Genomic DNA, 57,671 nt, shown 5'->3' on the forward strand with positions numbered 1-57,671 from the left:
CGCGTCCCTGCCGACCGTGAACGGACCGTGGTTGCGCATCAGCACCGCGGGCGACCGGCTGCCGCGCAGGGTGTCCACGATCCCTCGGCCGATCGAGTCGTCACCGATCATGGCGAACGGCCCGACCGGGACCTCCCCGCCGAACTCGTCCGCGATCATGGTGAGCACGCACGGAATCGGTTCTCCGCGCGCGGCCCACGCCGTCGCGAAGGTCGAGTGCGTGTGGACGACCCCGCCGACCTCGGGCATGTGTCGGTAGACGTACGCGTGGGCGGCGGTGTCCGAGGACGGCGCGAACCGGCCGTGCACCAGTTCTCCGTGCAGGTCGGTGACGACCATGGTGTCCTCGGTGAGTTGGTCGTAGGACACCCCGGACGGCTTGATCACCATCAGGTCCTCGCCAGGGACACGGGCGGAGACGTTGCCAGCGGTCCAGATCACCAGCTCGTTGCGGGTCAGCTCCCCGTGCAGCGCGGCGACTGTCCGGCACAGGTCTGCGACCGTGTCCAGCACGGCCGTGGACATGGGCATCTACTTCTGTCCCTTCTGGACTTTGCGGCGGGCCCGGAGCCGGTGCATGACATCGTTGCCGCCCCGGCCGAAGTAGTCGTGCAACATCCGGTACTCCTCGAACAGCTCCTGGTACGCCTCGACATTGACCTCGATCGGCAGGTAGACGTCCTTGGCCATCGAGCCCATGGCGTTCGCCGCGGCGTGGATGTCCTGGTACGCCCCGGCTGCGACGGCGGCGTGCATCGCCGACCCAAGGGCGGGTCCCTGCGCCGAGCCGATGGTGGACAGCGGCAGGTTCGTGACGTCCGCGTAGATCTGCATGAGCAGGTCGTTGCGCACCAACCCGCCCGCGATCACCAGCTCCCGCACCGGCACACCCGCGTCGATGAACGTGTCGACGATCATGCGCGTGCCGAACGCCGTTGCCTCAAGCAACGCGCGGTAGACGTCCTCCGGCTTGGTCGCCAGCGTCTGCCCGACGACGACGCCGGACAGTTCGTGGTCGACCAGCACCGAACGGTTTCCGAGGTGCCAGTCAAGGGCGATCAGGCCGTGCTCGCCGATGCGCTGGTCGCGGGCCAGGTTGGTGAGGTGTTCGTGCGGATCCGCCACCTGGTACGGAACGCAGTTGTCGACGAACCAGGCGAAGATGTCGCCGACCCCGCTCTGCCCTGCCTCATACCCCCAGAGCCCCGGCACGATCCCGCCGTCGACGACCCCACACATGCCCGGCACCTCGCGGAGTTCGGCGCCGTTCATCACGTGACACGTGGAGGTCCCCATGATGGCGACCATCTGCCCTGGCTCGACGGCCCGCGCCGCGGGCGCGGTGACATGGGCGTCGACGTTGCCCACCGCGACGGCGATACCCTCGGGCAGTCCCGTCCACGCGGCCGCCTCGGCGGTGAGCATTCCGGCCGGCGCGCCGAGCTGTCCCAGCGGATGGGCGAGCTTGTCCACGACGAAGTCGCCGAAGTCGGGGTTCAGCTCGGCGAGGAAGTCCCTGCTCGGGTACTGCCCGTCCTGGTAGATGCCCTTGTACCCGGCCGTGCACGCGTTTCGTACGTAGTTCCCGGTGAGCTGCCAGACGATCCAGTCCGCGAGCTCCACGAGGTGGCGCGTCGCGGCGTACACCTGTGGCGCGTCCTCGAGGATCTCCAGGGCCTTGGCGAACTCCCACTCGGCGGAGATCAGCCCGCCGTACCGTGGCAACCACTTCTCGGTCCTGGCCCGAGCGAGATCGTTGATCCGGTCGGCCTGCGGCTGGGCCGCGTGATGCTTCCAGAGCTTGACGTAGGCGTGCGGCTCGTCGGCGAACTCCGGCAGCTCGCACAACGGTGTGCCGGCGGAGGTGACCGGGACCACCGTGCACGCTGTGAAGTCCGTGCCGATACCGATCACGTCCCGAGGGTCGGCGCCGGCGTCGCGCAGGGCCTCGGGCACCGCGGTGCGCAGCACCTCGATGTAGTCCATGGGGACCTGGAGTGCCCAGTCCGGCGGGAGCGCACGGCCGCTGGGCAGGGCCCGGTCGAGGACGCCGTGCGGGTACTCGTGGACAGCACTGCCGAGCTCGGCGCCGTCACGTACCCGGACCACGACGGCCCGCCCGGAGAGGGTGCCGAAGTCGACACCGACGACCAGGGGTTCCGCGTGTGCTGACACAGGCCCTCCTTTGCAGTGTTAGCGCTAACATTTCGCTCGCGCGTCAGTCAGGCAGAACTGGTTACCGTGTGCGGCGGGTGACCAGCCGCTGTAGGACGATGAACAGGAACAGCAGTGCGCCGATCACGATCCGGGTCCACCAGGAGCTGAGCGTGCCGTCGAAGGTGATCAGCGTCTGGATGACGCCGAGCACGGTGACGCCGAGCACGGTGCCGAGGAGGTAGCCGGATCCTCCGGTCAGCACTGTTCCGCCGATGACAACCGCCGCGATGGCGTCCAGCTCCATCCCGATGGCGTGCAACGGGTTGCCGGACAACGTGTAGAACGCCAGCAACAGGCCGCCGAGCGCGGAACAGAAACCGCTGACCGCGTAGATCTGGATCTTCGTGCGGCCCACCGGCAGGCCCATCAACATCGCGGACTGCTCGCTGCCGCCGACCGCGTACACCGTGCGGCCGAATCGCGTGTAGTGCAGCACGTACACGCCCACCGCGACCACGACCAGCGCGATCACCACGCCGATGGACACGTGCGTGCCACCGGGCAGCGAGATCGGCGTCTGGGCGACGTAGGTGAAGAACGGGTTCGTGATCGAGATCGACTCGACGCTGATGGTGTAGCAGAGCCCGCGCGCCAGGAACATCCCAGCGAGGGTCACCACGAACGGTTGCAGCTCGAAGAAGTGGATGACCGCACCCATGCCCAGTCCGAGACTGGCGCCGATCACCAGGACCACCAGGATGACGACGGGAGCAGGCCACCCGTGCCCGAGCAGCTTCGCGGACACCAGGGTGGACAGCGCGACAACCGAGCCGACCGACAGGTCGATGCCCCCGCTGAGGATCACGAACGTCATCCCCGCGGCGACCACCAACAGGAACGCGTTGTCGATCAGGAGGTTCAGCACCACCTGCGAGTCGGCGAAGCCGTCGTACCTGGCAGAGCCGAATCCGAAGGCGCCGACGAGCATCACCAGCGTGGCCAGGATCGGGAGATAGCGCTTGCGGGACACGGTCAGCGTGGTCATAGCGTCACCTCCACTTTTTCGTCCTTGACGACCGGGACCGACCGACGGGACCGGCGGGCGAACTTCCGCCGGAACTGCGGCGACTGCACTAGGCACACCGCCAGCACCACGACCGCCTTGAACAGCAGCGTGGTCTCCGGCGGGATCCCCAGGGTGTAGACAGTCGTGGACAGGGTCTGGATGAGCAACGCGCCGATGACCGTGCCGCCGAAGGAGAACCGGCCGCCGGTCAGGCGCGTGCCGCCGATGACCACCGCGAGGATGGCGTCCAGCTCGATCCACAGGCCGGCGTTGTTGCCGTCGGCGCTGGAGACGTTCGAGCTGATCATCAGCCCGGCCACGCCGGCGCACAGGCCGCAGAAGACGTACGTGAGCCAGATCAGCCGCCGGGACGCCACCCCGGCGAGCCTGCTCGCCTCCGGGTTCCCGCCGACCGCCTCGATCAGCATGCCCAGCGCGGACTTGCGGACCGCCAGGGACGAGATCCCGAATGCGGCCAGCGCGATCAGGATCGACAACGGCACCGTGGCCACGAAGCCGCCGCCGATGTCCCGGTAGTGGGTGCCGGTGATGGTGATGATCTGGCCGTCGGTGATCAGCTGGGCCAGGCCGCGGCCGGCCACCATGAGGATCAACGTCCCCACGATCGGCTGCACCCCGAGCACGCTCACCAGGAACCCGTTGCACGCCCCGAGAAGCAGGCTCAGTGCGATGGCGATCCCCACTGCTCCCAGGGTCCCGCCGAGACTGTTCTGGTCTCCGAGCCTGCTCACCCAGAGGCACGCGACGGCCCCGCTGATGGCGACCACGGACCCAACGGACAGGTCGATGCCGCCGGTCGCGATGACGAGGGTCATGCCGAGGGCGACGAGAATGAGCGGGGCGCCGAACCGAAGAATGTCGATCAGGCTGCCGTAGAGGTGGCCCTCGCGGAACTGGACGGCGAAGAACCTCGGCGACGCGACGAAGTTGCCGAGAAGCAGCAGAACGAGGGCGGCAGCTGGCCAGAACAGGCGGTGTTTGACCAAGCGGGCGTAGGTGTTCACCGCTCCCCTCCGTCCGCGATGGTTGCCATGATGTCGTCCGGAGTGAGCGAGTCGTTCGCCAGTTGGGCCACGACGTGGCGGTCCCGCAGCACGGCCACCTTGTCACTCACCCTCAGCACTTCCTCCAACTCCGCGGAGATGAACACCACCGCCATGCCGTCCGCCGTCAGCTCCGCGACCAGCCGCTGGATCTCGGCCTTCGCGCCGACGTCGATGCCCCTGGTCGGTTCGTCCAGGATCAGCAGCTTCGGTTCGGTGATCAGCCACCGCGCGAGCAGGACCTTCTGCTGGTTGCCACCGGACAGGTCGCCGGCCCTGGCCTCCGGGTCGGCCGGACGGATGTCCAGCAATTCGATGCTCCTGGCGACGATCTCGTCCTGCCGGCGCCGGGACAGCGGTCTGGTCCAGCCGCGGGCCGCCTGCATCGCGAGGATGATGTTCTCGCGGACGGTCAGATCCTGGATCAGGCCCTCGGTCTTGCGGTTCTCCGAGCAGAAGGCGATTCCCTTGCTCACGGCCACCCGAGGTGACCGCAACGCGACCGGGGTGTCGTCGATCCGCACCTCACCGGAGTCCGCGTGGTCGGCGCCGAACAGCAGCCGGGCGAGCTCGGTCCGTCCAGATCCGAGCAGCCCGGCCAGCCCGAGCACCGAACCGCGCGAGATCTCCAGCGAGAAGGGCGCGACGCTCCCCTTGCGGCCGAGGTCCGACGCCTGCATGAGCGTCCCCTCGCCGTGCCGCACCTCGCCACGGAGCCCCTCCAGCACGGGGAGGTCCTTGCCGATCATCTTCGCGACCAGCTCCCGTGCCGTGATGTCGGTGTACTCGCCGACGAGTTTCCCGTTGCGCAGCACGGTCATCCGGTCCGCGATGGCCAGGACCTGGTCGATGAAGTGCGACACGAACAGGATCGCCATGCCCTGGGCGCGCAGCGACCGCATCACGCCGAGCAGCCGCTCGACCTCGCCAGGGTCCAGGCTGGACGTCGGCTCGTCCAGGACGAGGACGCGCGCGTCCACGTCCAGCGCACGCGCGATGGCGACGAGCTGTTGGACGGCGATCGACTGCTGGCCAAGCGGCGCCGACACGTCCAGCGACACCTCCAGCCTGGCCAGCAGCTCGACCGCCCGGCGACGCAGCGCCGACCAGTGGATCCGACCGAACCGACGGGGCTCGCGGCCCAGCAGGATGTTCTCCGCGACCGACAGGTTCGGGCACAGGTTCACCTCCTGGTAGACCGTGCTCACGCCGCCGCGCTGGGCCGCGGCGGGGCCGGCGAAGGACACGGGCTCGCCCGCGAACAGGACAGTGCCCGCGTCCACGCCGTGCACCCCCGTCAGGACCTTGATCAACGTGGACTTCCCGGCGCCGTTCTCGCCCATCAGGGCGTGCACCTCACCGGGGAACAAACGGAAGTCCACGTCGTCAAGCGCGACGACACCCGCGAACTCCTTGCGGATGCCCGTCATCCGCAGAATCTCGGCCGGCATGGATCAGTACTGCCTCTGCGGCAGCGCGGTCTTGGCGGCGGCCTGGTCGAACTCGGTCTCCGTGGTCTCGATCCTCGCCGGCACGTCCTGGCCGGCCGAGACCTTCTTGACCAGATCCATCAGCTGCGGGCCGAGCAGTGGGTTGCACTCGACCACGTGGTTGATCTTACCGTCGACCAGCGCCTGCAACGCGTCGTGGACACCGTCCACGGAGACGATCTTGATGTCCTTGCCTGGCACCTTGCCCGCGCCCTCGATGGCCTCGATGGCGCCGAGCGCCATGTCGTCGTTGTGCGCGTACAGCACGTCGATCTTGCTCTGCGACTTCAGGAACGCCTCCATCACCTCCTTGCCCTTGGCGCGGGTGAAGTCACCGGTCTGCGAGGCGACGATCTTGAACTTCGGGTCGGCCGCGATCACGTCGCCGAAGCCCTTCTTGCGGTCGTTCGCGGGCGCCGAGCCCGTGGTGCCCTGCAGCTCCACGATGTTCACGTCCCCGGGCGCGGAGGCGTACTCCTTGGTCAGCCACTGGCCGGCCTTCTGCCCCTCCTTCACGAAGTCCGAACCGAGGAAGGTCTTGTAGAGCGTCTTGTCGGGCGAGTCGATTGCGCGGTCGGTCAGCACCACCGGGATGTTGGCGGTCTTCGCCTCCTTGAGCACGGTGTCCCAGCCCGACTCGACCACCGGCGAGAACGCGATGACCTTGACCTTCTGCTGGATGTACGACCGGATCGCCTTGATCTGGTTCTCCTGCTTCTGCTGCGCGTCGGAGAACTTCAGCTCGATCCCGGCCGACTTGGCCGAGTCCTGGATCGACTTGGTGTTCGCGGTCCGCCACCCGCTCTCCGCGCCGACCTGGGCGAAGCCAAGGCTGATCGCCCCACCGCCACTTCCGGACCCACTGCCGCTGCCACTGCTACTGCCACAGGCGGACAGGAGCAGCGCTCCGACACCGACGACCACACCAGCGGCCCATTTCCTGTTTAACATCGACACTCCATGTTAGCGCTAACATTCAGGTCATCACTTACGTTGCGGCCACCCCGTAGGGGGTTACCGCGGCCCGGTGCTCTCCCGGACGATCAGTTCGGCCTCGACCAGGTCGCGGACTTTTCCGTCGGCCAGTTCGCCCGCGATCCGTTGGGCCAGAATCTGGAACGTGCGTCGCCCGACCTCGATGAAGTCCTGACGCACGGTGGTCAGCGGCGGGCTGAAGTACGCCGCCTCGGGGATGTCGTCGAATCCGGCGACGTGCACGTCGCGGGGAACGCGGATGCCGGCTTCGGAGAACGCCCGCAACAGCCCGAGCGCCATCTGGTCGTTGGCGACGAACACCGCGGACACCCCCTTCACCTTGGCCAGCGCCCGGCCCGCCTCGTACCCGGACCGTGGGCTCCAGTCGCCCCGGACGACCTCGGGCACCGGTGCCTTGTACCGCTTGAGGGTCTCCCGCCAGGCACGTTCCCGCGCCCGCGCCTCCAGCCAGTCGGCCGGGCCGCCAACATGCCACACCGTCTTGTGCCCCAGCGCAAGCAGGTGTTCGGTCGCGCGTTTGGCGCCGTCGTACTGGTCGACGGCCACCACCGGAACGGCCGCCCGTTCGCCTCCGGCGACCGCCACCAACGGCATGTCCTTTGGCACCGCGTCCAACGCCTTGACCACGGCGACGTGCGGCGCGATCACCACGATGCCCTCGACCGCCTGCCGCCGGAGGTTGTCCACCGCATCGGCGATGGACGTCCGGTGCGGGACGCCGACGCTGGAGATCGCAACCGAGTACCCGGCCTCGCTGGCGGCCTTCTCGATGCCGTACAGCGTGCTCGCCGGGCCGTAGAGCATGGAGTCCAGCGCGACCACGCCGAGCACGCCGGTCCGGCCCGTGACCAACGCACGGGCAGCCGAGTTCGGCCGGTAGTCCAGCCGCGCCACCGCGGCCATCACCCTGGCCCGGGTCTCCGCCCGGACCGGGCCGGTGCCGTTGACCACCCGGGACACCGTCATGTGTGAGACGCCGGCCAGCTCGGCCACGTCGGTCAGGCTCGCCTGCCGCTCGGACGGGTTGCCACTGGACATACAGCCAACCTCCGTCCGCTACGCCGCGTCGTGACGATGGGTAGTGTTAGCGATAACACATACCGCGTCAAGCCCTGTAACAACAGCGTGACAAAGGTACCGGTTCAGATCGCGGCCGCTCCCCCACCTCGACCCCGAGGATCAGCCCACGATCCGCAGGGTCACCTCGGCTCCCGTCGCCCGGACGACCACGCCGTCCTGGTCCAGTTCCGCCCTCCCGCCGGCCACCGCGTCAACATCCCGAAGCCCCTCCAGTCGGACCTGCCAACTCGACGGCGGCCGGGTCGCCTCGATCCGCAGGTCGTCGCCTCGACGGTGCGTGGCGAACACCGTGTCGCCGACGGCCGTGACCTGGGTCCCCTCCCGGAGCGAGTACAGCCGCAACGTGACGTCCTCGGCGTAGGCGTAGTCCGGTCGGGAGTCGACCGCGCCGACCGGCAGGACCGTGTTGGGGCGCACCAGGATCGGCATCTCCAGGAATCCGCGCCGGTCACGGACCCACCTCGGCCCGGACACGGCCTGCCCGGTCAGCAGGTCCGTCCACTCCCCCTCGGGCACGTAGTACGAGACGTCGCCATCGTCGGAGAACACCGGCGCCACGAGCAGGCTGTCGCCGAGCATGTACTGGCGCTCCAGATGCGTGCACGCCGGGTCGTCGGGGAACTCCAGCACCATCGCCCGCATCATCGGCACGCCCTGGGCCACGGCCTGCCGGGCCACCTGGTCCAGATACGGCATCAACCGCGCCTTCAGTTTCGAGAACCGCCGCAGCACGTCGACCGACTCCTCGTCGAACAGCCACGGCACCCGGTAGGAGTCGCTGCCGTGCAGCCGGCTGTGCGAGGACAGCAGCCCGAACGCGATCCACCGCTTGAACAACGCCGGCGACGGTGTGCCCTCGAAACCGCCGATGTCGTGGCTCCAGAACCCGAACCCGGACATTCCCAGCGACAGCCCGCCGCGCAGGCTCTCCGCCATCGCCTCGTAGGTCGACTCGCAGTCTCCCCCCCAGTGCACCGGAAGCTGTTGCGACCCGGTCGTGGCCGACCGCGCGAACACCACGGCCTGGCCACGTCCGCGCAACACGTCGAAGACCGTCCGGTTGTACAGGTACGCGTAGTAGTTGTGCATCCGCTGCGGATCGGATCCGTCGTGGTAGACCACGTCGGTGGGGATTCGCTCGCCGAAGTCGGTCTTGAAGCAGTCCACTCCCTGATCCAGCAGGACTTCCAGCTTGGCCGCGTACCACGCGCGGGCGGCCGGGTTGGTGAAGTCCACCAGCGCCATCCCCGGCTGCCACCGGTCCCACTGCCACACGTCGCCGTTCGGCTTCCGCAGCAGATACCCGCCAGCCACACCCTCGGCGAACAGCGCGGACCGCTGGGCGACGTACGGGTTGATCCACACCGAGATCCGCAGGCCGCGGGCCTTGAGCCTGGCCAGCATCCCGACCGGGTCGGGGAAGGTCCGTGGATCCCACTCGAAGTCGCACCAGTGCAGGTCGCGCATCCAGAAGCAGTCGAAGTGGAAGACGCTCAACGGCAGGTCGCGATCGGCCATGCCGTCGATGAAGTCGGTGACCGTCTTCTCGTCGTAGGACGTGGTGAACGACGTCGACAGCCACAGCCCGAACGACCATGCCGGCGGCAGCACCGGCCGGCCGGTCAGCGCCGTGTACCTGCGAAGGATGTCCTTCGGGGTGGGGCCGTAGATGACGAAGTACTCCAGTGACTGTCCCTCGACGCTGAACTGGACCCGGGACGTCACCTCGGAGGCGACCTCGAACGACACCCGGCCGGGGTGGTTGACGAACACGCCGTATCCGGCGTTGGTCAGGTAGAACGGGACGTTCTTGTACGCCTGCTCGCTCGTGGTGCCCGCGTCCGCGTTCCAGATGTCCACCTCCTGGCCGTTGCGGACCATCGGCCCGAACCGCTCGCCAAGGCCGTAGACGGTGTCCCCGACACCAAGGTTCAGCTGTTCACGGACGTAGTGCCGGCCGTCCAACGTCATGAAGCCCATGCCCTTGACGCCGGTGGACGTGAGCACCGCGCCCGCAGCGGCGAAGTCCAGTCCCCATTCGTCCTGGCTCACCCGCACCGACAGGTCTCCGGAGGTCAGCACGACGCCACTGTCCTCATGCGACACCGTGCCGCCGGATTCGCCGCCGGCGATCTCGAAGTGCGGCCCGTTGTCCATCTCGCCGTGGAAATGCGCGATCGTCACGCGGATCACGTCGGCCATTGGCGCGTCGAGGCCCACGGTGACCAGTGGCCCCTTGAGCAGGTCACCCCGGTGGCGGATGTGCTGGACGGGTGCGTGCACCACGAGCGAGCCCGGCCCCTCGGTGATGTCGTGCACCTCCGCCGGGTACACCGCCTCCACCCCGGATTTGAGCAGCCAGTACCCGTCGCTGAACTTCATTTGACCGCCCCTGCTGTGATTCCACGGGTCAACGTGCGCTGGAAGACAAGGAAGAACGCGATCGCCGGGATCACGCCGAGCAGCGCCGACGCGCTCGTCATGGTCGCGTCCATCATCCGCTGGCCCTGGAGCACCCCGAGCGCGACAGTGACGGTCTGGTTCTCGTTGGAGATCAACAGCACCAGCGGCAGGAAGAACTCGTTCCACGTCCAGATGAAGAAGAACACCATCAGCATGCCCAGGGTCGGCCGGCTGACCGGGACCACGATCCGCAGCAGCGTCTGTAGCTTGCCGGCGCCGTCGATCCTGGCGGCCTCGAGCAGCTCGGGCGGGAAGGCGACGAACGTGGACGAGAGCAGGTACGTGCCGAACGCGCCCTGGATGATCGTGAAGACGAGGATCACGCCCAGCCGCGTGTCGTACAGCCCGGTCTGGTTGGCCAGGTAGTACAGCGGGTAGACCAGCGCCTCCTGGGGCACCGTGTTGGCGACCAGGAACACGACCAGGATCCAGGTCCGGCCCCTGACCCGGCCGATGCCAAGGGCGTACGCGTTCAACACCGACACCACGACGGCCAGCACCGCCACCGAGCCGCTGATCACGACGCTGTTGAGCAGCTTGCCGCCGAAGTCGACGCGCTGCCAGAAGTCGACGATCCCGTGCAGGTCGATACCGTGCGGCGGCTTGATCGGGCCGCCCGTCGCGTACTCGGCCGGCGACTTCACCGCGTTCATGGCCACGATCACGAACGGGACCAGCATCAGCACGGCCAGCAGGACCAGCGACCACAGGACCACATGCCGTCTCACGCCCGCTCACCCCGGTTCTGCACGCGCAGGAACACCGTGGTCAGGACCAGAATGAGGACCGTGAGCACGGTCGCGATCGCCGCTCCGTAGCCGACCTGGGTTCGTTCGAAGAAGTTCTGGAACGAGTAGTACGAGGGCACGTTCGTCGCGCCGCCCGGTCCGCCTCGGGTCAGCACGTAGATCGGCGGGAACACCTTCAACGCCGCGATCGTGCAGGTCAGCAGCACCACGAAGATCTCAGGCCGGATCTGCGGCACGGTCACGTGCCAGAACCGGCCCCACCAGGACGCCCCGTCCAGCTCGGCCGCCTCGTGCAGGGCCGGGTCCACCCGCTGCATCCCGGCCACGAAGATCACCACCGGGTAGCCGACCTGGATCCAGAGGAGCACGCCCATCACCGTGTACAGCGCCAGGTCCGGGTCGCCCAGCCAGTCCTGGGCCACCGCGCCGAGCCCCACCGCCCTGAGGACGTCGTTCAGCGCGCCGTCCGGTGCGAGGATCCACGTCCACACGATCCCGGCGACCGCGATCGGCAGCACCTGCGGCAGGTAGATGCACGCCCGCAGGACGCTCGCCGCCCTCGGACCGAACTTCCTGCCGACGAAGTCGAACAGGGCGGCCGCGATGACCAGGCCGGCCATCGTCGGCAACACGGCCATGGCCACCACGATGCCCACGTTGTGCCGGAACGAGGCCCAGAACACGCCGTCGGCGGCGAGCCGCCGGTAGTTGTCCAGGCCGATCCACTCCGGGGCACCGACGCCGGACCACTTCGTCAGGCTGATCCCGAGGTTCATCGCGAACGGCACCACGATCACGGCCACGAGCAGCACCGCGCCCGGGATCAGGAACGGCAGGTAGGAGGCGCGGTTTCGGTTCGTCATCTGCCGACGTTCGCCAGGTTCTCCTGGTACGGCTTGGCTATCTCGTCCAGCACCTGGCTTGGCGTGGCGGTCCCGGTGGTCAGCTTCTGTACCGCGGAGACGAGCTCGTCGTAGTAGCCGGGGGCCGGCCAGTCCGGGTAGAACGCCAGCCTGTCCTGGGTCGAGAGAACGCCGAAGTTGTCGGTGACCTCCTTGGCCTTGGGGTCACTCGCGCTGCCGTTGCGCACCAGCGGCACGCCGCCGGCGTCTCGCAGCGCGTCCTGGACGGGCGGGGACATGGTGATCGCGATGAAGTCGTACGCGAGGTCCTTGTTCTTCGAGCCCTTCGGGACCACCCACATGTTGCCGGCCGACCCGGCCGTCAGGCCCGGCCACAGCACCGAGCCCCACTGGAAGTCCTTGACGTCCTTGACCAGTCGGCCGAACCACCAACTGCCGGTGACCATGATCGGGGATCTGCCCTGGATGAACGACAGGCCCATGTCCTCGGCCTTGGCGCCGACCGAGTCCTTGCTGAGGTAGCCCTTGTGGACCCAGTCGGCGAACGTGGTCGCGCCGTAGGTCCACGCCGCGTCGTGGAAGTCGACCTTGCCGGTGTACCGCTGGTACCGGTCCACCCAGTCCCGACTGGCCTTGGTCAGGGCCAGCTCGTACATGAGCTGTTGCGCCGGGTACTCCTGTCCGGCGCTGGCCAGCGGTGTGATGCCCGCGGCCACGAACTTGTCCATCGCGGCCGTCAGCTGGTCCAGTGTCGTCGGCACAGCGATGCCGTACTTGGCGAACTGGTCCTTGTTGTAGTAGATGCTGACGTACTCGGCGTAGTTGGGCACGCCGTACCACCTGCCGGAGCCCATGACGCCCTTGTCGTCGTACCGCGCGGTGGTCTGGCTCTCCCCGGTGACCAGCTTGTCCCAGCCTCGCCTGGTCACCTCGTCGGTGAGGTCGGTGAGCAGCCCCTGCCTGGCCAGCAGGCCCGACGTGGCGTTGCCCTTGTCGTACTCCAGCACGTCCGGAGCGTCCTTGGAGTTCAGCACCATCGGCGCGGTCTTGCGGATCTGCTCGAACCCCTTCTCCTCAAGCACGACCTTGACGTCCGGATGGGCCGCCTCGAACTGCTTGACCGCCAACGCCCACGCGGCTCCCATGGCACTGTCCGGGCCTTCGTAGTGCCACAGCTTCAGGGTCCGCTGCCCGGCTCCCTGCCCCGAACTACAGCCTCCCACTGCGAGCAACAGGACGGCGACGATCGCGAGCACTCGGTAGAGCATCGTTCCTCCCGCACGTTCATCGAAGCGCTTCGACTAGCTAACCGCCTCGACCGGTTCGACACAACCAGGAAACGGAAGGGCGGCGACGACGCGTCCTTGACGGACCGACCGACCCGAGCGATAGTGATGGGCGTCACAACGCTTTGACGCCAAGGCTTCTGGAGGTCGAGACCTCGTTCTTCGGTGAAATGTTAGCGCTAACAGTTGATGCGACCACGAACAAAGGAGTTCACCTATGGTCTTTCGACCATGGCCGTCGCGTGCCAGAAGGACGCTGCTGGCGGCGGGCGCTGCGACCGCGCTCGCGATCGGCGTCGTCGTCGGAACGGCTTCCTCGTCCCAGGCGGTCACGCAGGGGCCCTGTGACATCTACGCCGCGGGCGGCACCCCCTGCGTCGCCGCCCACAGCACCACCCGGGTGCTGTTCGGCACGTACAACGGCCCGCTGTACCAGGTCAGGCGCTCCTCGGACAACACGACGAAGGACATCACCCCGGTCGCCGCGACCGGAGTCGCCGACGCGGCGGCGCAGGATTCCTTCTGTGCCGGCACGACCTGCCTGATCACGGTCATCTACGACCAGACCAGCCGCCACAACAACCTCACCCAGGCGCCGCCCGGCGGGTTCTCCGGGCCGGCCCCCGGCGGTTACGACAACCTCGCGAACGCGACCGCCGCTCCCACCACGGTCGGCGGACACAAGGCGTACGGCGTGTTCATCCCGGCCGGCACCGGCTACCGCAACAACAACACCAACGGTGTCGCGACCGGTGACCAGCCGGAGGGGATGTACGCGGTCTTCGACGGCACGCACTACAACGGCGGCTGCTGCTTCGACTACGGCAACGCCGAACGCAACAGCCGCGACAACGGCAACGGCACCATGGAGGCCATCTACTTCGGCAACATCAAGGTCTGGGGCTACGGCACCGGGCCCGGCCCCTGGGTCATGGCCGACCTGGAGAACGGCCTGTACTCCGGGACGAACGCCGGCTACAACGCCAACGACCCGACCGTCAACAACCGGTACCTGACCGCCATCATCAAGGGCGAGCCGAACCACTGGGCCATTCGGGCCGGCAACGCGCAGTCCGGCGGCCTGTCCACCTACTACAACGGACAGCGGCCCAACGTGTCCGGCTACAACCCGATGCGCAAGGAAGGCGCCATCATCCTCGGCACCGGCGGCGACAACAGCATCGGCTCCGCCGGCACCTTCTACGAGGGCGTGATGACGTCCGGCTACCCGTCGGACGCCACCGAGAACGCGGTGCAGGCCAACATCACCGCAGCCGGATACGGGACCGGTGGCGGCGGAACAAGCACCGGGCCGCTGCACGCCGTGGGCGCCGGCAAGTGCCTTGACGTGCCGAACTCGACCACCACACTGGGCACGCAGCTACAGATCCACTCCTGTAGCGGCCAGTCGAACCAGACCTGGACACACACCTCCTCGAACGAGTTGACCGTCACGGTCGGCGGCACCACGCTGTGCGCGGACGCGTACGGCCGGGGGACCAGTTCGGGGACGAAGGTCGCGACCTGGTCCTGCAACGGCCAGACCAACCAGCAGTGGAACGTCAACTCCGACGGCACGGTCACCGGCGTCCAATCAGGACTGTGCCTCGATGTCACCGGCGCGTCCACCGCCGATGGCGCTCTGGCCGAACTGTGGTCCTGCAACGGCGGCAGCAACCAACAATGGACCCTCGGATAGTCCGGTAGGAACCACGGCACCCCGTGCGGGGGTGGCGGGTGGCACATGCCCACCCGCCACCCCCGCATGTCCACAGGTCCACCCTCGTGCGCGCTTGTTAACGCATAACGAGCTCACTACAGTGCTTTCTGGGAGCGTTCCCAGACTGCGAGCGCGGTATGTCATGACACCTCGACGAGGAGGATCCGGATGACACAACGGATGTGGCGTGCGCGCCGTACCAGATGGCTGGCCGCCGCCGTCGCCCTGGCGACGACGGCCGTCGGTATCGTGCTGTCCCAGCCGTCGGCCGCGGCCCCCCTGACCGGCAACGCCACCCACTTCGACGGCCTCGGCGCTCCCTACGGCGGCTGCGGCCTGCCCCAGGACGTCCTGGACTCGCAGGACTTCGTGGCGCTCAACGTATACAACACGCCGGGCGACTATTCCTTCTACCCCCGGCCAATCCCACCCGCCCAGGCCAGCAAGATCGGCCTGTGGGACAACGGTCGCAACTGCGGGCGGTTCGTCCAGGTGACCATCGGGGACTTCTGCACAGGAACCAACGACGGCGCGGCAGGACAGCCGTTCTGCCGCAACGGTTCCTGGGTCGGCGACAAGTACAACGGCGCCACGCGGACCATGGTCGTCGCCGACAGCTGCGGGGACACCAACGCCTGGTGCCGGGACGACCCCAACCATCTGGACCTCTCCACCGCCTCTCTCAACAGGTTCGTCAAGGACGGCGTCCCGGTCGGCGACATGGACCCAGCGCACTGGAACAATCGGCACATCAGCTGGTCGTACGTGCCCAGCCCGAACTACACCGGCGACATCCACCTCGGCTTCCTCCAGGGCGCCCAGCGGTACTGGACGGCCATCGCGGTCTCCCACCTGCCCAACGGCGTCCACGGGGTGGAGTTCCTCGGCCCGGACGGTGCCTGGCAGCAGGCCAAGCCTGACAGCGACATGGGTGAGGCGTTCCTCATCGGCCCGACGGCCACCGCGGGGACCTCTTATCAGATCCGGGTTCGCGACGCGTCCGACGCGCCGCTCAACAACGGCCGGGTGTACAGCTTCTCGTTGCCCGGCCAGTGCGCCAACGGCTGCTCGGCGGCGTACACGGGCACCGACTACACCACTAGTGACGGCGGTGGCACCACCACCACGCCGCCCACCACCACGACCACCACCACCCCGCCACCGACGGGCGGCTGTTCGGCCACCTCCACGGTCACCAGTTCCTGGAACGGCGGCTACCAGCTGGCGATCACGGTCACCAACACCAGTTCCAGCGCGATCACCGGTTGGGGCACGTCGTTCTCCTTCCCCGGCGACCAGCGGGTCAACAGCTCGTGGAACGCCGTGGTGACCCAGTCCGCCAGGGAGGTCACCTCGGCCAACCAGCCCTACAACGGGGCGCTGGCCCCTGGCGCGAACACGAGCTGGGGCGCTGTCGTCAACGGCAGGTACCAACCGGTCGACGGGCTCACGTGCACGGCGCGCCCGTGACCCGCACATCGGCCGCCCCGCTTGGGGCGGCCGGTGTGCGGGAACGACTCACGGAAATCTACTGGAAGGTCCACTTCTGGTTGTCGCCGGTTCCACACGACCAGAGGATGATCCTGGTTCCGTTGGCGGTGTTGGCGTTCGACGCGTCCAGGCACAGTCCGGACTGGACGCCGGTGATCGTGCCGTTGGAGTTGACCGCCCACTGCTGGTTGGCCTGACCGTTGCAGTCCCAGATTACGACCTGGGCGCCGTTCACGGTGCCCTGGTTGTACGCGTCAAGACATTTGGTGCCGTTGTAGACGGTGAGCTGTCTGCCGGCCGAATAGGTCAATCGCTGGTTGTCCCTGCCGTTGCAGTCCCACAGCTGTGCCTGGGTGCCGTTGGTCGTCGCGGAGTTGTTGATGTCCAGGCACCGATGGGACTGAAGGCCGACGATCGCGCCGGCCTTCGGGCCGCCCGGCCCCTCGGTTCCGGTCACGGTCAGCAGGACGGCCTCATGTGCGGGCACGTTCACCGTGTAGCTCGTGGTTCTGCTGCCCACATCCGTCGCCGTCCAGACATTGCGGACCGACGCGGCGGCGGCAAGGCCCAGATCGGCGAACCGAACCACGATGTCGCTGGCGGAACCAGTCCGGTTGAGCGCGACCACCGCACGGCGGCCGGTTCCGGCGAGGACCTTGCTGTACACCTGGCTGCCAGCCTGGTCCTCGGCCACCTTCACACCCTGACGACCCAAGGCGTCCTGGTCGATGGCGACGACCTCCTTGTTGGCCAGGATGTCCCTGGTCTCGGTGGTCATGGTGGCGATGTTGTTGCCGGCCAGCAACGGCGCGCCGGAGATGGCCCAGAGGCTCAGGTGGCTCTGGTTCTGTGCTGCGGTGAACCCGGGCATACCGACCACCAACATGTCGGGGTCGTTGTAGTGTCCGACGTTCTGTGCGGCGGGATGCTGGGCGGAGTCGAAGTTGGCCAGCACCCGGTCCATGGACGGACGCTGGCCCCAGTAGATGATGTCGCCGCTGGTGCGCCACATCGTGGACATCCCCGGCGCCCAGTCCCACGGGTTCTGCGCACCCCAGTCGCACACTGACAGCACCATGGGATGACCGGTCTGCGCGGTGGCTCGGCCGATCGCATCGCTGATGGCCTGGTAGGTGCTCCTCGGGTCAAGGTGTTCGGCGTTCCCACCGCACCAGTCCACCTTGACGAAGTCGAACCCCCACGTGGCGAACTGACGGAAGTCCTGGTCGTAGTGGCCTTCGCTGCCGGAACCTGGTGCCGCGGGACGCCCTGTCGGGTAGTAGTAGCCGCAGCCGTCCCGGCCCGCGTCGGTATAGATCCCGGCCTTCAGGCCCTTGCTGTGGATGTAGTCGGCGACGGCCTGCATGCCGCCAGGCCATTCCCTGGTGTCCACGGTGATGTTGCCGGCCGAGTCGCGGGTACCCTGCCACCAGCCCTCGTCGATGTTGACGTACTGGTAACCGATGCCCTGGAGTCCACTTGAGACGATCGCGTCGGCCTGCGTTCTGATCACATCGTAGTTGATCTGGGCGGCGAAGCTGTTCCACGACGCCCAGCCCATGGGCGGCGCGGCGACCGCCTGGCTCGTGGCCGCACCGGCCGGCCGCACGTCGGCCCCGGACACGGGTGCCGGACCGATCGACAGGCCGGCCGCAGCCATCAGGAGCCCCGTCACCGCCGCAACAGGTATACGCATCACTATCGGTTCCTTCGCGAGGTCAGCCGAGAGTCCACTGCTGGTTGGTTCCTCCGTTGCAGGTCCACAGCTCGACAAGAGTGCCGTTCGCTGTGGCGGCTCCGGTGACATCCAGGCACAGCCCGGACTGGACCCCGGTCACGGTGCCGTCAGCGTTGACGAGCCACTGCTGGTTGGCCTGGCCGTTGCAGGACCAGATCACGACTTTCGTACCGGGACTTGTCTGGTTGCCGTAGGCGTCGAGACACATCGTCGAGCCACCGCTGTAGACGGTGAGCCGGTTGTCCTGGGTGTGCGTCCACGTCTGGTTCGCCTGGCCGCCGCAGTCCCGGATCGCCGCCTGCACTCCCGGTGTGGTCGAGGAGTTGGGCACCTCGAGGCACTTGCCGGCGCCCACCGCCCGCATCGGCCCCGTCGTCGAGCCCCCTCCCCCGGTGCCGCCGGCCACCCGGTACATCACGACCCCGTGGGCGGGGACCGAGGCGCTGATGGCGCTGGTCGTGCTGGCGGTGGCGCCGGACCACAGGTCGGTCAGGGTGTAGCTGGCGGCGCCGGTCTTGCCGATCGCGTTGACCGTGGTGGAGATGGTGGTGGCCGAGTTGCCCTCGTTGAACAGCGCCACGGACACGTCACCGTTGGACAGCGGCTTGGCCAGCACGTCCCGGCCACCCGACGAGGACACCATGGTGCCCTGCTTGCCGAGCGGGTCCTGGTCGACCGCGATGACCCTGGAGTTGGTCAGGATGCTCAGCGTGGTCGCGCTGGCCGCGGGAATGTTGGTGCCCGCGATCAGCGGCGCCGCCATCTCGGCCCAGAGGCTGAAGTGAGCGCGGTCCTCGGTGGCCGACATGCCGTTGCCGATCTCCAGCATGTCCGGATCGTTCCAGCCGCCGGGGCCGGCGTACTGCGCGAGGCCGACGTTGCTGTGGAAGATCGACAGCATGCTGTTGTAGTTCGGCTGGATGTCGCCGGTGCTGCGCCAGCTGTTGCCGACGTTCGGGCCCCAGGTCCAGACGCTGTCCTGACCCCAGCTGCACAGGCCGTACAGGATCGGTCGGTTGGTCGCGGCCAACGCGTCGCGCATCGCGGTGTACCGCTGCTGCGCGTTGACGCCCTGGTTGTTGCAGTTGTCGTATTTCAGGTAGTCCACGCCCCACGCGGCGAAGCTGTTCGCGTCCTGGCGTTCGTGACCGAGACTGCCCGGGTAGCCGGCGCAGGTGGCGGTGCCGGCGTCCTCGTAGATGCCGAGCTTGAGCCCGAGCGAGTGGACGTAGGCGGCGGTCCCGGAGATACCGTCCGGGAACTTCGCCGGGTCCGGCACCAGGTTGCCGTTGCCGTCCCGGTTATGGGTCAGCCAACAGTCGTCGATGTTGACGTACTGGTAGCCGGCGGCCTGCATCCCGTTGTTGTGCATGGCCGATGCGGTCGACTTGATCAGCGACTCGGAGACGTTGCAGCCGTAGGCGTTCCAGTCGTTGAAGCCCATCTGTGGCGTCCGCGCCAGGCCGTTGCCCAACGCCTGCGCGGGTGCCGACGTGACGACGGTGACCACAGCTGTCGCCGCCAACGCCATCGCGCCAGCCATCGCAAGGTGGCCGAGTCGCGCCACCCATGACCTGCTCAGGAGTCTCATCGTTGGTTCTCCAGGAAGAGTGTGCGGGCGTGTTTCCTGCTACGAAGGGCACATCCACGAAGGTGACCGCACGGTGTCACCCGAGGTTCCACTGCTGGTTGCTGCCGCCATTGCAGGTCCACAGTTCGACCAGCGCCCCGTTGGCCGTGGACGCCCCGGTCACGTCAAGGCACAGGCCGGACTGGGTGCCGGTGATCGTGCCGTTGGCGTTCACATTCCACTGCTGGTTCGCCTGACCGTTGCACGACCAGACCACCGCCTTGGTTCCCGGGCTGGTTCCCTGGCCGTAGACGTCCAGGCACAACTGGCCGCCGGAGAGGGTGAGCTGACCAGACGAGGTGCGGGTCCAGGTCTGGTTGGAACCGCCGCCGCAGTCCCAGATCCGCGCCTGTGTGCCAGCGGACGGACTCGACGCGTCCAGGCACTTGCCCGCGCCCACCGCACGCACCTCGCCGTTCGTGCCGGTGCCGCCGGCGTGGTAGCCGGCCGCGACGATGTTCGCCTGCACCGCGTTCTCGGTTGTGTCGGACGGGTAGCCCGAGACCACGGCTCCTTCGTAGAAGGTGCCCGCGCTGAGGTTGGCGCCCCCGCCGGGTTTGCAGCAGTCACCGCCGCTGCCAAGGACGATCGCTCCCTGCTTCTTCATCGGGTTGTAGCCGGGCGGAAGCGCGCCGTCCCACAGTGTCGTCGGGCTGCCCGACTGCGCGTTGCTCCCCTTGATCGCGAACCGCGACGTCCCGTTGTTCTTCAACATCGCCGTGACGTACTTGTCGGGGAAGGCTCGCTGGTTCGGGTTCCAGGACTGGCTGCCACCCGGGTAGAGGCCCCACTCGAGGTCCGCCTGGACCCAGGGACCGGTGCCGGCGCATCCGCCAAACCAACACTCGGTGCCGAAGTTGATCGCGTCCATGGCACCGGCCGCGTCGGCCTTCCTGGTCGTCTCACTGTTGCCGTAGTCGAAGCAACAGCCGCCGTTGACGTGCGTGCCGCTGGTCACCATGTACATGCCCTCCGGCGCGGTGCCGGTTGGCACGCCCGTCAGGTGGCCGTCGCGCCAGTAGCTGTTGCCGGCGTTCAGATAGAGCGAGTACGCCTTGCTGCCACCGACCGTCAGCGACTCGGACGTCGCCTTGGCTGGGCTGCTCTGGCTCGACCCTGGGACCGCGCTGGATCCCTGGTACCACAGGTCGTTCCCGTGGCCGGACTGGTCGTACACCACCGTGATGACGCAGGAGGTGCCAGCACAGAACGAGTCCTGCGCCGCCGCGTTGGCGGCGCCGCCCGCGGCCAGGACGCCGACGTCCCTGCTCGAGCCGTCCGACGCGCGCCTGACCTGGTACAGGTTGCCGCTGTAGGCGCCGTAGAGCGCGCGCACCGTGCTGTGCGCGGCCACGCAAGGCGTACCACCCGAAGCGTAGATGTCGCACGTTCCCGTACCGGCCGCCGCTGCCGGAGCCGGGAACGTCGACACCGCTGCCGACAGCGTGGCGAGCGCCGCCGCCGCAAGCACGCCGACCGATGTCCGCCAACGAGGCACGTGACCGGCAAGGAACACGGATGAAAGCTTCATTGCTCACTCCTTGGTACGGCTTGCTCTGGTCGGAGCACAGGTGGCCGCCATGCCGGAGTCCACAAGAGACAGTCGCATCCTCGTGTCAGCACGGCCGCCAACTGGTGTTAGCGCTAACAGCTCGACATGCTCGGGTCCTGTCGTTCGACGTCACCACAATGCCCAAGGTCCCAGCCAGGGTCAACCCTCTGCCCATGCAGCGCGATGTATCGAACCCATTTGCCGCTGTTCACGTTCACATTAAGAAATAATTCGGTCAGAAGGACATGAATCGCCCACGTCTTGGCAAAAGATCTTTGGAATAGGCCTGCTCATACTCTTGACTTCGCGCTGCCCGTCCGGCTGTCATGAATAGCCGGACGCCCCTCGCCGCCGCAGGGTGACGACCGCAGACCGCCGTGGACCCGCTCGACCAGCGGTGCTCCCGACATGTCAGACGTTTCCAGACAGGCTCGTCTTCCTTCTGTCCCAACGTTTCCTCGTCGCCGGGATGTTTTGCCGGCGACGGTTCAAGCTCGACTTCACTGAGTCCCTGCACCTCGACCGGCGCACCCGCCCGCCTTCCTACCGAACACCCGTCGAGGCGATGCCGCACCAGCCGACGCGACGACATCGGCACACCCGAACACAAGGAGAGGACAACGATGTCTTCCTGCATCAGATCGGTGATCGCGGCACTTGGCGCGGCGGTCACCGCGTTCGCCTGCACCGCGCTCCTCCCGGCCTCCGCAGGGGCCGCGACCCCTGTCACCATCGCCGTGTCCCCGAACGGGAACGACAACAACCCCGGCACACAAGACCAGCCGGTCGCCACCCCGGCCAAGGCCCAGCAACTGGCCCGAGCCCAGTCCGCCGGCAACGACGTGGTCGTGCAGCTCGCCGGTGGCACCTACCGACTGTCCGCCCCGTTGACGTTCGCCAGCGCGGACTCCGGGCAGGGCGGCCACACCGTCACCTGGCAGGCCGCGGCCGGGCAGACCCCGATCCTGTCCGGCGGGAGCCAGGTCACCGGCTGGACCGTGCAGGACTCCGCCCAGAACATCTGGGTCGCGCCCGTCCCCACCGGCGCGGACTCCCGGCAGGTGTTCGTGGATGGCGCACTCGCCCCACGTGCCTCGATTCCCCTCTCGCGCAACGACGTGCAGGTGACCACCACCGGCATGAACATCACCAACTCCGCGCTGAACTATCTCGCCACACTGCCGCAGCAGAACCGGATCGAGCTGGAGAGCCAGAACTCGTTCACCGACCGGTACTCGCCCGTCGACCACATCAGCGGCACTACGATCGCCATGCAGCAACCAGGTTGGAACAACAACAACTGGGGATACGACACGCTCGCCAAGCCGTTCGGCGGCGGTCAGCTGTTCCTGGAGAACTCGTACTCGTTCCTCACGAGCACCGGCCAGTGGTACCTGGACTCGCAGGCCGGTCGGCTCTACTACAAGGCGCCGTCGGGCTGGGTGCCCGGGAGCCACGACGTCGAGCTGCCGCGCCTGACCTCGCTGCTCCAGCTCGGCGGCACCTACGACAATCCGGTCCACAACATCGCGTTCAGGGGCCTGCACTTCGAGCACACCACCTGGCTCGCCCCGGGTACCTCGATCGGGTACGCCGACCAGCAGAGCGGAACGTTCCTGTCGGCCGCCCACCCCATGCCGGGAGACTTCCTGACCTCCTGCCAGTCCGGCTGCCAGCAGTTCGAGGGCGCGCGCAACGACTGGGCACAGGCACCCGCCGCCGTCCAGGTCTCCGCCGCCACCGCGATCGCCTTCAGCGACAACACCTTCACCCAACTCGGCCAGGTCGCACTTGGCATCGGCAACGACGCGAACGCCCACGCCTCCGGTGTCGGCCTCGGCGCGTCGTCGATCACCGTGGACCACAACACGTTCACCGAGGACTCCGGCGCGGGCATCATCGTCGGCGGCGTGCGGCCCGACGCGCACCACCCGTCGAACGCAGCGATGACCGACAAGGACATCACCATCTCCAACAACACAGTGACCAGGGTCGCCCTGGACTACCGGGAGATGGCCGGCATCCTGTCCACCTACGTCACCCATGCCGTCATCACCCACAACGACGTGTCCAACCTGACCTACGACGGCATCGACGTCGGCTGGGGCTGGGGCGCGAACGACCAGGGCGGCAGCCAGGACTACCGCAACCGCGGCCTGTACAACTACCAGCCCGTCTACACCACCGCGACGACACTGCGGGACACGGTCGTCAGCTACAACCGGGTGCACGGCACCAAGAAGCTCATGCACGACGGCGGGAGCATCTACAACCTCTCCGCCAACCCGGGAAGCTCCATCGACCACAACTACGTCTACGACAACAACCACACGGTCGGCCTGTACCTGGACGAAGGTTCTCGCTACGTGACCCTGTCGGCCAACGTGGTCCAGGACTCCGGGGTGTGGGCCTTCACGAACGCCGGCAGCACCAACAACACCAATGACAGCACCTTCTCCGGGAACTGGTACAACGGCGGCGCGACCAACGTGGCCACCGGCCCGCCGCACAACAACGTCCTGAGCGGAAACGTCCAGGTGGGCGGCACCAACTGGCCGTCGGCCGCACAGCAGGTCATCTCCGCCACCGGCCCGGGGAGCGGCACCGGGCCGGCTCCTGGCGCGATCCGCGCGATCGGCGCGGGCAAGTGCCTCGACGTCCCCGGCGCGACCACCACGGCCGGCACCCAGGTGCAGATCTGGGACTGCAACGGCCAGACCAACCAGTCCTGGACCCGTACCGCCGCAGGCGAACTGACCGTCTACAACGGCGACAGCACCAGGTGCCTCGACGCCTACGGCCGGGGCACCAGCCCCGGCACCAAGGTCATCGTCTGGAACTGCAACGGCCAGACCAACCAGCAGTGGCAGGTCAACGCCAACGGCACGATCACCGGAGTCCACTCGGGACTGTGCCTGGATGTCACCGGGTCTGGGACCGCGAACGGCACGCTGATCCAGCTCGCCACCTGCACCGGCGCGAACAACCAGAAGTGGGCCCTCGGATAGCCACACCGCAAGCACAACCACGCGAACCCACAGCCGCCGCACCGCTCCGCGCCCGGTCCACCCGGCCCCGCGCGGCGACGCTGACCCGGCGTGGAGTCATGTTCTGCGGAAGGGAGTTCCCATCATGTCAGGCGTCAGTCGGTTGTTCCTCGGCCTGCGAACTGTCGCGGTCGCAAGCGCGCTCCTGGTGGCGGGCGGAGTCTCCGCCGTGGTCGCCCCGGCAGCGCACGCCGATGCCTCGATCACCGTCAACGGCGGGTCGTCGGGCCGGGTGTTCGACGGCGTCGGCGCGATCAGCGGTGGCGGCGGCAACAGCCGCCTGCTGATCGACTACCCGGAGCCGCAACGCGGCCAGATCCTCGACTACCTCTTCAAGCCTGGCTACGGCGCGGCCATGCAGATCCTCAAGCTGGAGATCGGTGGCGACACCAACTCCACCAGCGGCGCCGAACCGAGCCACCAGCACACCAGGAGCGACCTCAACTGCGACCGCGGCTACGAGTGGTGGCTCGCCGAGCAGGCGAAGGCCCGCAACCCCGGCATCAAGCTGTACGGCCTCGTCTGGGGTGCGCCGGGGTGGATCGGCAACGGCAACTACTGGACCAACGACTCGATCAACTACCTGACCTCGTGGCTCGACTGCGCCAAGACGCACAAACTGACCATCGACTACCTGGGCGGCCGCAACGAGAAGGGCCGCGACCTCGGCTGGTACAAGAACCTGCGGCCGGCGCTCAACTCGCACGGCTACAGCGCCGTGAAGGTCGTCGCCTCGGACGACGCCAACGGCTGGGGCGTCGCCGACGACGCGGTCCGGGACCCGGCGTTCGCCGCCTCGGTCGACATCCTCGGCACCCACTACGTCTGCGGGTACCGAGGCGCGCAGACCAACTGTCCCAGCTCCGGCAACGCGCTCGCGACCGGAAAGACCCTCTGGGCCAGCGAGAACGGCTCCGACGACTACAACGCCGGGTCGACCGCTCTGGCCCGCGGCATCAACCGCGACTACATCGACGGCAAGATGACCGCCTACATCAACTGGCCGGTCATCGCCGCCGTCACCCCGAACATCCCGTACCCCACCATGGGTGTCGCGTACGCACCGCAACCGTGGTCGGGCTACTACTCGATCGGCAAGAACACCTGGGTGATGGCGCACACCAGCCAGTTCACCTCGCCCGGCTGGCAGTACCTGGACAGCTCCAGCGGCTACCTCAACGGCAACCGCAACAACGGCAGCTACGTCTCGCTCAAGTCCACGAACAACCGTGACTACTCCACCATCGTCGAGACGATGGACGCGAACTCGCCACAGACGCTGAACATCAACGTCACCGGCGGACTGTCCACCGGCCAGGCGCACGTGTGGGCCACCAACCTGCGCTCGAACAACTCCGCCGACTTCTTCCTGCACAGCACGGACATCACGCCGAACGGCGGGAACTACTCGCTGACCGTGCAACCCGGGTACGTGTACTCGATCACGACGACCACGGGACAGGGCAAGAGCACCGCGACCGGCCCCGCCTCCGCCACCATGAGCCTGCCCTACAGCGACTCGTTCGACAGCAACACCACGGGTACCGAAGCGAAGTACCTGATGGACATGCAGGGCGCCTTCGAGGTCGCCGGCTGCGGCGGCGGCCGCACTGGCCAGTGCGTGCGGCAGATGAGCCCGCAGGCCGCGATCTGGTGGAACGGCCTGTCCGACCCCTACGCCCTGCTCGGCGACCTGGGTTGGCGGAACTACACCGTGTCCTCCGACGTGCTGCTGGAGCAGAGCGGCTCGGCCGACCTGATCGGCCGGGTCACCACGCAGGGCGGCGGCGGCGGGCCGGCCGGGCTCAACGCCTACCGGCTGCGCGTCACGGATACCGGGTCCTGGTCGATCCTGCGCCAGAACGGCACCACCACGGCCACCCTGTCCAGCGGCCGGGTCGCGGCCCTTGGCACCGGGCGCTGGCACGCCCTCGCCCTCACCTTCGCCGGCAGCACCATCACCGCCGGTATCGACGGCGCCACGGTCGGCACCGCGAACGACGGCACGTGGAGCAACGGGCAGGTGGGCTACGGCACCAGCCAGGGTGAGACCGCCCAGTTCGACAACCTGTCCATCACCCCGGGCAGCGGCGGCACCGTCACCGTCGGCCCGATCGTCGGGACCGGCTCCGGCCGGTGCGTCGACGTCCCCGGCGCGACGCAGACCAACGGCACCCAGGTCGAGCTGTGGGACTGCAACGGCGGCACGAACCAGCTGTGGACGGCCAACTCCGCCGGGGAGATCCGGGTCTACGACGGGTCCTGCCTCGACGCGTACGCCCAGGGCACCACCCCCGGCACGAAGGTCGTCATCTGGAGCTGCAACGGCGGCGGCAACCAGAAGTGGTCGATCAACGCCAACGGGACCATCACCGGCGTCCAGTCCGGGCTGTGCCTGGACGTCGCCGGGTCCGGAACCGCGAACGGCGCGCTGATCCAGCTCGCCACCTGCACCGGCGCGAGCAACCAGAAGTGGAACCGGGGCTGACCCCGGACGCCAGATCTCGAGAACAGAGAGGTTCGGAGATGGCCATTTTCCACAGTCGAAGACTGCGCAGAACATTGTTGGCCGCGGCCGCGTCGATCGTGCTCGCCGCCGGCGTGCTGTTCGGCATCGGCACGGCGGCACAGGCCGCGGCGCCACAGGCGTGCGACATCTACGCCTCCGGTGGCACACCGTGCGCGACGGCGCACAGCACCACGCGCGCGCTTTTCGGGGCGTACAACGGTCCGCTGTACCAGATCCAGCGCGCCTCCGATCAGAAGTACCTCGACGTCGGCCTGCTGTCGGCGGGCGGCTATGTCGACGCGGCGCCTCAGGTCGCGTTCTGCGCGGGCACCCGGTGCACGGTCACGAAGATCTACGACCAGACCGCCAACCACAACGACCTGCCGATCTCGTGGGGCGGGTTCTGGAAGGGCCCCGGCCCCAACGGGTCCGACGTCGGCGCGGACGCGATGGCGCTGCCGGTGGCGGTGGGCGGTCACCCTGCGTTCGGGATCAAGGTCAATCAGGGTGTCGGCTACCGGATCGACAGGGCCAAGGGCGTGCCGGTCGGATCCCAGCCGGAGGGGGTCTACATGATCACCTCGTCGAACTACGTCGACGGCACCTGCTGCTTCGACTACGGCAGCGGTGAGACCTCGCACACCGACACCGGCAACGCCACCATGAACGCCATCTACTGGGGCACCGCCTGCTGGTTCGGCAACTGCACCGGCAGCGGCCCGTGGGTGGAGGCCGACCTGGAGAACGGGATGTACCACACCGGCAGCGGGTCCAACAAGGACCCGAACAACCAGGGTGTGCACCATCCGTTCGTCAGTGCCTGGCTGAAGAACAACGGGACCAGCAACTTCACCCTGAAGTACGGCGACGCCACCAGCGGCGGCCTGACCACTCCCTACTCGGGCGCGCTGCCCAACGGGTACTCGCCGATGCGCCTTGACCCCTCGATCCTGCTGGGCACGGGCGGCGACAACAGCCCCACCGGTGTCGGCGAGTTCTTCGAAGGTGCCGTCACCAGCGGCTACCCGACGGACGCCACCGAGAACGCGGTACAGGCCAACATCGCCGCCGCCGGCTACAGCGCCAACGGCGGGGGGCAGACCACCGGCGCGGTGCACGCGGTCGGCGCGAACAAGTGCCTTGACGTCACCGGCGTGTCCACCACACCCGGCACCCAGGTGCAGGTCTGGGACTGCAACGGCCAGAACAACCAGACCTGGACCCGTACCGCCGCAGGCGAACTGACCGTCTACAGCGGCGGCAACGCCAGATGCCTCGACGCCTACGGCCGGGGCACCACGCCAGGGACCAAGGCCATCATCTGGAACTGCAACGGCCAGACCAACCAGCAATGGACGTTCAACGCCAACGGGACCATCACCGGCGTCCAGTCCGGACTGTGCCTGGACGTCACCGGGTCCGGAACCGCGAACGGCACCCTGATCCAACTGGCCACGTGCACCGGAGCGAACAACCAGAAATGGACCCTGAGCTGAACCCGGAAGCAGTCCTGCTGGATTTCCTGGGAGGTTCCCGTCATGGATTCGTCCTCGTTCGAGCTGTCGAGGCGCAAACTGATCGCGGTGGCCGGCGTCGCCGCGGCAGCCAGCGTCCTCCGGGTCCGCACCGGGTGGGCGACGGTAGGCCCTAGCAGCTACACCCCGAGCTGGTCGTCGGTCGACCAGCACCCGCCGGCGCCCGAATGGTTCCAGGACGCCAAGTTCGGCATCTACTACCACTGGGGCGTCTTCAGCGTTCCGGCGTTCGGCAACGAGTGGTACCCGCGCAACATGTACATCGACGGTTCGGCCGAGAACAACCACCACAAGTCGGTGTACGGCGACCCCTCGTCCTGGCCGTACGAGAACTTCATGCTCGGCGCGCGAGACAGGGCCGGCAACCAGGTGCAGTTCGCGCCGAAACTGAAGTCGGCAGGCGGCAACTGGGACCCGAACGAGTGGGCACAGCTGTTCGCCGACGCCGGCGCGAAGTTCGCCGGGCCGGTGGCCGAACACCACGACGGCTACTCGATGTGGAACAGCACCGTCAACGAGTGGAACTCGGTCAGGACCGGCCCCCGGCTGGACCTGCTGCGCCTGCACGCCGACGCCATCCGCGCCAAGGGCCTCAAGCTGGTGACAGCCCTACACCACGCGTACCACTTCAACGGCTACTACGACCACGTCCCGAACCAGCCGACCGAGTCGCTGCGGCGGCTGTTCGGCCAGAACGGCCGGGTCGCGGAGAACCAGCTGTGGTACGACAAGCTCAGGGAAGTCGTCGACGGCTACCAGCCCGACCTCGTCTACCAGGACTTCGACCTCGGCCTGGTCGACGAGTCCCAGCGGCTGAACTTCCTCGCGCACTACTACAACCAGGCGGTGGCCTGGAACAAGGACGTGGCCGCCACCTACAAGGACGGCTTCAACAACCACGGTGAGGTCTACGACTTCGAACGCGGCGGCCCCACCAGCCTCCAGTACCCCTACTGGGAGACCGACGACAGCATCTCCAGCTCCAGCTGGTGCTACACGGTCGGCATCGGCTACTACACCACCAAGGCGATGCTGCACTCGCTGGTCGACCGGGTCTGCAAGAACGGCAACCTCCTGCTGAACATCGCGCCCATGGCCGACGGCACCATCCCGGACGCGCAGAAGGCGATCCTGCTGGGCATCGGCGACTACCTGAAGCGATTCGGCGAGTCCATCTACGCCACCCGAGCCTGGACCGTGTACGGCGAGGGCCCAACGCAGATGGGCGGCGGCGGGCCGAAAGAAGGCACGAGCCAGGACATCCGGTTCACCCGCAGCAAGGACAACACCGTGCTGTACGCGACCGCGATGGGCTGGCAGGGCGGCACGCTGACCATCAACACCCTGGGTTCGCAGACCGACCTCAGGACGCTGACCTCGGTGCAACTGCTCGACTCCACTCCGGGCTCGTACGTCAACCTGCCCAACCACACCCAGGACGGCTCCGGCCTGCACATCACGATGCCCTCGGCCAACCCTCCCTTCGCCGCGCTGGCGTACGTGGTCAAGCTGACCTTCTCCGGCCAGATCCCCACACCGGGCGCGGGCTCGCTGCCCACCAGCTGGGCGAAGATCGCCAATGCCGCCACCGGCCTGGCGCTGGACAGTGGCGGCAACGTCGCCTCCGGCTCGGTGCTCAAGCAGTGGAGCTACGACGGCAGCACCAACCTCCAGTGGCAGTTGGTGGACGCCGGCGGCGGCTACTACCGGATCGTCAATCGCACCAACGGAATGGTCGCCGACAGCTGGGGCAACAGCGCCAACGGCGCGAACTGCATGCAGGCGTCGTGGAACGGCGGCAACAACCAGCAATGGCGGTTGAACAGCCTCGGCAACGGCCGCTACCAGATCATCAACCGCGGCACCGGCACGGCCCTTGACGGCATGGGCAACAGCACTGTCGGCTCGACCGTGGGCATGTGGGCACCCAACAACAGTCCCAACAACCAGTGGACCATCACCGGAGCCTGACCGCCTTGCGGTTCGGCAACCCTGTGGATGCCCGGCGGCCGCGCATCGGCCGCCGGCCATCCATGCGGGACGGAAGGCCGTCACGGGCCTGTGGCACCCGTGACGGCCTTTCGTCCAGTTAGGACAGTCGTCCGAATCGGACGTTCACGCACCCGTCGACGGGGCGACCGCGCCAATCGTCAGCAGCAGGTTGGCGTAGTGACGGTCGTCTCCCGAGGCGACGCAGATCGCGACGTCCGGCTCGCGACACACCTGGTAGAACGTCGACCGGTCGACGGTGGCGAGCGGGACACCGGGGCCGAGAATGTCCTGGTACCGCGTCCAGAACCCCGGTGTCGACCCGTCATCGGGGCGCATCGCCGTCGCCGACTCGACCGGCACCGCGGTGAGCAGCGTTGTCAGGATCTCGTCGACCGCGATCAGGCCGGGGCGGAGGTTCAGATAGATCCGCTCAGCCCCGGGATACACGTTGGTCGCGTGCGCGTAGTTGGCGTCGGCGATCACAACGCGTGAGCCGTGGCCGGCACTCGCCAAGGCGCCGATCAGTGGCGGATGCAGCAGTGGATAGCGCAGCACTACTCGATGTCCTTCCAGTTGTGGATCTGGAGCTTAGAGCTCCTAACACGATGGCGTCACTCCGTCGGACAGTCATTGTGTTCGGAGCTCTAAGTCGGCGCCTTTGACGCGAGCCCGTCCGGCCGGGATGGCTGCTATGTCGACTCACGCACCACCAGCTCGGTGTCCAGCACCACGCGGCGCGGGGTGGCCGGCCCGCCGATCATAGACACCAGCTCGCGGGTCATCCGCGCGCCCATCTCCTCGATCGGTTGGCGCACAGTGGTCAGCGGCGGCGCGGTTCGCTGGCCGAGGGGCAGGCCGTCGAACCCGATGACAGCCACGTCGTCGGGCACCCGCCGGCCCGCCCGGCGCAACGCGCGCAGCACGCCGACCGCCATCAGGTCCGATGCGGTGAAGATGGCGTCCACGTCCGGCCTGCGATCCAGCAACCTGGCCGTGGCGTGCTCGCCGGAACCCTGGCCGAAGTCACCGAACACGACCATGCCTCGATCCGGGCGACCGGCCTCGACCACCGCCTGCCAGTAGCCGCGCAACCGGTCCGCGCCAACGGTCATGTCCTGCGGCCCGGCCACCGTGGCGACCTTGGTCCGCCCCGCCCCGATGAGGTATCGGGTCGCTCCCTCCGCGCCGCCGCGATTGTCGACGTCCACATAGGAGTGCCGATCGGGCACCTCGCCGTTGTCCGGCCGTCCGCCGAACACCAGGGGAATGTCGAGCCAGTCCAGGTCGAGTGGGCGGCGGCCGTGCATGCTGACCACGAGCGCGCCGTCCACGTGCCGGCCCTTGAGGTACCGCGCCACCCACGTCCGGTGGTCCTCAGTGGAAGGAACGGCCAGCAGCACGAGTTGCATGCCCGCGTTGGGCAGCTCCTTGCTCACGCCGGACACCACCCGCGCGAAGTACGGGTCGGCGAACAACCGCAGCACGTCCTCGCACACGATCAGAGCGATGGATCCGGTGCACGGTGGGGTCGCCGATCTCGCCGCCCGCTGGCGGGCGTAGCCGAGTGTCGTCATGGCGGATTCGACCTGCGTCCTGGTTTCCGGGCGGACTCCCGGGAAACCGTTGAGAACCCTGGATGCTGTCGCGACCGACACTCCTGCGGCACACGCGACATCGGCCAGGGTCGGCCGGACGGCGGGCAACTCGACCACGGACACGTTCCACCTCCCAAGACATCTTCGTCCAGTGGCAGCCACGGTCCAAGACCACGTCTCGTCAAGCATAACCTGTTGTCGGGTAAAAGAAAGGGTGCCGCCGGAGCGATCTCAACGGCGGCACCTCGGCCGGGCGGAACACCGCGGCGCGACCATCACGAGATCGCGACCAGGTCAGGACGAACGAGACATTCACCCTGCCGCGCACACGGCACCATTGAGGTAGAAGACGGTCGGTGCCGGCGCCTGCCCAGCGCTGGTTCCGTTGAACCCCAACGACACCGAGCCGCCGTTGGCCGCAATGACGCCGTTCCAGGCCGCGTTGGTCACGGTCACGTTCGACCCGTTCTGGCTCCAGGTACCGTTCCAGCCGCTCTGAACCGCCTCACCCGGGTCCGGCCAGGCAAAGGCGAGCTGCCAGCCGTTGACCGCGGCCGCCGCCCGGTTGGTGACAGTGACGTTCGCGCCGAACCCGCCGGGCCAGCTGTTGGTGACCTCGTAGTGCACGGCGCAGTTCGCGTCCGACGGCGGTGGCACGGTGAACGTCACCGGCGGCGAGGGCAGCGACGGACTGCCCTGGGTATCCTCGGTCACCACGTTGTAGCTGTAGGTCGCGCCGATGGTGAGTCCCGCCAGGTTCACTGTGGTGCTTGTGGTGGTCGCGGCGACCGTGTTTCCGTTGCTGGTCAGTTGGTAGACCTGGTACTTGCCAACCGGATAGCTGCCCGCGGTTCCCGCCGGCCAGGTCAACGTGGCCGTTCCCGAGGTGTTCGAGGACGTGTCGGACTTGAGGTTCGACACGGTCGGCTGGCCGGGCGCTCCCGGCGCGGTCCCGCCCGAACCGCCACCACCAGGAACCTGGACCACGGTCAGCGAGTACGGCGACACCGTCACCGAACTCGCCGACGACTGTGTGCCGCTGGTGATCGAGGTCGCGTTGTTGGCGAGCGTGAACACCGTCGGCGCGCCGGACGGCGTGAAGTTGTTGTACGTCAGGTTGACCGTGTATGCAGTTCCAGGGTCTTCGTTGTCGATCAGGACGTTGACCCCGCCGTTCGCGCGGCGGACGGCGTGCACGCGAAGCAGCGGGTTGGACGACGACGAGGTGACCAGCTGGTCGCCGGGCGAGGTGAGCTTGGACAGCATCTGGACGCCGTAGTACGGCGAGAACGCGGTGTTCACCGGAGGTTCGGTGACCCCGCTCGAACTGCCGCCACTGGACAGGAGACCCTGGTCGCCGTAGTCCTGCGCGCCGTTCACGACGCTGGGCGTGCCGGGACCGTTGTGCTCGTTCCACCAGTCGACGTTGGTGGTCCCGTTTTCCAGCCACGTCAGGTACATGTCGGCGGCGAACAGGGCGGCCGGCTGGGTGTTCATGTCGACCGTCGAGTTCGTCTCGGTGACGACGATCTTCACCTTCGCGGGGTCGACGTGGGCGTACTGGTTGATCTGCGAGCGCAGCGTGGACACGATGCCGGGGATGCTCGCCGGCGTGGTGAGCATCTGTGCCGCGTTGGCGCCGCCAGGGTAGTAGTGCACGATGACGCAGTCGGTCTTCGCGCCGAGGATCGACAACACGGTCTGGTTCCACGGCTGCGGGCTGGTGGACGCGTTGGTCACGCCGTCCGGCCAGTAGCCCGGCGTGGTGAGCACGGCGCACGCGTGGATGTCCTGGCTGGCCGACCTCATCGCCGAGAGGTAGGACAGGACGTTGTTGGCGTACGTGGTCGGACCACAGTTGTAGGTCTGCGAGGGTGCGCTGCCCACGGTGACCGGCCGGCCGGAGGCGTCGGTGCAGTGTGCGTCCGCTTCCCAGTTGGCGCCATAGGTTCCGTTGCCGTAGACCTCGTTGCCGACCTCCCAGTAGTTGATCCCGTCGTTGTTGGTGACCGCGTTCTGCACCCACGACTGGGCCAGCGCGGGCGTTCCCGTCCCGTAGTTGACCGTGATGATCGGGTTGGCCCCGGCGGACCGCGCCGTCCGCATGAAGTCGGCGAAGCTGGTGTTGGGCGCGACGAATCCACCCTGCGCGGTGTTGGTCTGCCAGTTGAAGATGTCGGCGTAGGAACCGCCCGGGTAGCGCAGCGCGGTGATGCCGGCGGCCTTGACCAGGCCCGGGATCACCGAGTCGTTCATGTGTCCGTCGTAGACGGCGGTGTTCAGGCCTATCCCGTTCGACGGAACGGCTCCCACTCCCGCATCGGCGTTGACCGTGACGGCAGCGGCCGCCGCTGCGGCGGGGGTGGGGGCTGCGGACGCAGGGTACGCCGCCATCCCCGTCGCGGCTGTCAGCACCGCGACGAGCAGGTGCCGGCGCATTCCGCGTGATCTTGACGTGATCGTCGACATTGACACCACTCCCGCTGTCGCACACAGACACAGTCGCTCTGCTGTCGTACCGCCACCGGCCTCCGGGCGTCCAGCCCGGCGGCGACGAAGGATCGTCGAAGCGCTTCGACACGCATGTCAACACGGCAGTCCCGCCGCCGTCGAACCATGAAAGTTACATCGCCCGACCACGCCGCCTCGAACAGGCAAGGGGACGCCCCGACGGTCGGAACGTCCCCGTAGCCACCTGACCTACCCCGCGACTCAGCTGCTTGCGACGACCGTGCAGTCAGTGCCGCCGAGCCGGAATCCCGAGGCGCCGGGCGACGCGGGGCCGTTGGCCGTGAAGCTGACGGTCGCGCTGGCGCCCGACGGCAGGCCGGGAGCCCACGACGGGGCCTTGGCGGTGATGGTCTGCGCCTGCTGGGACACGGTCGCGTTCCATCCGTTGACCAGTTGCACGCCGGCGGGAACGGTCCAGGTGGCGATCCAGTTCGATACCGACTGACCGCCGGTGTTGGTGAACTTCACCGACGCCTGGAAGCCGCCGTTCCACGAGTTGTCCAGGTGATAGCCCGCCGTGCAGGCACCAGGCGGGGGCGGCGGACCGCCGGAACCGCCGTCGACGGGCGGGATCAGGTACGGCGTGAGGTAGGCCTGCTTGGCGGTGTTCACCGTGGTCCAGTCGTCGTTGAGAATCCCTCCCGTGTCACCGGAGTTCGGGTTCCACGACCAGTAGGTGAAGTCCATTCCGGACGGTCCGGCGCCCGCGTAGCGCAACAGCTCGCGCAGCCACACACCGTCCCGGCTGTCCTGGAGGGTGGTGCCGAACTCGCCGAGCAGGACCGGTGCGGTGCCCTGCTTCTTCAGGTAGCCGAAGAAGTGGTCCCACAGGCCGGGCATGTTCGCGGGGAAGGACGGGTCGCTGAACCACGGCTGAGCGAACACGGACGTGGCGTATTCGTGTGCCGAGTAGACAAGCTTGTCCGGCTTGCTCAACCGGACGGGGAACTGTCCGGCACCCGACAGGTTCCCGCCCCACCAGCCGCACTCCGGCGCACCCGTGCCGGCGACGCAGTCGACCCCTTCGACGATGATCAGCCAGTCCGGGTTGACGCCGAGGATCGCGTTGCCGGCGCGTTCCGCCGCCAGCCGCCAGTCCCGAGCACTGTCACCGCAGCCCCAACAGGAACCGCCGCCGCCCTGGATGGAGTGCGGCTCGTTGTGCAGGTCCGCGCCGACCACGGTCGGATTTCCCTTGTACCGTGCGGCGAGCGCCTTCCAGTCGTCGATCCATCGGCTCTCCGGGTACGCGCTGGTGTACCACAGCGCCGACTGCGCGCCGGCGTCCGGACGGTGCCGGTCGAGGATCACCCGCATGCCGCGCCTGCCGGCCTCCGCGATCACCTTGTCGATGATCTGGATCCCGGACAGGCCGGCCAGGTCAGGGTTCTTGGCCAGGTCGATGCTGTTCGGCGTAGACCCCGAGTCCAGCATCTGGTTCGAGTACGGAACGCGGATCGTGTTGTAGCCCAACTGGGCCATCTGCCCGATCATGTCCTGGTAGTTCCTGGTCCACAGGCCATGGAAGGTGAAGTTGGCCGTCTCCGGACCGAACCAGTTGATCCCGGTCATCCGCACCGGGCTGCCGGTGGCGTCGACCAACTGGGAGCCACGCGCGGACCAGTAACCGGTACCGGTACCCGTACCGGCCGCCGATGCGGACGGGCTCGCCACCACGAGGGCTGCGAGCGCGACCGCTCCGGCGATCAGGCACGTCATTGTGCGTGAACGCTTCATCAGAACGCCTCTATCGTCGGAGTCTGGGAGCGCTTCCAGACTCCAGGTCAGGTAAATGCTTGTCAAGCTCTCCGTCTGTCGTTAGCGTCTCTTGGGAGCGCTCCCAGACCACCCTGCTCGCAAGGAGGCGACGGATGAGACTGCGCGCGTTATTCGAAGGACGAAAACAAGCCAGTGCCCTTGCGGTGGGCACCGTGCTTGCCATGGCCGGTGCCACCGTGCTGCTCGGCGGACACCCCGCCGGAGCCGCGCCTGGCTGCCAAGTCGACTACACCATCACCAACCAGTGGGACACCGGCTTCGGTGCCAACGTCACCATCACCAACCTCGGTGACCCGATCACCGGCGGCTGGACGCTGACCTGGGACTTCCCTGCCACGCAACAGGTTCAGCAGGGTTGGAACGGCGACTTCGCCCAGCAGGGCAGCCACGTCACCGTGAAGAACCCCTCGTGGAGCGGTTCGCTTGGCACCGGCGCGACCGCCACGCCCGGTTTCAACGGAACCTACTCCGGCACGAACCCCAAGCCGACGTCGTTCAAGCTCAACGGCGTCACCTGCAACGGTACGGTGCCGCCGCCCACCTCGACGACGACCACGACCACCACGACAACGACCACGACGACCACCACCACGACGACCGGTCCTGGTGGCGGATCCCGCGTTGACAACCCGTACGCCGGCGCGGGCGTGTACGTGAACCCGGACTGGTCGGCGAACGCGACGGCCGAGCCCGGCGGAGCCGCCGTGGCCAACCAGCCGACCGGTGTGTGGATGGACCGGATCGCCGCGATCGCGGGCACCACCACCGGACGGGGCCTGCGGGCCCATCTCGACGGCGCGCTGGTGCAGGCGAACGGCAAGCCGTTGGTCGTCCAGCTGGTGATCTACGACCTGCCCGGCCGCGACTGTGCCGCGCTCGCGTCCAACGGCGAACTCGGCCCGACCGACCTGCCCCGGTACAAGTCCGAGTTCATCGACCCGATCGCGGCGATCCTGGCCGACCCGAAGTACGCCAGCCTGCGGATCGTCAACACCGTCGAAGTCGACTCGCTGCCCAACCTGGTCACCAACGTGACGCCCAGCGCCACGGCCACACCGCAGTGCGACACGATGAAGGCCAACGGCAACTACCTCACCGGCATCGGCTACGCACTGGCCAAGCTCGGGGCCGTCCCGAACACGTACAACTACCTGGACATCGGCCACCACGGCTGGCTCGGTTGGGACAACAACTTCCAGCCTGCGGTCCAGATGATGGTCACGGCCGCCACGTCGTCGGGCAGCACCCTGGCCAACGTCCAGGGCTTCATCAGCAACACGGCGAACTACGGCGCGCTGCACGAGCCGTACTTCACCATCAACGACACGGTGAACGGCACCTCGGTCCGCCAGTCGAAGTGGGTGGACTGGAACCGGTACGTCGACGAGCAGTCCTACGCCCAGGCGTTCCGCACCGCCGCCATCCAGGCGGGCTTCGCCTCGAACATCGGCATGCTGATCGACACGTCCCGCGACGGGTGGGGCGGCTCGGCGCGGCCCACCGGCGCCGGCCCGATGACCTCCGTGGACACCTACGTCAACGGCGGCAGGATCGACCGCCGGTTCCACCTCGGCAACTGGTGCAACCAGTCCGGTGCGGGTCTTGGCGAGCGGCCGGCGGCCGCACCGGCGCCGGGCATTGCCGCCTACGTCTGGATGAAGCCGCCGGGCGAGTCCGACGGTTCGTCCACGGCGATCCCGAACGACGAGGGCAAGGGCTTCGACCGGATGTGCGACCCGACCTACGGAGGGAACGCACAGAACGGCCACAGCATGTCCGGCGCGCTGTCGAACGCGCCGCTTGGTGGGCACTGGTTCTCCGCTCAGTTCCAGGAGTTGCTTCGCAACGCCTACCCGCCAGTGCACTGACGAGGAAACGGATTCAGAGCTCCTAACACGATGGCNNGGCGTTCGACTGGGAGTGGCGTCCAGGTGGTGCGTCGCAAGGCGGAGGAGCCCCTCATGGCGGAGCCATGTGGGGCGACGACAACGCCGCGAGGCGCCGCCTGGGCGTCACTCCGTCGGACAGTCATCGTGTTAGGAGCTCTCAGGCCGTGGCCGGGCACCCGCCCGGCCACGGCTTTCGCCATTTCACGGGCTCATGACGAGGATGTGATCTTCATGGCAGTCCAACGATTTCCCCGCGCCGCGGCACTGTCGGCGGCCTTGCTCGTGGCCGCCGCGCTGCCGACGGCCAGCATCGCCGCGGTGGCGGCCGACGCACCGGGTGTCACCGTCACGGTGAACACCAGGGCCGGGTTGGCCACCGTGCCGGACACCGCTCTTGGAGTCAACCACGCCGTCTGGGACAGCGAGCTCGGCACCGACTCGGTGGCCGATCTGCTTGGCTCGGCAGGGGTGCGAATGATGCGCTATCCCGGCGGTTCCTACGGCGACATCTACCACTGGAAGGACAACACCGCGCCCGGCGGGTACGTCGCCCCGAACACCGACTTCGACACGTTCATGGGCGGTGTCCGGCGTGCCGGCGCCCAACCGATCATCATCGCCAACTACGGCACCGGCACGCCGCAGGAAGCCGCCGACTGGGTGCGCTACGCCAACATCACCAAGGGGTACGGCGCGAAGTACTGGGAGATCGGCAACGAGCTCTACGGCAACGGCCACTACGGTGCCAACTGGGAGGCCGACAACCACACCGACAAGAGCCCGACCGGGTACGCCACCAAGGTGGTCGAGTACGCCGACGCCATGAAGGCGGTCGACCCGACGATCAAGGTCGGCGCGGTGCTCACCACTCCGGCGAACTGGCCGGACAACATCGTCGCGAACGGTGACGCCGCCTCCTGGAACCAGACCGTGCTGTCGATCGCCGGCCCGCACGTCGACTTCGTCATCCTGCACTGGTATCCCGGCGGTACGACCGCGCCCGCGATGTTCGCCACGCCGAACCAGGTCGGCGACATGATCTATCTGGCACGTCAGCAGATCGGCCGGTACGCCGGGGCGAATCCCGGCCGGATCGGCATCGCGCTGACCGAGATGAACCCGCCGTTCGGGCGCAACACCCAGCCGGGTGCGCTCTTCGCCGCCGACGCGTACTCCGCGTTGTTGGAGAACGGCGTGTTCACCGTCGACTGGTGGGACACCCACAACGGCCCAGGGGCCCTGTCCACGGTGGCCGGCTATCCGGACTACGGCGACCTCGGCCTGTTGTCCAGTGCCGGCTGTCTGCCGGACAAGACCTGCGAACCGGCGCTCAACACGCCGTTCGCGCCCTACTACGCCCTGAAGATGCTGAGTCTGTTCGCCCGTCCCGGCGACCAGCTCGTCCGGGCGGGCAGCAGCGACGGCCTCGTCGGCGCGCACGCCGCACGCCGACCGAACGGCGACCTTTCCGTGCTGTTGGTCAACAAGGACCCCGACAACACAAGGACCGTCACCCTCGACTACGCCGGCTACTCCCCCGCCGCGGCCACCCCCGAGGTGCAGACGTTCACCAACGGGGCGACCGCCATCGCGAAGACGGCCAGCGGCACCTCGACCAGCCAGACGCTGCCGCCGTACTCGTTGACCACGATCGTCCTCCATCCGGCGTCCGTGCCCACCGGCCCGCCCAGCACGCCCGGCGCACCAACGGCGAGCTCGGTGACCGACCGGACCGCGACCATCACCTGGCCGGCTGCCACCGCGGGCGGCAGCCCCATCGCCAAGTACGAGATCTACCGTCAGGTCGGCGCCACCAGTGAACAGTGGGGCGAGACGCCCGGCACCTCCTTCACCGTCGGCAACCTCAACCCGGGCAGCCGGTACACCGTCAACGTCCTCGCGCGCGACACGGCAGGCGCGGTCTCCTGGGCCTCACCGCCGCTGACGATCACGACCGGCAGCCCGGCGACCAGCACGTGCCGGATCCATCTGTCCAGCGCGGGCGACTGGGGCAGCGGATTCATCGGCGGCATCGACATCACCAACACCGGAACCGCGCCACTCAACGGCTGGACCCTCGCCTTCACCTGGCCCACCGGCGCACAACAGGTCTCCAGCGGCTGGAACGCCACCTGGGTCCAGAACGGGGCGACCGTGACCGTCACCAGCACCAACGACAACCGCACGATCGCCCCGAACGCGACCGTCAACGTGGGCTTCGTCGGCAACTACGGCGGCCCCAACATCCTGCCGACCGCGTTCACCCTCAACGGAACGCTCTGCACCGCGGTGTAGGCACGGCGGTGTGACGGCGGACAGCCCAACGGCCAGGCCACCGGCGACTGGATCGCCGGTGGCCTGGCCGTTCCTGCTTCCCCGGTCAGCTACCGAACAGCTGGACGTGCAGCGAGAACGCGGTCGCGATCTCCGCCTGGGCCCAGAACCGGTGGTAGGTGAGCGTCGGCGCCGGCCCACCGTCCAGGTAGGACTGCACCTTCGGCCACTGCGGGTCGTTCTTGTAGAAGGACCGCATCGACAGGAAGGTGCTGTTGGAGTTGATCGGGTCCCCGTTGGGCATCTTCCCGGTCCACCCCGGCGGCACGTACACGCCCTCACCGGTGGTGGCGTTGTACGTGGCGTTGAAGCGGCTGTAGTCGGTCCGGGTCTCCGGGATCGCGATGCCCAGCGAGTCCGTGTGCTGGGTCAGGGTGCTCAGCAGCGCCTCGCCCGTGGACTTCGCCGGCGCGTCGCCGGACTTGGCCGCGTAGTTCAGCAGGGTCTTGGCCAACGAGGCCGCCACCCCGACGTCCTGGCCGTAGTTGAGCACCTGGACGTGCAGGTTGGCGTTGGCCGTCGGACCGGTCGGGTTCCAGGTGTCCGGCGCTCCGGTCCACGCCAGGTCGGCCGGGATCTTGAAGCTGGCGCCGGTGGTGGTGTTCGCGATCGCCCACGGAACCCACTTGTCCAGGACCTTCTTGGCCCGCGCGTCCCCGGTCTGCTGGTAGTACGACGCGACCCGTTCCATGTCCCAGACCTGGAAACCGAACCAGCGGTTGCTCGGCGGGTCGTGCCACACCGGGTTCGGGTCGTACGCCATGCCGTAGAACGTCGGCGAACCCGTCGGCGGCGTGCCGTACTGGCCGTCCCAGCTGTTGGTCGCGCCACCGGCGATGCCGCCGTCGCTGGACTGGAGCCACTGGAGGAACTCCAGCTGCCGGCCAAGGCTGGTGGCCCAGTCGGAGGCACCGGTCGCGGACGCCGGCTTCAGGCCGGGGTCGTTGGCCAGTGCGTAGGCGGCCAACGGGTTCTGGTAGCCCTGATGGCTGGCTCCGTCACCGATGCGCCACGCCCAACCGGCGGACGTGTCGGTCGCCCCACCCCATGCGTAGTACCACGACAGCAGGTAGTGCATGCTGTCCTTGCCGCTGCCGGCAGGGCAGTTCGGGCTGGTGCAGTTGCCGATCTTCTTGAAGTACTTGTCGAACATGGCGTACCGCAGGTAGTCGCCCATCTTCGACGCCTTCTTCGTCGTCGCCGCGACGTCCGCGCCCTTGCCCTGCGCGGTCGCCGCCTGCTCGGCGAGGTAGGCGACCTGCACTGCCCGCGCGTCCGCGTCGGGAGCGTCGGTGTATTTCCACTGCTTGGAGTACGACGAGTCCTTGGTGAACAGGTCGAGGTACCCGTTGGGGCCGCCGAACTTGAACGTGTCGCAGGACGGCTGCGGGATGGTCTCCCACACCGACTCCGACGAGCCGCGCTGGTAGGTGTTGATGTAGGCGGGCGCGGTCGTGCCGTCACCGCAGTGCCCGAACCCGTAGGTGTTGTCGACGTCCAGCAGCCAGTGCATGCCGTAGACGTCCGAAGTGCCGTACGTGGACGTCAGCTCGGACGCGATCGGGTCCTGCCCGACCGCGACGCCGCTTTGCAGCTGTGCCGGGTAGTTGTCCATCCTCGGCCCCTCGGCCGCGTACGTCGCCGGCTTGCCCGCGTTGTACTTGTCGTTCGTCGGCTGGTCGGCGTGCGCCGGGATGGCGTACTTCTCCAGCGACGCCCACGCGGCGTTGAACGGCGCCCAGTCGCCCTGGATCTGACCGTAGGCCATCTCGAGCCACAGGTAGTAGCTGAACGCCTCCGACGTGGTCTCGTGCCCCTGGTCCGGGGCCTCCACCATCAGCGTCTCCACCGAGTGATACGGCACCAGCAGATCACCGAACTTGCGGAAGTACCCGCTCGCCGGATCCTTGATCTTGTTGTACTGGGTGAGGAACGCCATCTTGTACTCGGGCGTGTTCGGGTCCACCTCGGACGCCGTGACCGTCGCCGACGTGTAACCGGTCGCGCTGGCCGTGAACGTGGCCTGTGCCAGCGCCCCGCCGTTGTTGGCCGACGAGATGGTCACCTGCTGCGCGGTGCTCCAGTTCGACGTGTCGAACGTCAACTGGGCCGGTGCCGCGGTGAGATCCGCGCTCCCAGATGTACGCGCCACGGCGACGGCGACCGAGGCCGACGGCTGGGTCGCCAGTTTGACGTCCACGGTGGTCGAACCGCCCTGTTTGACGCTCACCGTCCCCGGCGAGGCCAGGATCGTCGGCGCGCTCAGCACGGTGACGGCCACCGGAGCCGAGATCGTCGACGCTCCCTTGTCGTCGTATGCCTTCGCGCTCAGCGAGTACTGGCCAGCGCCCGCACCCGTCCAGCTGTACTGGTAGGGCGCGGAAGCGGCCGTGCCAACCAGGGTGGTACCGGCGTAGAACTCCACCTTGCTGACCGTGCCGTCGCTGTCACTGGCGTTGGCGGCCAACGGAATCGCGCTGCCGAGGGTGTAGCTTGAGTTGTTCGCCGGGCTCGTCAGGCTGACCGTGGGAGGCACGTTCGGGCCGACACACGTCGTGCCGTTGACCGCGAAGTCCGTCGGCGCCCGGTTCGCGCTGCCCTTGCTGCCGTTGAACCCGAACTGGACCGACCCGGCGGCCGGAATGTTCGCGTTCCAGTCGGCGTTGCGCACCGACACGGCCGCGCCGTTCTGCGTCGGAACACCGTTCCACAGCTGGGTGATCCGCTGGCCGTCGGGGAACGTCCACGCGAGGGTCCACCCGTTGATCGCCGCCGAGCCGACGTTCTTGATCGTCACGTTGGCGCCGAAGCCCGTGTCCCACTGGTTGGTCAGGGCGTAGTCGACCGAGCAGGACAGCGCCGCCGGGGCGGCTGGTTGGGCGGCGGCCAGTTGGCCAACCGCTATGAGCCCCGCCGCCACGAACGCGGGCAGGACGCGTCTGAATCTCATTACCTTTTCTCCTCCTGGCGATGTGACAACGACGCTCGAGGCGTCGGCACGCGGCCGGCCCGGTCACCCGTGGAAGCGCTCACGCACTCGGGTCCCGCCGACGGGCGCCCTCAGGTTCCAGTTCGTCCAGTGGGCGTCACCGCCCGGCTGGCACCACCACCGTGAACGCGGCGGTGTGCTGCTGACCGTCCACTTGGAACTGCGCGAACAGTCTCCAGGTGCCGCTCCCGGGGAACATCGCGTTCGCCGTCAGCAGTCCCGCGCTGTCCTTGCCGGTGGAGAAGGCACGTGTCAAAGCAAGGTCGCCGACCCGGAACGCGGTCAGGTGCGCGTACCCGTCAAGGAATCGGTCGACGTTGTCCACCTTCTTCCCGCCGCGCGCGATGCTGACCCCCACGGGCGAGGACACACCGGCCCGCGGCTGCCCGGTCCAGCCCACCGCGAACCCGTCCACTGTCGTGGTGGTCGCGGCCGAGGGCAGCGGGGCGTCCTCGGCCTGGCCTTCGACGGTGAACGGCCGCGAGAGCGTGTGGCGCAAGGGAGTGCCCTGGCTGGAGTCCGGCGCGGCGAACGTGACGAACGCCCGGTACGAGCCGGCCGACAGGGCCGGCAGCCGCGCGGCCCAGGTCCCGTCCTCCCGCATGGCCGGATCGAGCAGTCGGTAGCCGGAAAGGTCCGAACGGATGACGTAGAGGACCACGAGCCTGCTCTCGTACGGTTGGTAGCGCGTGACCGCCTTGCCGTCGGATCCGTTGATCCGGAAGGTCACCGTGTCCGGCGCCGTCATCCCGGCGGCCAGCGAGTACCCGCCCGCAGTGGCGAACAGGCCGGTCCCGCCCGGTTCGGCGTCCGCCACCGCGGGCTCCGTCGGCGCATTGGCCATGCTCATGTCGGCCATTCCGGGCATGTCCGCCATCCCGGAAGGCATCTCGTGACCGCTGCGCGGCGTCACCGGCGTGGCGCAGGCCGCCAACCCGGTCAGGACTGTCAACACCGTCGCCACGGTCGTGGCCAGGCGGCGGCGCCGGTTCGACGCGCCGCCGCCTGCCGTGCTCACGGACTCTGACATGTGACGCTCGGGGGCGCCGGAGTCGTCGCGGAGTTGGCGGTGAAGCCGAAGGACGCGCTGCCGCCGGGCGGCAGGGTGCGGTTCCAGTCCGTGGACTTCACCGAGGCGAGCGATCCCGCCTGGGTCAGCGTGCCGTTCCACGCGCTGTTGATGGTCTCGCCGTTGGCCAACACCCAACTGGCCGTCCAGCCGTACATGCTCGACGTGGTCGGGTTGGTCACGGTGACCTGTGCCTGGAACCCGCCGGGCCAGGTGCTGGTGGTCGAGTAGGTCGCGGTGCACGGGGTGGCGGGTGGCGGCGGTCCGCTCGTGCCGATCCCGGTGACCTCACCGTGGCCGCCGTCGAACACCACGTCGGAGCAGCCGTAGAAGGTCTCGGTGCTGTCCGACCGAGCCCAGACGGAGTAGATGATGTGATTGCCGCTCTTGGTCACCGGCAGCGTGGCGTTCCAGGAGTAGTAGCTGCTGACACTGCCCGGGTTGCCGACCGACGGCGGGTCGGTCACCGAGGAGAACGGCGCGGTCTCCATGTCCGCCCACGTCAGCGGCTTGGTCTGGTCCCAGCCGTCCTTGGTGATGTACAACCGGAACGTTCCGGGATGGGCTGCCCACTTGTTGTACCTGAACTGGAGGTCGGCGCCTGAGGTCAGGTGCGTCTTCGGCCAGTCGCCACTTGGCAGGTCGAAGCCGGCGAAGTCGTAGTAGTTGCTGTTGCCACTGCACAACTTCCCGTCCGGGATGAAGCCGACTGTGCCGCCGCTCGTGCTGCCGCTGCGGTTGCCGACGGCGAACCAGTTGTACAGCGAGTTGGGACCGCTCCGCGCGACCGCGGCCTGGCACGCGGGGTTCTGCGGAACGATCTGTCCGGTCGAGGTGATTCCGTCCTCGTAACAGAGGAAGGTACGGCTGCCCGCGATCATCATCGCGCCATGCGCCTGCGCGGGGGCGTCGGCCAGCAGAACCAGGCTCAACGCCGACGCAACCATGATCACGGCAGCGGCCCATCGGGATCTGAGTCCGCGAGTTCTCCGCATGATTGGACCTCCACTCGCTTCTCTGAGAGCGCTTCCAGAATCGGGGTTGCATGAAGACGGTGTCAATACCGGATTAAGAATGAGAAATTCCTGGGAGCGTTCCCAGGAGCGGATCCAGTGACTGACAGAGACCTGCTTCGCCTGCCGCAACCTGGCGGCACAGCGAAGCAGGTCTCCGCGCCTTACGAAGGCAGGCTAGGCACGCTGGAGTTGGAACAGTTGGTTGGCGCTACCGGCATAGGTCGACTGGGAGATGTGGGCGCCGTCGGCGGTGGACGACCCCAGAGCACCCATGGTCAGGCCGCTCTGTTTGTTGGTGAGGCTCACCGCCCCGTTGCCCCTGTCGACCACCAGCCACTGCTGGCTCGCGGCGTTGGTGTCGGGCTGCTGGGTGATGTCAGCCCCGCTGTTGTTGTTCGCGACCTGGAGAACCAGGCCGCTGTGCCGCGCTCGGACCCGGTAGTAGCCACTGCCGGAGTCGATGAAGTCGAACTGCTGGTTCAGGCCGCCGTTGCTCCGCCACTGGATCAGCACGCTGCCAGCGGCGGTGGACGCGCCGTAGATGTCCGCGAGCTTGCCGCTCTGGGTGGACACCAGGTGGTAGTTCACGCCGACCTGCACCGGACCACCGGGTGGCGGCGGGGTGCTGGAGTCGAACTGCGTGAAGAACTTCCAGACCTCGCCGGACGTCCAGGTCTGCCAGCCGTCGCAGGTGCACCCGTCGCGGGGACCGGGGTCGTGACCCGCGCCGTCGAACGCGGCCCACACCACCGGATAGCCCGGCTTGCACCCCGAGTAGGCGGTGACGACGTGCGTCAGGCTGCCGTACGCGGGCTCCGGCGGGTTCTGCGGCGTGCAGCCGTTGTTCCGGACGAACTGGTCACGCAGCGCCCGTCCTCCGGAGATGGACAGCACGTTGTCCCTGAGGCCGTGCAGCCCCATGTACGCGACGGGCTGGGTACCGCCGCTGCACCCGCTGAGATTCGCGCCGGAGTAGACCGCGACCGCGCGGAAGACCGTCGGCCGCGCGCAGGCGAGCGCGTAGCTCATCGCCGCACCGTAGCTGAAGCCGCCAGCGAAGACCTGCGACGCGTCGACGCACAGGTCCCCTTCCAACTGCCTGAGCAGGTCGTCGATGAAGGTCACGTCCTGGCCGCCGGGGTTGCCCCAGCCGTTGCCGTTGCCCTGGGGTGCAACGAAGATCGTGCCGTTGTTGGCGTTGTCGGCCAGTCGCCTGAGCCCGTAGTAGGACCAGTTGTAGCCGTCGGTGCCACCCGAGTCGACGTCGTTCGCGGTGCCGCCAAGCCAGTGCAGCCCGACGATCAACCGGTACGGGTGGTTGTTGTCGTAGTTGTTGGGGATCCTCAGGATATAGCTGCGGTTCTGGCCGCTGCTCTGGATGGTGTGCGACCCGCTCGTCAGTGTTGGGGCCCTCCCACATCCGGCGGTCCCCGCAGCGGCCTTCACGCCGCTGGCCTGCGCGGTACTGGCCTGCGTAGCGCTGGCCCGCGCGGTGGTGGCCTGCGCGGTGCCGGCCGCGGTCAGGACGAGGAGCGCCCCGACCGCGAAAGCACCGAGCAGAGATCTGTACCTCGACATCAGGCGACTCCCTCTGGTGTTCGGATGTTCCCTGTTCTCCAGGACCGGGCTGCGACTAGGCAGGCTGGAATTGAGCGAGGTGGGGGGCGGTCCACTTCTGGTTGCCGCCGCCGTTGCAGGTCCACAGGATCACCTGGGTGCCATTGGCGGTCCTGGCCCCGTACACGTCGAGGCACAGCCCCGACTGGACCGAGGTGATGGTGCCGTCCGCGTTGAGCCGCCATTTCTGGCCGGGCCCGCTGTCGCACGAACCGATGACCGCCGCCGTGCCGGCACTCGTGCCGCCGCCTTCCGCCGCCAGGCATCGCCGCGAGTCACCGGTGTAGACGGTCAGTTCGCTGGCGGTGGTGGACGTCCAGGTCTGGTTCGACGCGCCGTTGCAGTCCCAGATCTGGAGCCGTGCGCCGGGTGTGGTCGACTGGTTCGGCACGTCAAGGCACCGCCCGGCGCCTACGGCGTGCACCGGACCGCTGGAGCCTCCGGTACCGCCGCCGCTGTTGTCGAGGCCGAGGAAGGAGATGGCGTACGCGAGCATTCCGGGCTGCGGCAGGGTATGGCCGGCACCGGCAATGCTGACGCCCTCGACCGGGGCGCGCGTGCCGGTGTCACCGTAGCGGGTGCGTGTCCACGTCGACTGTGGATGGTCGGTGAACACCGGCGTCTGGCCAAGACCGTGCAGGTTGGTCCACTGCCTGATCTCTCCGCTGAAGTTCGGGTAGGCCAGCGTGGTGTCCTGGTCGCCGTGCCACAGCTGCATCCTCGGGTACGAACCGGTGTAGCCGGGATACATGGAGTGGGCCAGGCTGCCCCATTCCTGCGCGGACTTGACGACGTTTCCGCCGGCGCACTGGCTGTTCCACAGTGATCCGTCGGTGGTGGCGAAGCATCCGGCCGGCACGCCGGAGAAGGCGGCGCCGGCCGAGAACACGTCCGGGTACTCGGCGGCCAGGACGTTGGTCATCATGGCTCCCGAGGAGAAGCCGCTGACCACGATCCTGGCCGGGTCGACGTTGTAGCGCTGCCGAGCCCAGCCGACCATCGACATGATGCCCGTCGAGTCGCTGCCGCCGTTGCGAGTGAGGCCGGCCTTTGTGGACACGTCGAAGCAGTGCCCGTCCCGGGTGGCTTCCGGAACGACGATGACATACCCGTACCGGTCGGCCGCCGTCGCGTAGTCATGCCCGTTGCCGTTGAAGATCGCGCCCGCCGAACCGCCGCAGTAGTGGACGAGAACGAGCAACGCCGGCTTGGGTGCCACCGCGTCGGGCACGTAGGCGTACATGTTGAGGTTGGTGGGGTTGTTTCCGAAGCCGGTGATCCGCGTCAACGCGGCGGCTGACGCCGAACCGGCCGTCAGCACCATCGCGCTGACCGCGAGTGGCAGCAGCAACACCACTGCCAGCAGGGTGAACACCATTCGTCTCATCAATGACTCCCTGACGAGTACCGGCCGCCACCGCCCCGTTCGAACCGAGGGGTGGCGGCCGATGACCACTGAATCCTGTCCCGGCAGGCGGGCTTCAGACGCGTTGCAGTTGGAATCGCTGGTTGGGGTTACCGGTGAGGGTCCATTGGGAGATGCGCGCGCCGTCGGCGGTCGACACCTGCCACACGTCCATGGCCAGTCCGCTCAGCCGGTTGACCAGGCTCACGACACCACTACCCTGATCCACCGGCCGCCACTGCTGGCTCGTCGCGTTGGTGTCGGGCTGCTGCGTGATGTCGGCGCCGCTGTTCGGACTGGCCACCTGGAGCACCAGACCGCTGTGCCGCGCCCGGATCCGGTAGTAGCCACCGCCGGAGTCGACGAAGTCGAACTGCTGGTTGAGACCGCCGGTCACCGAGGACTGGACCAGCGCGGCACCCGCCGCGGTGGAGGCGCCCGCGATGGTGGCGGCCTTGCCGCTGTGGCTGGCCGTCAGCCGGTAGTAGACGCCGGTCTGCACCGGTCCTCCCCCACCGCTGACACCGCCCAGGGCTGCGAGCACGGCGTCATAGGCCGGCTTCTTGTTGCCGTTGCGGTCGAACAGCAGCGGGCTGTCGCCCGAACGCCACGAGTCGCTGTCCCGAATGCCCCACGTGGTCATGCCCGTGCACCTCGGCACGTTCAGGCACGCCCGGGTGGTGTTGGTGTACGCGGTCGACGAGGCCTGCGCGATGTCCAGCTCCGTGAGCTGCACGTCAACACCCAGCGCGGCGAAGTTCGACAGCGTCGTCTGGAAGGTCCCGGGCGGACCGCCGTTGCCGAAGTGCGACTGGAACCCCACGCAGTCGATCGGCACGCCCCGGGACCTGAAGTCCTGGACCATGCGATAGACACCCTGGGTCTTGGCCGCGTTCCAGTCCTCGATGTTGTAGTCGTTGTAACACAACTTCGCCGCCGGGTCCGCCGCACGCGCGGTACGGAACGCCTCCTCGAGGAATCCGGTGCCGAGCACGTTGCGGAACACCGAACTCCGCAGCTGACCGCTGCCCCCGTCCTCGAACGCCTCGTTGACGACGTCCCATGCGTAGATCTGTCCCCGGAAGTGGCCCATCTCCCCGTTGATGTGGTTGTTCATCACCGTGCGCAGCGTGTTCGCGTCACCGATCGAACTGACCCACCCCGGCAACTGCGAGTGCCACACCAACGTGTGACCGCGCATCCGCTGCCCATGGGCGCGGGCGTGACTCACGATCTGATCGGCCGAACCGAAGTTGAAGTTGTTCCGGGACGGTTCGGTGGAATCCCACTTCATCTCGTTCTCGGGAGTGATCATCGTGAACTCCCGATCCAGGATCGTCGAGTACTGGGAATCACCCAACCGCCCGGCCGCCACCGCCGTGCCGAAGTACCGACCGGACTGCGCCGCCGCCGCGCCCAAGGTGCCCGCAGCAGCGTCAGCCGTGGTCGGCACGAATGCGAACGCGCTGGCCGTGGCCAACACGAGAGCCGCTCCGCGAGCGAGCGACCAGCGTCGCCGTCGCAGAGAATGAGCTGTAGTCGGCATTGTTCTCCCTGTCTTCTGCATCGGACCTGCTCTGGTCGGTCGTTGAGATCCTTCTTGTGTGCCGCCAAGGGATCCGTCGGACCTGAGATCCGTCGGACCTGGCGGGGCGCACGCGGAAGTGGGACGCAGAATGACGCGCACGTCGACGTCCACAGTTCACAGTGGACAGTCGACTCGGTCAGCGACAGCTGTGGTCCGCAGGAGGCCGGCTCGAGCGCCGGAACTCGCGGTGTTCAAGGCCTGGACGGAATCGCCCGGTCCGGCCATGGGCAAACACTTCACCGCACATGAGAACCCCATCATCGTTGACGGCAAGATCATCATTGACGGCGAGCACCTGCGAGCAGCAGGGGTGCTCGATTAGGCTCGTGCAAATATTCATGTCACTCATGTGAACGCTAACACGTCCTCATGTTAACGAACAAGCGCCTGACCTGGGTACTATGTTTGAAAGTTTCATTCCTCGGAAGCAAGTTGTGATCGTCCACAGTGGACAGTCGAGGTCGAGTCAGCGACCTCCGGCGAGGCGCGACGAAACTGTTGCCAGCTCCCGGTTCGGCGTATTACGCTCCGCTGAGGAATAGTGTTAACGCTAACGTCGGTTGTTCGCCCACGTAACGTTCGCCTGACGTCCATCGAGAGCATCGGTCACGCCCAGCCGTGCGCCAGGTTGTTGCCGGCCCGGTTGCGTGAAAGTCCCGGCGGAGCACCGCCTTGCCGTCGTTCGGACGGGCGGGTCCGCCCCGCGGCGGAACCGGATTCCCCACGTCACCTTCCACCTCGATGAAGGGTGCGTTCATCGTGACACCTCCGTTCCAGCTCGCCCCGCTCCAAGCCCTCGCCCCCACCGACCGGATCGCCTTCCAACAATTCGGCGCCGGCCCGACCGTCCAGCCGAGCGCCAGCCAGATCCACCACGCCATCCAGGAGTGGGCGGCCCGACGTCCACACACGACGGCTGTCGAACACCTCGGCGCCGCCATGACCTACCGCGAACTGGACCACGAGGCGACCATGCTTGCCGGCACGCTCGTCGACCTCGGCGTAAGACCCGGCGATCGGGTGGGCCTGTTCCTCACCCGGTCGATCCCGATGGTCGTTGGCATCCTCGCGGCCCTCAAGGCGGGCGCCGCGTACGTGCCCCAGGACATCCGGATCACTCCCGCACACCACCTCCGGCACATCGTGCGCACCGCCGGCATCGACGTCGTGCTCACCACCAGCGAACACCAGTCGGACCTGCCGCCGGAACTGGCCACCGTCGTCGCGATCGACACGGCACCCGGCAGGCCCCTGACCGCGCCCGCCACTGGCGAGGTCGCGATGGTGATCTTCACCTCCGGCACGACCGGGCAGCCCAACGGGGTACGGGTGACCCACGCGAACCTGTGCAACCTGCTGCTCACCGAGCCTGGCTCGATCGGCATCGGGCCGGGCACCCGGGTCGCGCAACTGTTGAACATCGCGTTCGACATGGCCGCGTGGGAGATTCTCGGGACCCTCGCCAACGGCGGCACGCTGGTCATCCGCGGCGACGACATCCAGCAGGCGGCCAGCAGGGTCGACATCGTCATCGCGACGCCCAGCGTCCTCGCCGGACTGGATCCGGACGCCTGCCGCGATGTCCACACCGTCGCGGTCGCGGGAGAACGCTGCCCGGCCGCGCTGGCGGAAACCTGGTCCCGCCGCGCCGCGTTCCACAACGCCTGTGGACCCACCGAGGTCACGATCGTCAACACGATGTGCCGGCACCGCCCCGGCCAGACCCCGAACATCGGCCGGCCCGTGCCGAACACCACCGTGTACGTGCTGGACGACCAACTGCGACCATGCCCCATCGGCGAGGTCGGGGAAATGTGGGCCGGCGGCGCGTGCGTGACCGCGGGCTATCTGGGCAACGAAGCGCTGACGGCGCAACGCTACCGGCCGGATCCCTTCCTTGGCGACGGCCACATCATGTTCCGCACCAGGGACCTCGGCCGGTGGACGTCGGACGGGCACCTGGAACATCGTGGCCGCACCGACGACCAGGTCAAGGTCGGCGGCTTCCGCGTCGAACTGGACGCGGTGACGTTCGCGCTTGAGCAGAGCCAGGGGTGCGTGCGGGCCTCCACCGTGCTGCACGACGGCCGGTTGGTCGGGTTCGTCAGTCCGGCCACCGTGTCCCCGGAACTCGCGCGCCGGGCGACCGAGCTGTTGCTGCCGTACTACTGCGTGCCCACTCTGGTCATCCCCGTCGACCGGCTGCCCGTCACCGACCGAGGCAAGGTCGACCGGCGTGCCCTGTTGTCGGCGCTCGACACGGCGGAGACGGTGGCGTGACGGAGATACCTGCCCGGTCGGTGCCCATGCCGACTGCCGAGCGGTCGCTGCGAGCCAGGCTCCGCCGCCGCCCGTTCACCCACCACAACCGCCTCGCCGCCGCTGTCGTGCTGGTGAACCTTGCCTGCCTCACGGTCGACGCTTCGACCATGGTGGTCGCCAACTTCACGCTCGCCGTGCTGATCCGCCAGCAGTACGTGATCAACCTGCTGTTCCGACTCGCGACGGCCGCGCCACGCCACTGGCCGCTGCGGGTGCGCTGGACCTTGGGCAAGGTCTACCACTTCGGGGGTCTGCACGTGGGTGCGGCGGCGTGCGCCACCGCCTGGTTCCTCGTTCTCGCGGCAAGCACGCCACCGCGTTTTCTCACCTGGACGATCGCGGTCGTGCTGGTCGCGATGATGGTGTTCGCGCTGCCCGCGCTGCGGGCACGCCATCATGACCTGTTCGAGCGGACTCACCGATTCGCCGGTTGGACGGTGCTTGTCCTGTTCGCCGTTCACTCCGTCAGCTACGGCAGCTCGGCGGTCGGCTGGCTGCTCGTGGTCGTCGTGGCGAGCGTGGTGCTGCCGTGGCTGCGACTGCGCCGCGTGCCGGTGCGGATCGTGCGTCCGTCACCGCACGTGGCGATCGTGCACTTCGACTACGGCGTCACGCCGTTCGCCGGATCGTCCACCTCGGTGAGCCGGCATCCCCTGCTGGAGTGGCACTCCTTCGCCAACGTGCCAACACCCGGCCAGGCCGGGTTCCGGCTGACGATCTCGCGGGCCGGTGACTGGACCGGCGCGCTGGTCGACGATCTGCCCACCCACGTGTGGGTCAAGGGGATCCCGACCGCCGGGGTGGGCAACATCGACAAGCTCTTCACCAAGGTGGTGTGGGTCGCCACCGGCAGCGGCATCGGACCGTGCCTGCCCCATCTGCTGTCCGGCGACACACCCGCACGCCTGGTGTGGTCGACCCGGCATCCTCGACGCACGTACGGCGACGCCCTGGTCGACGAGATCCTCGACGCACAGCCGGACCCCATCGTCTGGGACACCGACAGCCATGGCAAGCCCGACATCGTCGCACTCGCGTACCACGCGTACCGCGAATCCGGTGCCGAGGCCGTCATCTGCATCTCCAACAAGAAGACCACCTGGCAGGTCGTCGAGGAACTGGAATCCCGAGGGATCCCGGCGTTCGGCGCGATATGGGACTCCTGAGGTGACCACAGTGGAATACCAGACACTCGTCGTCGACCACGAGGGCGGCATCACCACGGTGACCGTCACCCGCCCCGAAGCCCGCAACGCGCTCTCCGCAAGGACGCTCACCGAGCTTCGTCACCTCCTCGACCGCGCGACCGCGCCGCTGATCCTCACCGGCGCTCCTGGCCCGGCGTTCGTCGCCGGCGCGGACATCGGAGAGATGGCGGCGATGACTCCTGAGGAGGGCGAGGAGTTCGGCCGCCTCGGGCAGTCGGTCACCAGCCTGTTGGAGTCCGTTCCGGTCCCGGTGATCGCCTGCGTGGACGGCTACGCGCTCGGCGGCGGCTGCGAGATCGCTCTCGCCTGCGACTTCGTCTACGCGACCAAGAAATCCGTGTTCGGCCAGCCCGAGGTCCTGCTGGGGCTGATCCCCGGTTTCGGCGGGTGCGTCCGCCTCCAGCAGCAGGTGGGCCCCGGCCGCGCCAGGGAGATGATCTACTCCGGCAAACAGGTCGGCGCCACCGAGGCCCACCGGATCGGCCTGGTCAACGAGCTGTTCGAAAGCCGCGCCGCCATGCTCGCCGCCGCGCGGCACACGCTGGTCACCATCAGCCAGAACTCCGCAGCCGCCGTGGCACTCTGCAAGGCCACCATCAACGCCGCCCGCGGCCGGACCGTCCCGGCCGGCCTGGACATCGAACTGGCCGCGTTCCGGCGCGCGTTCAGCACGCCGGACATGCGCGAGGGCACAACAGCGTTCCTCGCCAAGCGCAAACCGCAGTTCTCCCAGGACGAAGGCACCGCGATCGTACGTCCTCGGTCACCGCGCTGACGAGCCGGTCGCCCGCACGGCCCGTGGGGACGCGCCCAGTTCCTTCCGGCAGATCTTGTTGAACGCCTGGAGGTCCGGGATGCCGACGATGGCCGCGACCGCCGGGATCGCCAACGTCGAGGCGACGAGGAGGTGATGGGCCCGCTGCATGCGGCGGTGCCGGATCTGGCCGACGACCGTGCGCCCGGTGCCGTCACGGAACAGCCGGGTGAGGTGGCTGTGCGAGACTCCGGCGACGGCCGCGATCGCCGGAACGCTCAACGGTGCGGCCAGATTCTCCTCGATGTGGGCCAGCGCCGTGCGCAGCGCGGGACGCCCGGGGCCACGTTCGGCGTCCGGCAGACCGGCGGTGCGCCACAAGGCGGTCCACAGCTCCGCCGAGGCCCGTGCCGGCGACTGGGTACACGCGGCGATCGTGTGCCGCAGCAGCCCGCGCAACACGGCAACCTCGGTACCGGCACTCTGCATCACGGGCAGCCGAAGCCGCTCGCCGTTGCCTGGCAACCAGAAATGGGCGTACAGGTGCTCGCAGCGCGGCGCGTCGTAGTCGAAGTGCACCTCGGTGTCCGGCGGTACGAGGCTCACGTGCCCGGGGCGGATGGCGTGCTGGAAGCCGCCGAACGCCAGCGTGCCCGAGTAGCCGTACACGTGCAGCTGCCACAGCTCGGGAAGCCGGAAGACCTCGTGCGCCGCAATGGATCCGTGCACGCCCACACCCGCGTTGACCACGTGGGGCGGCTGATCGAGCGCCAGCTCCACGGACGAGGCCACGGCGAAAATCTACCAGTAGAAGCGGATTGCTGCCCACGACAACGACATCGCGGCTTCCTAGAGTTGCGGCATGTCAACCACACGGCAACTGCTGAACTCAGGCCAGGTGGCGCGGTTCGTGACACACGGCTTCCTCCGCCTCGACGGAGTCGTGCCACCGACGATGAACGAGGAGGCGCTCGGCGTTTTCGCCGCCGGACTGCCCGCCGTGCCATACGGCACTCCCCTGCCCGAGGCGTTCCCCCACGGCAGCTTCGCGCGCCGGCTGGTGACACTACCCGCGGTCGCCGGCGCCCTGGAAAGCCTGGTGGGCCCGGAACCCACCGTCGACCACCACTTCGTCCACACCCGGCAGCCACACGAGGGCAGCGCCCAGGCGTTGCACGCCGACGCCGTGATCGATCTGCGATTCGACGCGTTCGACGTGCAGCTCATGTACTACCCGCATGACGTCACCGAGGACATGGGCGGCACACTGCTGGTCCCCGGCAGCCATCTCCGCCGCACCAACGAATCCGACACCGGCCGCTACCAGAACCTGCTCGGCCAGATCCGGCTCGCCTGTCCGGCTGGCACTGTTCTGTTGCTGCACCACGGGATCTGGCACGGCGGGCGCCGCAACGACAGCGATGCCGTCCGCTACATGTACAAGATTCGCCTGAACCCGACCGTGCCGCAGATTCGACTCTGGCACACCACGGACCTCGACGACGCCGCCGTCCGCGAGGAACTGGCGCGGAGGTTCCCGTGGTACGAGGAGGCGGCCGGTCGACTGGAGATCCACAACCGGATCCGGGTGTGGCGGGCGCTGACCGGCGATCCCACTTTCGACGTCGACCACTGGGTCACCCGCATCACCAACCGACCCGCACAGAGGAGCCGCGCGTGACCGCCGTGAGACAACAGGTTCTCGTCCTATACCTGAACAACTCCGCCCTCGACTCGCCGGTCGTCGGCTGGGCCTGCTACGACGGCACCGGCCGGACTCGCCCCACCACCGGCGACAGCGACCAACCGCCGTACCAAACGGGCGTGGCCGCCCTGGCGGACGGGTGGCGGCTGTTCCAGGCGGCCCAGCTCATCCCCCCGTACCCCGGGACAGAGCACGAGACGTCCTTCCTCAAACACGAGTTCTTCTTCGAGAAGCTCGTCAGCTCCTAACGGTCGCCGCCGGTCGGGTCGCGTTCGCCCGGGAGTCCGAGGCTTGCCGGGGTCACGCCCGAGTCAGCCGCGGGCTACCCGGGCGGCGGCGATCGCCACCCCGACCAGCAGCACACCGCCGCCGACCAGCCACGGCCACAGCGGTGTGTCCTGCGCCGCGCCGGAGGGCGGCACGGCGGTCGCCTTGGCCGGTGACGCGTTGGCGGTGAGCGCGGGGCGCGGCGCGCCGGTGCCGGCTGTGGTCAGGGTGAAGGTCACGCCGCCGGAGACCGGATGCCCGTCGGCGGACACGATCCGGTACGCCACCTGGTACGGCCCGGCCGGTCCGAGTGGCGCAATCGGGGCGGTCACCGAGTTGCCGTCGACGGTGGGCCGGTCACTCTCCCAGTGGTCGCCGCCAGGGCTGGTGACGGTCAGCTCGGCGTAGTGCGGATCCACCGGCTGGTCGAAGTCCAACCGCACCCGCGCCGGCCCCTGCTGGAGCACGCTGCCGGCTGCCGGGGAGCTGTCGACCAGGACGTTGTGCGCACCGGCCGGGCTCGGGGCGGCCAGCAGCAGGGTCCCGGCCACCCCGAGCCCGGCCAGCGCGCGGGCGACCAGCCCGACTACCTGGCGGGCGGCCGTCCCGCGATGGGCGAGCCCAGGCCCAGCGATGCCGTGATCGGACGTCGGGGTCGGGAGCGCGGCGCGGATCATGACCGGCCGGCCCGGCGGCTGCGCAGCACGGCGCCAATCCCGAGGCCGACCCCGGCCGCACCCAGCAGCAGCGCGGCGCCGGACAGCCAGAGCGAGGTGCGGTCGGTGCCGGCGAGCGCGGCGGCGGTGTGCCCGGCGGTCGCGGTGTCGGCGGTCCTGTCCAGCAGCGTGACGGCAGGCGCGGGGTGCTCCGGCTCCGGGCCGCCCTTGGCCGGCGGCTGGTCCCAGTGCACGGTGCTGCCGTCGTCGTAGGTCTGCACTGCCGGGAACAGCAACTGGTCGGCGTCGGTTGGCAGCGGGCCGACGGACATCTCGAACTCGGTGAACTCGCCGGGTGCTATCCGGGTGCCAGGCTGCGCCTGCCAGGTCACGGTGGCGACCCGCTCGGTGATCGTGCGACCGTCGTCGTCGCTGACCGGCTGGACCAGCGACTCCTTGGCGGCGGTGCCGGCCCAGCCGAGCGCCGGGCGCAACGCCACCGAAGCGAGCGGGTGGTCGGCCGGCAGTGTGACGGTCAG

Annotated in this window: 42 protein-coding genes (2 of these 42 cut by a window edge); 14 read left to right on the plus strand and 28 right to left on the minus strand. The window is 68.1% G+C overall.

Features of this window, described 5'->3' with window-relative positions; translation table 11 throughout:
• The 11 genes from F0L68_RS36380 to F0L68_RS36430 all read right to left on the minus strand — a co-directional run.
• A protein-coding gene (locus F0L68_RS36380; RefSeq protein ID WP_149854448.1) for an L-ribulose-5-phosphate 4-epimerase crosses the window boundary here: on the minus strand, positions 1-531 show its 5' portion. The gene continues 156 nt to the left of window position 1, outside the view; 531 of the gene's 687 nt are visible here — the first part of the coding sequence; the start codon lies at positions 529-531; the stop codon falls past the left edge of the window.
• Positions 532-2,175: a ribulokinase gene (gene araB / locus F0L68_RS36385; protein ID WP_149854449.1), complete on the minus strand. Its 1,644-nt coding sequence runs from the start codon at positions 2,173-2,175 to the stop codon at positions 532-534.
• Positions 2,176-2,236: 61 nt separating this feature from the next.
• On the minus strand, positions 2,237-3,202 hold the full coding sequence (yjfF, locus tag F0L68_RS36390; protein ID WP_149854450.1) for a galactofuranose ABC transporter, permease protein YjfF: 966 nt from the start codon (positions 3,200-3,202) through the stop codon (positions 2,237-2,239).
• Entirely contained in the window at positions 3,199-4,248 is a 1,050-nt protein-coding gene (locus F0L68_RS36395; RefSeq protein WP_223199451.1) for an ABC transporter permease, read from the minus strand. The genes yjfF and F0L68_RS36395 overlap by 4 nt, the downstream gene beginning before the upstream one ends.
• Positions 4,245-5,738, minus strand: a complete 1,494-nt coding sequence (locus tag F0L68_RS36400; protein WP_223199452.1) for a sugar ABC transporter ATP-binding protein — start codon at positions 5,736-5,738, stop codon at positions 4,245-4,247. Before F0L68_RS36400 ends, F0L68_RS36395 begins: the two co-directional genes overlap by 4 nt.
• A gap of 3 nt (positions 5,739-5,741) precedes the next feature.
• Positions 5,742-6,728 (minus strand): ABC transporter substrate-binding protein, encoded by a 987-nt coding sequence (locus F0L68_RS36405; RefSeq protein ID WP_188317022.1) that lies wholly within the window; start codon positions 6,726-6,728, stop codon positions 5,742-5,744.
• A 63-nt stretch (positions 6,729-6,791) separates the two neighbouring features.
• Positions 6,792-7,811, minus strand: coding sequence for a LacI family DNA-binding transcriptional regulator (locus F0L68_RS36410; RefSeq protein WP_149854452.1), 1,020 nt, complete (start codon positions 7,809-7,811; stop codon positions 6,792-6,794).
• 141 nt (positions 7,812-7,952) lie between these two features.
• Complete coding sequence (yicI, locus tag F0L68_RS36415; RefSeq protein WP_149854453.1) at positions 7,953-10,235, minus strand: alpha-xylosidase; 2,283 nt, start codon at positions 10,233-10,235, stop codon at positions 7,953-7,955.
• Positions 10,232-11,044 (minus strand): carbohydrate ABC transporter permease, encoded by an 813-nt coding sequence (locus F0L68_RS36420; RefSeq protein WP_223199453.1) that lies wholly within the window; start codon positions 11,042-11,044, stop codon positions 10,232-10,234. Before F0L68_RS36420 ends, yicI begins: the two co-directional genes overlap by 4 nt.
• Positions 11,041-11,928, minus strand: coding sequence for a carbohydrate ABC transporter permease (locus F0L68_RS36425; protein WP_149854454.1), 888 nt, complete (start codon positions 11,926-11,928; stop codon positions 11,041-11,043). Before F0L68_RS36425 ends, F0L68_RS36420 begins: the two co-directional genes overlap by 4 nt.
• Positions 11,925-13,196 carry an ABC transporter substrate-binding protein gene (locus tag F0L68_RS36430; RefSeq protein WP_149854455.1) on the minus strand — a complete coding sequence of 424 codons (1,272 nt, stop codon included), beginning with the start codon at positions 13,194-13,196 and terminating at the stop codon, positions 11,925-11,927. Before F0L68_RS36430 ends, F0L68_RS36425 begins: the two co-directional genes overlap by 4 nt.
• Positions 13,197-13,431: 235 nt before the next feature.
• Between F0L68_RS36430 and F0L68_RS36435 the strand changes: the two genes are divergently transcribed.
• Both F0L68_RS36435 and F0L68_RS36440 read left to right on the plus strand, forming a co-directional pair.
• Positions 13,432-14,913, plus strand: a complete 1,482-nt coding sequence (locus F0L68_RS36435; RefSeq protein ID WP_149854456.1) for an arabinofuranosidase catalytic domain-containing protein — start codon at positions 13,432-13,434, stop codon at positions 14,911-14,913.
• Between the two features lie 189 nt (positions 14,914-15,102).
• The gene (locus F0L68_RS36440) at positions 15,103-16,404 is read left to right on the plus strand and encodes a cellulose binding domain-containing protein (protein WP_149854457.1); all 1,302 of its coding nucleotides are present in this window, start codon (positions 15,103-15,105) and stop codon (positions 16,402-16,404) included.
• 58 nt (positions 16,405-16,462) lie between these two features.
• On the opposite strand, the gene F0L68_RS36445 is transcribed toward F0L68_RS36440, so the two are convergent.
• From F0L68_RS36445 to F0L68_RS42840, 4 genes are all read right to left on the minus strand, one after another.
• On the minus strand, positions 16,463-18,121 hold the full coding sequence (locus F0L68_RS36445; protein ID WP_223199454.1) for a glycoside hydrolase family 27 protein: 1,659 nt from the start codon (positions 18,119-18,121) through the stop codon (positions 16,463-16,465).
• A 22-nt stretch (positions 18,122-18,143) separates the two neighbouring features.
• The gene (locus tag F0L68_RS36450) at positions 18,144-19,754 is read right to left on the minus strand and encodes a glycoside hydrolase family 27 protein (RefSeq protein WP_149854458.1); all 1,611 of its coding nucleotides are present in this window, start codon (positions 19,752-19,754) and stop codon (positions 18,144-18,146) included.
• Positions 19,755-19,830: 76 nt separating this feature from the next.
• Positions 19,831-21,324 carry an arabinofuranosidase catalytic domain-containing protein gene (locus F0L68_RS36455; protein WP_149854459.1) on the minus strand — a complete coding sequence of 498 codons (1,494 nt, stop codon included), beginning with the start codon at positions 21,322-21,324 and terminating at the stop codon, positions 19,831-19,833.
• Positions 21,325-21,580: 256 nt separating this feature from the next.
• Positions 21,581-22,033, minus strand: coding sequence for a hypothetical protein (locus F0L68_RS42840; protein ID WP_188317029.1), 453 nt, complete (start codon positions 22,031-22,033; stop codon positions 21,581-21,583).
• On the opposite strand from F0L68_RS42840, the gene F0L68_RS36460 reads away from it, so the two are divergent.
• The 4 genes from F0L68_RS36460 (at position 21,990) to F0L68_RS36475 (ending at position 30,407) form a co-directional block, all read left to right on the plus strand.
• Positions 21,990-24,353 carry a ricin-type beta-trefoil lectin domain protein gene (locus F0L68_RS36460; RefSeq protein ID WP_223199455.1) on the plus strand — a complete coding sequence of 788 codons (2,364 nt, stop codon included), beginning with the start codon at positions 21,990-21,992 and terminating at the stop codon, positions 24,351-24,353. The genes F0L68_RS42840 and F0L68_RS36460 overlap by 44 nt on opposite strands.
• Positions 24,354-24,477: 124 nt before the next feature.
• Complete coding sequence (locus tag F0L68_RS36465) at positions 24,478-26,880, plus strand: ricin-type beta-trefoil lectin domain protein (protein ID WP_149854461.1); 2,403 nt, start codon at positions 24,478-24,480, stop codon at positions 26,878-26,880.
• 38 nt (positions 26,881-26,918) lie between these two features.
• Complete coding sequence (locus tag F0L68_RS36470; RefSeq protein ID WP_149854462.1) at positions 26,919-28,397, plus strand: arabinofuranosidase catalytic domain-containing protein; 1,479 nt, start codon at positions 26,919-26,921, stop codon at positions 28,395-28,397.
• A 42-nt stretch (positions 28,398-28,439) separates the two neighbouring features.
• Positions 28,440-30,407 carry an alpha-L-fucosidase gene (locus tag F0L68_RS36475; protein WP_149854463.1) on the plus strand — a complete coding sequence of 656 codons (1,968 nt, stop codon included), beginning with the start codon at positions 28,440-28,442 and terminating at the stop codon, positions 30,405-30,407.
• A gap of 144 nt (positions 30,408-30,551) precedes the next feature.
• Here F0L68_RS36475 and F0L68_RS36480 read toward each other — a convergent pair whose 3' ends face one another.
• From F0L68_RS36480 to F0L68_RS36495, 4 genes are all read right to left on the minus strand, one after another.
• The gene (locus tag F0L68_RS36480) at positions 30,552-30,983 is read right to left on the minus strand and encodes an RbsD/FucU family protein (RefSeq protein WP_149854464.1); all 432 of its coding nucleotides are present in this window, start codon (positions 30,981-30,983) and stop codon (positions 30,552-30,554) included.
• Between the two features lie 134 nt (positions 30,984-31,117).
• Positions 31,118-32,146 (minus strand): LacI family DNA-binding transcriptional regulator, encoded by a 1,029-nt coding sequence (locus tag F0L68_RS36485; RefSeq protein ID WP_149854465.1) that lies wholly within the window; start codon positions 32,144-32,146, stop codon positions 31,118-31,120.
• A 189-nt stretch (positions 32,147-32,335) separates the two neighbouring features.
• The gene (locus F0L68_RS36490) at positions 32,336-34,462 is read right to left on the minus strand and encodes a cellulose binding domain-containing protein (protein ID WP_188317024.1); all 2,127 of its coding nucleotides are present in this window, start codon (positions 34,460-34,462) and stop codon (positions 32,336-32,338) included.
• Between the two features lie 273 nt (positions 34,463-34,735).
• Entirely contained in the window at positions 34,736-36,271 is a 1,536-nt protein-coding gene (locus tag F0L68_RS36495; RefSeq protein WP_149854467.1) for a cellulase family glycosylhydrolase, read from the minus strand.
• 203 nt (positions 36,272-36,474) lie between these two features.
• On the opposite strand from F0L68_RS36495, the gene F0L68_RS36500 reads away from it, so the two are divergent.
• Together F0L68_RS36500 and F0L68_RS36505 are read left to right on the plus strand one after the other, a co-directional pair.
• Positions 36,475-38,181 (plus strand): glycoside hydrolase family 6 protein, encoded by a 1,707-nt coding sequence (locus F0L68_RS36500; RefSeq protein ID WP_276313918.1) that lies wholly within the window; start codon positions 36,475-36,477, stop codon positions 38,179-38,181.
• 252 nt (positions 38,182-38,433) lie between these two features.
• The gene (locus tag F0L68_RS36505; protein WP_149854469.1) at positions 38,434-40,497 is read left to right on the plus strand and encodes a cellulose binding domain-containing protein; all 2,064 of its coding nucleotides are present in this window, start codon (positions 38,434-38,436) and stop codon (positions 40,495-40,497) included.
• Between the two features lie 85 nt (positions 40,498-40,582).
• Here F0L68_RS36505 and F0L68_RS36510 read toward each other — a convergent pair whose 3' ends face one another.
• The 6 genes from F0L68_RS36510 to F0L68_RS36535 form a co-directional block, all read right to left on the minus strand.
• A complete protein-coding gene (locus tag F0L68_RS36510) occupies positions 40,583-43,486 on the minus strand; it encodes a glycoside hydrolase family 48 protein (protein ID WP_149854470.1) in 2,904 nt (967 codons plus the stop codon).
• A gap of 136 nt (positions 43,487-43,622) precedes the next feature.
• A complete protein-coding gene (locus F0L68_RS36515) occupies positions 43,623-44,555 on the minus strand; it encodes a DUF8832 domain-containing protein (protein ID WP_149854471.1) in 933 nt (310 codons plus the stop codon).
• Positions 44,540-45,541 (minus strand): lytic polysaccharide monooxygenase auxiliary activity family 9 protein, encoded by a 1,002-nt coding sequence (locus F0L68_RS36520; RefSeq protein WP_223199464.1) that lies wholly within the window; start codon positions 45,539-45,541, stop codon positions 44,540-44,542. The genes F0L68_RS36515 and F0L68_RS36520 overlap by 16 nt, the downstream gene beginning before the upstream one ends.
• Before the next feature lie 243 nt (positions 45,542-45,784).
• Complete coding sequence (locus tag F0L68_RS36525) at positions 45,785-47,188, minus strand: RICIN domain-containing protein (RefSeq protein ID WP_188317025.1); 1,404 nt, start codon at positions 47,186-47,188, stop codon at positions 45,785-45,787.
• A gap of 55 nt (positions 47,189-47,243) precedes the next feature.
• Positions 47,244-48,614: an extracellular catalytic domain type 1 short-chain-length polyhydroxyalkanoate depolymerase gene (locus tag F0L68_RS36530; RefSeq protein ID WP_188317026.1), complete on the minus strand. Its 1,371-nt coding sequence runs from the start codon at positions 48,612-48,614 to the stop codon at positions 47,244-47,246.
• Between the two features lie 94 nt (positions 48,615-48,708).
• Positions 48,709-50,178 carry a glycoside hydrolase family 10 protein gene (locus tag F0L68_RS36535; protein WP_149854475.1) on the minus strand — a complete coding sequence of 490 codons (1,470 nt, stop codon included), beginning with the start codon at positions 50,176-50,178 and terminating at the stop codon, positions 48,709-48,711.
• 229 nt (positions 50,179-50,407) lie between these two features.
• Between F0L68_RS36535 and F0L68_RS44670 the strand changes: the two genes are divergently transcribed.
• From F0L68_RS44670 to F0L68_RS36550, 4 genes are all read left to right on the plus strand, one after another.
• Positions 50,408-50,542: a hypothetical protein gene (locus F0L68_RS44670; RefSeq protein WP_276313919.1), complete on the plus strand. Its 135-nt coding sequence runs from the start codon at positions 50,408-50,410 to the stop codon at positions 50,540-50,542.
• A gap of 437 nt (positions 50,543-50,979) precedes the next feature.
• Positions 50,980-52,500, plus strand: a complete 1,521-nt coding sequence (locus F0L68_RS36540) for an amino acid adenylation domain-containing protein (RefSeq protein ID WP_223199456.1) — start codon at positions 50,980-50,982, stop codon at positions 52,498-52,500.
• Positions 52,497-53,708 carry an FNR domain-containing protein gene (locus tag F0L68_RS36545; protein WP_223199457.1) on the plus strand — a complete coding sequence of 404 codons (1,212 nt, stop codon included), beginning with the start codon at positions 52,497-52,499 and terminating at the stop codon, positions 53,706-53,708. The genes F0L68_RS36540 and F0L68_RS36545 overlap by 4 nt, the downstream gene beginning before the upstream one ends.
• A 10-nt stretch (positions 53,709-53,718) precedes the next feature.
• Positions 53,719-54,525: an enoyl-CoA hydratase/isomerase family protein gene (locus F0L68_RS36550; protein WP_149854477.1), complete on the plus strand. Its 807-nt coding sequence runs from the start codon at positions 53,719-53,721 to the stop codon at positions 54,523-54,525.
• Here F0L68_RS36550 and F0L68_RS36555 read toward each other — a convergent pair.
• Positions 54,514-55,296: an AraC family transcriptional regulator gene (locus F0L68_RS36555; RefSeq protein WP_149854478.1), complete on the minus strand. Its 783-nt coding sequence runs from the start codon at positions 55,294-55,296 to the stop codon at positions 54,514-54,516. The two genes, F0L68_RS36550 and F0L68_RS36555, sit on opposite strands and share 12 nt — an antisense overlap.
• Positions 55,297-55,366: 70 nt before the next feature.
• Here F0L68_RS36555 and F0L68_RS36560 point away from each other — a divergent pair, with 70 nt between their 5' ends.
• Positions 55,367-56,185, plus strand: a complete 819-nt coding sequence (locus tag F0L68_RS36560) for a phytanoyl-CoA dioxygenase family protein (protein WP_188317027.1) — start codon at positions 55,367-55,369, stop codon at positions 56,183-56,185.
• Positions 56,182-56,457 carry a hypothetical protein gene (locus tag F0L68_RS36565; RefSeq protein WP_223199458.1) on the plus strand — a complete coding sequence of 92 codons (276 nt, stop codon included), beginning with the start codon at positions 56,182-56,184 and terminating at the stop codon, positions 56,455-56,457. Before F0L68_RS36560 ends, F0L68_RS36565 begins: the two co-directional genes overlap by 4 nt.
• Positions 56,458-56,520: 63 nt before the next feature.
• Here the strand turns inward: F0L68_RS36565 and F0L68_RS36570 are convergent, their stop codons facing one another.
• Positions 56,521-57,153 carry a copper resistance CopC family protein gene (locus F0L68_RS36570; RefSeq protein WP_149854479.1) on the minus strand — a complete coding sequence of 211 codons (633 nt, stop codon included), beginning with the start codon at positions 57,151-57,153 and terminating at the stop codon, positions 56,521-56,523.
• Positions 57,150-57,671, minus strand: partial view of a YcnI family protein gene (locus F0L68_RS36575; protein WP_149854480.1) — the 3' portion only. The gene runs 174 nt beyond the window's last position; the window shows 522 of its 696 coding nt (coding positions 175-696); its start codon lies off the right edge, out of view — the gene reads right to left on this strand; it ends in the stop codon at positions 57,150-57,152. Before F0L68_RS36575 ends, F0L68_RS36570 begins: the two co-directional genes overlap by 4 nt.

This window comes from Solihabitans fulvus, from assembly GCF_008386585.1.
Lineage (GTDB): Bacteria > Actinomycetota > Actinomycetes > Mycobacteriales > Pseudonocardiaceae > Solihabitans > Solihabitans fulvus.

Coding starts and splice junctions, on each gene's coding strand:
- F0L68_RS36430 (WP_149854455.1), bottom strand. CDS start 13,196: ATGCTCTACCGAGTGCTCGCGATCGTCGCCGTCCTGTTGCTCGCAGTG.
- F0L68_RS36520 (WP_223199464.1), bottom strand. CDS start 45,541: ATGGTTGCGTCGGCGTTGAGCCTGGTTCTGCTGGCCGACGCCCCCGCG.
- F0L68_RS36530 (WP_188317026.1), bottom strand. CDS start 48,614: ATGAGACGAATGGTGTTCACCCTGCTGGCAGTGGTGTTGCTGCTGCCA.
- yicI (WP_149854453.1), bottom strand. CDS start 10,235: ATGAAGTTCAGCGACGGGTACTGGCTGCTCAAATCCGGGGTGGAGGCG.
- F0L68_RS36500 (WP_276313918.1), top strand. CDS start 36,475: ATGGCCGGTGCCACCGTGCTGCTCGGCGGACACCCCGCCGGAGCCGCG.
- F0L68_RS36510 (WP_149854470.1), bottom strand. CDS start 43,486: ATGAGATTCAGACGCGTCCTGCCCGCGTTCGTGGCGGCGGGGCTCATA.
- F0L68_RS36400 (WP_223199452.1), bottom strand. CDS start 5,738: ATGCCGGCCGAGATTCTGCGGATGACGGGCATCCGCAAGGAGTTCGCG.
- F0L68_RS36450 (WP_149854458.1), bottom strand. CDS start 19,754: ATGAGACTCCTGAGCAGGTCATGGGTGGCGCGACTCGGCCACCTTGCG.
- F0L68_RS36490 (WP_188317024.1), bottom strand. CDS start 34,462: ATGCGCCGGCACCTGCTCGTCGCGGTGCTGACAGCCGCGACGGGGATG.
- F0L68_RS36440 (WP_149854457.1), top strand. CDS start 15,103: ATGACACAACGGATGTGGCGTGCGCGCCGTACCAGATGGCTGGCCGCC.
- F0L68_RS36425 (WP_149854454.1), bottom strand. CDS start 11,928: ATGACGAACCGAAACCGCGCCTCCTACCTGCCGTTCCTGATCCCGGGC.
- F0L68_RS36470 (WP_149854462.1), top strand. CDS start 26,919: ATGGCCATTTTCCACAGTCGAAGACTGCGCAGAACATTGTTGGCCGCG.
- F0L68_RS36560 (WP_188317027.1), top strand. CDS start 55,367: ATGTCAACCACACGGCAACTGCTGAACTCAGGCCAGGTGGCGCGGTTC.
- F0L68_RS36525 (WP_188317025.1), bottom strand. CDS start 47,188: ATGTCGAGGTACAGATCTCTGCTCGGTGCTTTCGCGGTCGGGGCGCTC.
- F0L68_RS36465 (WP_149854461.1), top strand. CDS start 24,478: ATGTCAGGCGTCAGTCGGTTGTTCCTCGGCCTGCGAACTGTCGCGGTC.
- yjfF (WP_149854450.1), bottom strand. CDS start 3,202: ATGACCACGCTGACCGTGTCCCGCAAGCGCTATCTCCCGATCCTGGCC.
- F0L68_RS36515 (WP_149854471.1), bottom strand. CDS start 44,555: ATGTCAGAGTCCGTGAGCACGGCAGGCGGCGGCGCGTCGAACCGGCGC.
- F0L68_RS36445 (WP_223199454.1), bottom strand. CDS start 18,121: ATGCGTATACCTGTTGCGGCGGTGACGGGGCTCCTGATGGCTGCGGCC.
- F0L68_RS36410 (WP_149854452.1), bottom strand. CDS start 7,811: ATGTCCAGTGGCAACCCGTCCGAGCGGCAGGCGAGCCTGACCGACGTG.
- F0L68_RS36435 (WP_149854456.1), top strand. CDS start 13,432: ATGGTCTTTCGACCATGGCCGTCGCGTGCCAGAAGGACGCTGCTGGCG.
- F0L68_RS36495 (WP_149854467.1), bottom strand. CDS start 36,271: ATGAAGCGTTCACGCACAATGACGTGCCTGATCGCCGGAGCGGTCGCG.
- F0L68_RS36455 (WP_149854459.1), bottom strand. CDS start 21,324: ATGAAGCTTTCATCCGTGTTCCTTGCCGGTCACGTGCCTCGTTGGCGG.
- F0L68_RS36570 (WP_149854479.1), bottom strand. CDS start 57,153: ATGATCCGCGCCGCGCTCCCGACCCCGACGTCCGATCACGGCATCGCT.
- F0L68_RS36475 (WP_149854463.1), top strand. CDS start 28,440: ATGGATTCGTCCTCGTTCGAGCTGTCGAGGCGCAAACTGATCGCGGTG.
- F0L68_RS36405 (WP_188317022.1), bottom strand. CDS start 6,728: ATGTTAAACAGGAAATGGGCCGCTGGTGTGGTCGTCGGTGTCGGAGCG.
- F0L68_RS36505 (WP_149854469.1), top strand. CDS start 38,434: ATGGCAGTCCAACGATTTCCCCGCGCCGCGGCACTGTCGGCGGCCTTG.
- F0L68_RS36535 (WP_149854475.1), bottom strand. CDS start 50,178: ATGCCGACTACAGCTCATTCTCTGCGACGGCGACGCTGGTCGCTCGCT.